Genomic DNA, 57,671 nt, shown 5'->3' with positions numbered 1-57,671 from the left:
GAATATCTCTGATGCTTCAGTACTTTTAGATCCAGCCAAAGTCTCGATTTTTCATGAACAAGTCATCGCAAAAGATATTCGAGTTGTATACGACATCAACCCGAGTACACTTTTTAAATCACGTAAACATGAAAGTGAAATTGCCCATATCCGTCATGCCATGGTGAAAGACGGAGTCGCGCTTTGCCACTTTTTCCACTGGTTAGAAAAAGCACTTCACAGCCAAGAAAATATTTCAGAACTGACCATTGATGAAAAAATTACAGCCTTTCGTGCTCAACAAAACGGATTTATAGGACCAAGTTTTTCAACGATTGCAGGCTTTAATGCTAATGGTGCTTTACCCCACTACCGTGCAACTGAAGAGCACTATTCATTTATCGAAGGCGATGGTCTATTGCTGATTGACTCAGGTGGGCAATATGTTGATGGAACAACGGATATTACCCGTGTTGTTCCTGTAGGAACGCCAACAGAGCAACAAAAACGTGACTACACCTTAGTCCTAAAATGCCATATTGCTTTGACAAAAACAATTTATCCGGAAGGTTTAGCTGCTCCTCTACTCGATTCAATTTGTCGCCATACTTTATGGCAACATGGTTTAGATTATCGACATGGAACAGGCCACGGTGTAGGCTTTGCGCTTAATGTTCATGAAGGTCCACAAGTTCTTTCTTATTACGCGCCTGTACATGCCTACAGTAAATTGCGTGAAGGAATGATTCTTTCCAACGAGCCGGGCTTATACCATGAGGGACAATACGGTATTCGTATTGAGAATCTGGTTGCAAACAAACTTCACTCTGGCTTTGAGAAAACCTACGGCGATTTCTTAGAGTTTGAAACGCTGACCCTTTGCCCGATTCATTTAGATTGTATCGTTGTTGATATGCTAACGAATGAAGAGAAAGACTGGTTAAATGGTTATCATCAAACCGTTCAACAAAGACTGGCCGAACATTTATCTGGCGATGTTTTAGATTGGCTGATTTATAACACACGTAAAATTTAATCTTCTTGTGTGACCAAGGCAGAATAATTTTTTATCTCTAAGAAAAGCTTATTCTGCCTTAATTTTAGTTATCTCTCTTTCTAAGTTAATAAAGTAAAATATCCTTATTCATTGATAACTCCACAACTATTAACCATCACAGAATTTTTAATTTTTATTAGGAATTAGGAAACATAATCGTAACTATAAAGAAGTAGTTTTGAAGAGAACTTTGTAAGCAATATGCTATTTTTAAACGTATTCAATGTTTCTTTGAATTAAAGGGTTTCCCTATGCAGGTATCCAATTTCGCAGTTACACGTCATGATAATTATACTGTTTCTACAGATCCCTCTAAACTCGACATAGAGGTGATTCATTCTTTTTTATACCATTCAAAATGGGCAAAAGGGATTGATTTAGAAACAATGCAAACCGCTATACAACATAGTTTATGCTTTGGATTATATGATCCGAACAACCAACAAATTGGTCTAGCTCGTATCATTACAGACTATGCAACCTTTGCTTATGTAAAAGATGTTTTTGTCATCGATGAGTTTCAAAAGTTAGGTTTAGGACGATGGCTGATGGAATGCTGCTTAGAACACTTGGAAACTCTTAAACTTCGCAGAATTATGTTACTTACCAGTACAGCTTCGTGGCTCTATCAAAAAATAGGGTTTACTCCACTGAATCAAGAAAATTTTGTGTGGCAGATTTTGCCCAATAATACAGAGACATCTTCAAATTAAACTACCAGCTTGCACGACTCTTTTTAGTTTAAGAAACACATCGGCTTATAATTATTAATATGCTTTTGCCAGTAAAAAAGCATGAAGTTATTACAAGACAAGGAAATTCTGATACATTAGCCGCTTAGAAAGCGGCTTTTTATTTGATCAAATAAAGGTACTTTTTAAAAAGTGAGTAACATTTTGAGTAAAACTCTAGTCACTTATTAAATATATATTAATTATCATGAGGTTAAGTTCATCATGCTTCTAATGATCGACAATTACGACTCTTTTACCTACAACATTGTCCAATACTTTGGCGAGTTGAATCAGGAAGTAAAAGTAGTTCGCAATGATCAAGTCACGTTAGAGGATATTGAACGATGGCAACCAAAATATCTTGTGATTGGTCCTGGCCCTTGCTCTCCAAGTGAAGCTGGTATTTCAATTCCTGCAATTAATCATTTTGCTGGAAAAATTCCTTTGCTTGGCGTGTGTTTAGGGCATCAAAGTATTGGGCAAGCTTTTGGCGGAAAAATTGTAAGAGCCAAAACGGTGATGCACGGACGTTTATCTGATATGTACCATAGCAATAAAGGTATTTTCAGTAACCTTCCTAGCCCATTCTCGGCGACTCGTTATCATTCATTAGTCATTGATCAAGAAACACTACCTGACTGTCTTGAAGTAACGTGCTGGACCAATGAAGCAGATGGCTCAATGGAAGAAATCATGGGTGTTAAACATAAAACACTCCCTGTTGAAGGTGTGCAGTTCCATCCTGAATCAATTTTGAGTCAACATGGCCATCAAATCTTTAAAAACTTTTTAGATATTTATGCATAATTCAGCTTCGAATAAGTCATTTTAAAAATGACTGGATTTGATAAGTAACCTGAATAAAAAAGCCAACTAAGATCAGTTGGCTTTTTTCATGGCTGGAACAATTACAACTTTAACTGTTGCACAATTGATCCATCTTGTTTTGCCACCAAAGATTCGCAGAGTTGAATACGTTCTTTGGTTTGTTTCAATCCTCTTTCTACCCCAACCAACTCTTTAGTTCGTGGTGCAAAAAAGTTATTTAACTGTGCCGCTTGTTGTTGGGTACATGCTGCCCCACTAAACATTGCAGGGAAACGCCCAGCCGAAGATTTACCTAAACGGTCAAACACGGCGTCATGATTTACTTTAAACCAAGACCATAAGCCACCTTGCTCATCTCCATAATTATTGATTGAGTTGACCACGGTACGAACTTCACCGACTTTAACACGTGGGTTTAAAATCAACTGACGGGCTTGTTGGCGCGTTGCTTCTTGGTTTGCTGAACCCAAAGCTGTAAGTATTGCAAGACGTTGTGTCGGTTGAGTCACGCGTTGTAACTCTCCAGATAAACGATCAAAAGCTGGTTGACCTTTTTCTTGTACACGTACAGCTAAAATGGTTGGCAATAATTCAGGTGTTACTTGCGCAAAATTAAGCTGCTTTTGAGCAAATAGAGTATCTGACTGTTTTAAGAGTTGGGTACGAACTTCTGAAACTTGAATATCTAAAGCAAGAAATCTAACCAACTCACTACGCCATAAACTGTCTTCAGCTGGTTCACCTGTTTTGTTTACATAACCTAACTGATTTAATTTTGGTAAATATAAATTAGCTAAGACTTTTCTAAAATGTTCACGTTCAGCTTCTGTTTTCAATACATGACGATGAATGGTACTTAACTGGGAAAACAGCGCTGTACTAATTTGTCGGCTATTTGAATTGGCAAATTTCTTCGCAGCATCTACGACAGCCAACAAATTAATATCACCGTGGTTAAATGCAGCTGAAATTGCATAGGCATAAGCCAACTGTTCAGTGTTAGAAAGCTTTTCTGTAGCGGCAGTCAGACGAGTAAATTCTTTTTGTGGCAAACTAAATTGGTAGTATCCTGCCGCGTCTGCATTTGGTATATACCAACTGCCAAGGCTGGCACCTTTGAGTTCAATCTTGGCTTCTGCTTGGTCTACCAATTCACATTGCACTTTACTACCTGCATTTGGAACATCATAACGTACACATAATGGTACACCCCACAGGCTTCTTGCATCACCATTTGAACCCACAGGTAAGTAACGGCTTTGCTTCACATTTAAAAAGACTTTATTGCCTTCTTGCTGTAATGCGGTGTTAATTAAAGGCACACCTGGTTGATCAAGGAAACTTTTCATCGCTCTGGCAAAACGCTCACCTTGCCCAGACTGCTCTGCTAAAGCGCTAATTAAATCATTGGCTGTCGCATTACCATATTGGTGCTTATTAATATAATTGCGTACCCCTTGTTTGAATTTTTCTTCGCCTAAGTAGCTTTCAAACATATTTAAAACAGCAGCACCTTTTTGGTAAGTAATACTATCAAAAGCAGTTTGAATATCGGCATTGCTTAAAATAGGCTGGCGAATACGGCGTACACTCACCAAACTATCACTTTTCATCGCATCGGCAGTATCTGCAATACGTTCTAGGTCAGCATTAAATTCGGGATGTAATTTTTGAGTGATTTTACTTTGCATCCATGTCGCAAAAGATTCATTTAGCCATAAATCATCCCACCACGGCATCGTGACGACATCACCAAACCATTGATGCGCCAGCTCATGTGCATTGACATTAAATGAATTCTGTACAAAAGAGACTGGCGAGTCCTTATCTAGCAACATCAAGTAATCTCTAAAAGTAATTAGCCCTGGGTTTTCCATTGCACCAGCGGCAAAGTCTGGTGCTGCCAGTAAATCTAGCTTGTCAAATGGATAACCAAAGGCAAAATAATCTTCTAAAGTTTTTAAAATGGCTGGCGTTTCAGATAAGGCATGCTGCATTTTTTCAGCTTTTGCATCGGGTGCAATACCACGTAACTGGATTGGCTGCTTACGCCATGAAGTTGCACCAATATCAGGCCCTTTTTGTAATTGCCAAGGTCCGACAGCCAATGCAAGTAAATAAGTTGGTAGTGGTTTTGTCTGTGCAAAACTGAGCGTTTTCCAACCTGACTTATCTGCTTGCTCAGATGTTTGTTGGGTATTGGCAAACCCTGAATATTTGCTTGGAATCGTCAAACGAATATTAAACGGCGTTTTAAAACGTGGCTCATCAAATGATGGGAATGACTGGCGTGCACTAATTGCTTCCATTTGAGTCATCACATAAGGTTTACCTTCAAACTCGATTTTATAAATACCGTCGAGCTGTTGGTCATACGCCGCATTAAAATCTAGAACGAGTTGATACTGGCCTGCTGGCAAGGTCTTGGCAAATTTAATTTTACTCACCCCATCCACCTCGGAGGCTTGCTCATATTTTGCTTTGGTTTTGGCGCCCTCTGCCGATGTGATATTCACATCTTTCACCGTTAAGGATTTACCGTGAATCCAGATGTGATCTGTGGCTTGAGCCAGTTTTAGATGAATCGTAGTTTTACCGGTATAGCCTTTTTGTGCGGGATCAATCTTAAAATCTAAATCATAAGATTCTGGTACAACCCATTCAGGTAATTTACCAATCGGGATTTGTTCACTGTTATTCGATGCGAAAATCTGTGTTGCCGATAAAGATAATAATGTTGTAAGTAGCAATCTTTTTTTAAATGAAGGCTTGACCAACATAAGGGGTTTTATCCTTTGTAGTTTTAAATAAAAATATGCAGCAAATGCTGTACCACTTCGCTGCATCCACACATCATTCTTAGAATTTATAGTTAAACTCCAACCAACCTTGACGGCCGAATGGTGAATATGATCCTACTGGATAATACGGCCAACCGCCCGTGTCATCTCGTTTCACTTTGTCAAACAGGTTATTAATAATGATTGAAGCAGAAGCTTTTGGAGAGATTTGATAAGTACCGCTCCAGTTCACTAAATACGTTGGGCTTAGATAGGCAGTCTGGTCGCCGTTTGGAATTTTGCCATAACGATTAACTAATACTGTTGATGCCCAATCACCAAAGCTCCAGCTGAGACTGGTATTAAAACGGTCACGCCAATCAGGAATGGTTAAATCTTTTAAATAGTCATCTTTCTCGCCATCTTTTGATTGTTGATATTCATGTTCTAGTACTCGGCTATAATTGATCGTCCAGAGAAAGTTACCAAAGCTGTCTGTTTTCCAGCGCCATCTGCTAGTGAAGTCAATCCCGCGAGTATGGTCTGATGCAGCATTAATCGGAACGATATTTATATTCTTAATCACATTTGGGTCGACAACTGCATTTGCAGGGTTACGCTCCACACGTGCTAATGCATCAATACAGGCTGCAGAGTTAATATCTTGGTTGCCTAAACGACAATCTGCTTCTAAACGTAGAATTTTGTCCTCACTTAAGTTGGTCACAAGATTATCAATTTTGATATCCCAGTAATCGATGCTGATATCAAATTTATTGGTTGGTGACCAAACAAAACCTGCACCATAAGATTTACCCTCTTCAGGTTTCAATTCCTTGTTTCCGGTTAAAGTATAGTTTGCCCCAGGCGAGTAATCTTTAAAGCTACATTTATCTAAAGGTTGTCCCATTTGGCTACAACGTAAATAATCGGTCGTACTTGCGAAATAACCTTTTTGCTTATTTAAGAACAGATAGTTCATATCTGGTGCACGAAAGCTAGTCGCGTAGTTACCGCGCACCAATAAAGTCGAATGTGGTCTAAACTCGAGACCCGAACCGAAAGTTAACTTATCAATGCTGTTATCTGACAAAGCATAACGGTCATAACGTCCAGACAGCGTTAAATTTAATGGTTTCGCTAAAGGCAAGAATAATTCTGCACCAAGTGCTTGGCGTGTACGAGTGCCACTATATTCGCCACTAGAACTCGCATTATAAAACTCCCCATTTTCAAGTGCCTGATCCGGCTTAATCGAAAAACCTTGACGTCCAATTTCAGCCACAGCCGCAAGTTTGGCAGTTCCTGCAGGTAACTTAAGTACGTCACCATTCGCGCTTAAGGTCAAACTTTGTGCCCATGACTTATCTTTTTCTTTTGTTGTTCCCGAAATACTCTCAAATTCACTTGCTGTTAGTGGTCGACTTAAACGATCTAAATGAGGTGAATAAATAGGAATACCATCTGCATCTGTGCCAAGTTGCTGACCTAAGAAGTACTCATCAACATTCGAACGTAATAAGCCTTGGCGGCGTAGCTGACTGGTATAGATGGAACCATTATAGGCCGCCTCATAACTCCAGCTCGTCTCCCCAATATCGCCTCGAATTCCAAAATTTAAGTTTGAAGAAAGTTCTTTCCATTTTTTATTTACGCGTTCTACCCCGCCTAATTCTTCAGGTGCAAAACGGCGATTCCAAATTTCATAATTTCCCGAATCTTGATTGAGGAAATAACCACTCGTTGCGGCTAAAGAAGTCCATGTCGGACCACGCGTATTGTTTTCAATTTGATTGGCGCCAATTAAAAAATCGGCAAACAATTGAGTTTTATCATTTAACTCATAGTCTAAACCGAGATAACCATTTTGACTGCGGTTTTGGGTTTGGACCGTCCAATAGGTTGGTCGTGCCAAACCACTAGCACAATTGTCTGCACCAGCTTGTCCTATATTACTGACTGAACCTTTGAATAAACCATTAAAGGCCTGACACCCACCAATGGAAAGATATTTTCCAGTATTGGCATTTTTACGACCTACAACCGTATCTGGTTTTTCTCCCAAACGAGTTCGGCCCGACATAAAATCTCGATCGGCTGCCCAAATCGGTTCACGGCCACTGAGTTCAACCCCATAAACAAGGCTGAGCTTGTCTAAAGTTTTACTACCACTCAGTTGTAAACGTAAGTTTTCACCCCCTTCTTTTGTTCCGCCTGCCTTGATATTAAATTGTGTGCCGTCTGTTTTCTTTTTCAGAATAATATTCACGACACCTGCAATTGCATCTGAACCATAAATTGCAGAGGCACCACCATTTAATATTTCAATACGATCAATAATGGCAGTTGGAATATTGGCTAAATTTACGAAATTGACAGAGCCATCATAAGGTACAGGATAGTCTGCAACCCGATGTCCATTAATCAAAGTTAAAGTATGATTAGGTCCTAAGCCTCGTAAGCTAATAGCGTTAGCCGCAGGTGTAAAAGTATTTCCATAATCGGCACCTTGTACAAAACCCGTGTTCTGCGTCAGGTTATTAAGCGCATCAAATGCATTACTAAACCCTTGTTTTTCAATATCGGCTGCGGTAATTATGGTCACACTAGTAGGGCCATCTTTTTGTGCTTTTGAAATCCGAGACCCTGTCACAGCAACACGGACTACTTTATCTGTTTTAGCTTGCTTTTGTGGTTGCTCTATAGCTTCTTGCGCATAACTTTCTAGTGGATGAAACAGTGCAACAAATACAAAAATAAATGAGCGCTTATTTTTTAAAGCTCCTACATATTTCAAGTTATTTAAATACATATTTATTAATAGACAAAATAAAGATCGCCCTACTATATCCACTTTTATTTGACGGATTTATACGCATTTTTCCTAGATATATTTATGTTTAAGATATACCAAATGGTTAATTATTTATCATAAAAACTCACAACAAACTAAAACCTTTTTCAATGAATAAATTCTGTTTATTAATCAAACTAAAGTAATAAACCAGCAAATTTTTTAAAACTCGTATCGAACAACAAAAATCTTTGGTTATTTTCTGCTAACATAGCTCCCCGTAGCTAGTGAAACATGGAACGCAACAAGCTGAACATCCCACTCTTGATCAACTTCACCTAAAAATTTTAATCATTAATGCTGTAAATCATGACTATGAATATCCAACAGGCGCTCAACCACATTACCAAGAACATTCATTTGACCCAGCCTCAAATGGAAGAAATTATGCGCAGCATCATGCAAGGTGAGGCAACCGAAGCACAAATTGGTGCTTTGATGATGGGCCTACGCATGAAAGGTGAAAGCATTGACGAAATGACAGCTGCTGCACGTGTCATGCGCGAATTTGCGATCAAGATCGATGTTAGTGATATCAAACATTTAGTTGATATTGTGGGTACTGGTGGTGATGGCCAAAATTTATTTAACGTCTCTACAGCGTCAAGCTTTGTCATTGCAGCAGCAGGCGCAACCATTGCAAAACATGGTAACCGTGGCGTTTCAAGTAAATCAGGTTCATCAGACCTACTTGAACAAGCAGGTATTCATCTTGATTTAGATATGCAACAAACCGAGCGCTGTATCCGTGAAATGGGTGTAGGTTTCTTGTTTGCACCGAACCATCACAAAGCCATGAAATATGCTGCTGGTCCACGTCGTGAACTTGGTATTCGAAGTATTTTTAATTTACTTGGCCCACTGACCAACCCGGCTGGTGTAAAACGCTTTGTGATTGGGGTATTTTCAGATGAACTTTGTCGTCCAATTGCCGAAGTGATGAAGCAGCTTGGTGCTGAACATGTCATGGTTGTCCATTCAAAAGATGGGCTTGATGAAATCAGTCTTGCAGCTCCTACTGCTATTGCCGAACTCAAAGATGGCGAAATTACTGAGTGGACACTTAATCCTGAAGATGTAGGAATTGAGTCGCAAACTTTAAATGGTTTGGTTGTCGCTGATGCAACAGCAAGTCTAAAGTTAATTAAAGATGCTTTAAGCAAAAATAAATCCGATATTGGTGAAAAAGCAGCAAACATGATTGCGCTTAATGCAGGTGCAGGCATCTATGTGGCGGGCATTACCAAAACTTATGCTCAGGCTGTTACATTCGCTCAAGATATTATCTATGGCGGACAGGCTTTAGAAAAAATGAGTGTTTTGGCTGAATTTACCAAAACATTAAAGCAATCTCAGGCAGATTAAGGATTTCTCATGATTAATATTCAAAATACCATTTTAGGTAAAATTGTTGACCGTAAACATGAGGAACTTGCTGCGCGTTTAAAACAACGTAATTTGCAAGATGTTGAAGAACTAGCAAAAGCTGCGACTCCAGTTCGAGGCTTTGCAAATGCTTTAAAACATAAACGCCCTGGTGTGATTGCTGAAATTAAAAAAGCGTCTCCATCAAAAGGAATCATTCGCGCAGACTTTAATCCTGCCGAAATTGCCCAGCAATATGAACAAGCTGGAGCAGCATGTCTATCGGTACTGACCGATGTTGATTTCTTTCAGGGAGCAGATGAAAATATTGCGATTGCTCGCAATCATTGTGCCCTCCCTGCTTTACGTAAAGACTTTCTGATTGACCCATATAATGTAGTTGAAGCTCGTGCTTTGCATGCTGACTGTATTTTATTAATTGTTGCTTGTTTGTCTGACCAGCAACTTGAAGAAATGTCTAAAACTGCGTTTGAACATCAACTTGATGTATTGGTTGAAGTTCATGACGAAGAAGAAATGGAACGCGCTTTAAAGCTTTCTGAGCAATGTTTATTAGGAGTGAATAACCGTAATTTAAAAACGTTTGATGTAGATTTAAATACATCCATTCGATTGAAAAAATTACTTCCGACCTCACGTTTATTAATTACTGAAAGCGGTATTGCGACACCAGATGATGTACATATGATGCAAGAGCATGATATTCACAGCTTCTTGGTGGGCGAAAGTTTTATGAAACAACCTCGTCCAGATCAAGCTTTTACTGCCCTTTTTGGACAACCCCAAACGGTTTAATGAAGATATATGAGTAATAAAGATTCATCGCTTTCTAAAGAGCAACAGAAGTTATTGAAGCAATTTAAAAAGCAAATCTCCAATCCTCATTCAAGCAAAATCACAAATCAGCCTGAGACTAAAAAATCTCAGGCTGAGTCTGAAGAATTGGAAGATACCCATCTGTTTCAACAGGCTGTTGCAGGTGTAAAACGCATCAACAATAGCAATGTTGCCGATGTAAAAACACCTCGTACCAGAAAAGTCGACGCACAAACGCTAGCGAAACGTGCAGCTGCCGAAGGTGGTCCTGACACCGAACATGCTGAGTTATCCGATACTCAAGCTGCTTTAAATCCGGTCGCAAGCCAAGCAACGCTAAGCTATCGCATTGCGACTCTTCAACATAAAGTTTTTGAAGATTTAAAAGCAGGCAAGATGCGTTGGTTTGAAGCTGTAGATTTACACGGCTGCACGATTGAGCAAGCACGTGACGCAGTTTTACAAATTATCCAGATGGCAAAAGATGAAAATCAAAATGTCATCAAAATTGTGCATGGTAAAGGCCCAGAAGCAGTCTTAAAAACCTATGTCAACGGATGGTTACGTCAACACCGCGATGTTTTGGCTTTTGTAAGTGCCCCTGAAAATCAAGGTGGTACAGGTGCCGTTCTCGTACTGCTTAAACGTGCAGAAAAAAATCCTAAGTTCGAACAAAAAAAATGATCCTTTGGGATCATTTTTTTACATCAAATACTTGTAATAATTGAGCAACTACTGCAATGGCAATCATTGCAGGTTGTTTCGATGAAATTCCTTCTACCCCGATCGGGCAAACCAAACGTTGTAATGTTTCCTGAGTATAACCACGTATTTGCATACGCTTTTCAAAAATAGCCCTTTTACTTTTTGAGCCAATCATCCCAACATAAGCAAATGGTTTTGCCGCAGGTTTCAAGGCTGAAAAACATAGTTGCAAATCTAATTGATGGTCATGAGTTAATATTAAAATTGCGCCTAAACGGTCAAAATGCTCGATCTCGGCGTCTAAGGTATCAGTCGTTAAGCATTGCACCTGTTGCAGTAAATCTGGTGGAAAAATATCATCACGTGGATCAATCCATTTCACCCGAACACCAATAGGTAATAAACAACGGACAATTGCTTCACCCACATGCCCCGCGCCACAAATCAGCACTTGCATGACATTTGGTTGAATCTGCTGGCCAAATTGCCATTCTTCACTGCTGCCAGAATGAAACTCGAAACTTGGTTGTTGTTCCATATCCATAGTCTGCCAAGTGGATGCATATTGATGTGAGACGTTACGCCATATATGCTTTCCAGCTCGCCATGCTTGCAAACTCCCAGATAAATCCGACGCAATTTCAGCGGGTGATATTTTTTCAAACAATAACCACATTACTCCGCCACAACACTGCCCTAACCGAGCACTGAGGTTAAAGCGTTCAATACGCCTCACACTAGTTTCCGTTTCTTTTAACATTGCTTTAGCGATATCAATCGCCTGAAACTCTAAATGCCCGCCACCGATCGTATCTGACTGCTGCCATTGCTGTTGTAAATTAAACCGCAATAACATGGTTGCACCAACTTCTCGTGGTGTTGAACCATCAGCGCGAACTACTGTGACCAATACCATAGGCACAGCATCGACTTGCCACGCTACAAAATCAGCCCACCATTGTAAATGTTGCATAATCTTCTACATTTTAGCTTGTAGACGGTTAGCCAAAGCCTGTCCTCGTCCAATCGCAATTGCACGTAAAATTTCCTCGGCAGTTGCTGGAGCATTGAGCACGAGCGGAGCTTTTTCGGGAATAGCCGCCTGTACCGCCTGACGAATTGCAGAGAAAACAGATAATGCCAACATAAATGGCGGTTCACCTACAGCTTTGGAGCGGTAAATGGTGTCTGCCTGATTTTGATTATTGAACAGTTTGACATTAAAAATATGAGGAATATCTACACTGGTCGGGATTTTATAAGTTGAAGGCGCATGGGTAAACAAACGGCCTGCGTGTGGTCCCTGCGGCTGCCAATACAGCTCTTCTGTCGTAAGCCATCCCATCCCTTGCACAAAACCGCCTTCAATTTGTCCAATATCAATTGCAGGGTTAATTGACCGCCCGACGTCATGCAAAATATCAGCGCGCAATACTTTCATTTCCCCAGTTAAGGTATCTATTGCGACCTCACTGACCGCTGCACCATAGGCATAATAGAAAAATGGACGCCCCAAATGGTTGACCTGATCATAGTGAATTTCTGGAGTTTTATAAAAACCACTGTCCCATAGTTGTACACGTGCCATATATGCTCGTTGAACCAAGTCAGGAAATGTCCATGAATGACCATTCGCTGTTGAAACCATACTATCTTCAAACTGGACTTGTTCAGCTTCACTTTGACTTATTTCGGCTGCAAGTTTAGCCAGACGCTCACGAATTTTAATACAGGCATTTTGAACAGCTTTACCGTTTAGATCTGCGCCACTTGATGCTGCAGTTGCCGAAGTATTTGGTACACGAGAAGTATCGGTTGCAATTAAACGAACGCTATCGATTGGTAAACCCAACTCATGTGCAGCGATCTGCCGTACTTTGGTATATAGCCCTTGTCCCATTTCTGTACCACCGTGCGTAATCGCGACAGTGCCATCCATGTACACATACACCAGTGCACCTGCCTGATTGTAATGTACGGCATTAAACGAAATACCAAACATTAATGGGGTTAACGCAATACCACGCTTAATGATGTGATTGTTCTGATTAAAGGCATGAATGTCTTGTTTGCGTTTCGCATAATCGCTAGTCTGCAATAATTCAGCTACCAATTTTGGCGCAACATTATCACGGACTTCTGCCCCATAGTGCATACGGTCACGTCCGGCACCGGGCTGTTCAGCAAAGAAATTACGTTGACGAATTTCAACCGGGTCACAACCTAAATAACGAGCAATGTCATCAATAATATTTTCGATGACAAACATGCCTTGCGGTCCACCAAAACCACGGTATGCGGTATTAGAAACAGTATTGGTTTTACAACGTAAGTTACGTAGCTCAACTGCATTTAGATAATAGGCATTGCCAATATGGCAAATCGCACGTTCATTCACTGGCCCAGAAAGATCAGCCGAAAAACCGCAGTTTGAAGCCAGTTGTACCTTTAAGCCTTGCAGAACACCACTGTCATCAAAAGCTACAGACCACTCATAAGCAAAACCGTGACGTTTGCCTGTAGCACTCATGTCATCATCACGATCTAAGCGTAATTTACACGGACGGCCTGTTTTTTGTGCTGCCAAAGATGCAATGCATGCCCACTGTGCCGACTGCGACTCTTTACCACCAAAACCACCGCCCATACGGCGGCTTTCCACACTCACCTGATGCATATTCATGCCTAGTGCATGACAAATCAGCAGCTGCATTTCGGTTGGATGTTGCGTTGAGCAATAGACTTTTAAGCTCTGATTTTCTTGTGGAATCGCATAAGAAATCTGTCCTTCAAGATAAAAATGCTCTTGCCCACCCAGCTCAATAGCACCTGAAAGTTGATGTGCTGCGTTTTGAAATGCCTGCTCAACTTCACCATGGCTAAATTCAACAGGCGGTAACACCCACGATTCTTTTTTAATTGCATCTTGAATCGTTAAAATTGGGGTTTCGGGCACATACTCAATTTTTGCTAAGCGAACTGCCTGACGGGCTTGCTGATAACTCTCAGCAACAACCACGAACAAGGCTTGTCCATAAAACTCAACCTGCTCTTCGGCAAAAATTGGGTCATCTTTTACAATTGGTCCCCAATTATTTTCAACATCAATATCCTTTGCCGAAAAAACTGCACGAACACCGTCAGCCTGACGCACAGCATCCAAATCAAATTTAATAATTTTGCCTTTGGCACAATTTGAAAATCCGACTGCCAAATGCATGGTATTTTCAAGCTCGGGTAAATCATCAATATAGGTTGCCTGCCCAGTTACATGTAAATGTGCACTTTCGTGTGGAATCGAGTCGCCTGCTTTAGCGGATTTTTTAGAAACACTTAAGTCAATGGTTTGATTCATGTTAGATCTCCACCATAGTAATCAAATCATTCACACGAGTAATCGTTTGAGACAGGACTTTTTCTATATAAAACCGCTGTAAACAGTTTTTCGCGACGTGTAAACGATATGCCGAGCTAGCACGTCCATCATCTAAAGGTTGATAGTCTTGCGACAATGCTTCTTGTGCATGAACGATCAATTCTGTTGCAAGTTGTTGGCCTTCCAATATGGCTTCTGCATATTTTGCACGTTTGGGAATAGCAGCCATGCCACCAAAAGCAATTCTTACATTGTGAGCGACACCATCATTATCTAGCTCACATGAAATGGCTGCACATACCGCAGAAATATCTTGCTCAAATCGTTTGGCAATTTTATAGCTGGCAAATTTAAAACGCGTCTGCCCTTCACGAAGTGGAATAACAATCGTCTCAACAAACTCACCGAGCTGTAATGCTGTTTTTTGATAATCTAAATAAAAGTCTTCCAAAGCAATTTCACGGGTCTGCACACCTACACGCAAAATCAATCGTGTAGCTAGCGTAATTAATGCCGGCATTGAATCACCAATAGGCGAACCATTAGCAATATTTCCACCTAGTGTTCCTGCATTTTTAATCGGCATGGAAGCAAAACGGCGCTGTAATTCTTGAAAGTCGGGATAAAAATCTGAAATTTTAATGAGTGCATCACTCAAACTTACATTTGCCCCAATCGTTAAAGCATGGTCTGTGACTACAATCTTTTTCAGCTCTTCAACTTGACCGATATAAAGCATATCGCCCAAATCACGGCCTTGCTTTGTTACCCACAAACCTACATCTGTGCTACCTGCAACAATACGTGCTTGCGGCAACTGTAAACGTAAAGTAGAGAAATCCTGCAAGGTCTTTGGTGCAAAAAATTGCTGACCATGATTATTTAAATACAATGCAGGTAATGCTTTGATTTCTTTTAATACATCAATTACTTTTTGACGTTCTAATACAACACGTGGATAGTCATAAGCTTTTTGTGCTGCATCTAAAATAGGGCGATAGCCTGTACAGCGACATAAGTTTCCAGAAAGATAATCACTGATTTTATCTTTGCTTGGAGAATGTTGTTCATTTTCATACATTGACCATAACGACATGATAAAACCGGGTGTACAAAAACCGCATTGCGAACCATGCATATCGACCATCGCCTGTTGAACTGGATGAAGTGTCCCATCTTGTACAGGCAATAAGCTATGAAGGTCTTCTACTGTAAATAGAGCTTTACCATCTAAAGTGGGTAAAAACTGAATACACGCATTCACACTACGTAATTGCAGGTTGTCATTGACCAGCTCACCAATCACTACCGTACATGCACCACAATCGCCCTCAGCACAGCCCTCTTTTGTACCAGTCTGTCTGGTTTTACCATTTTGAGTATATTCTCGTAGAAACTGTAAAATCGTCATTGTGGGTAGGACATTTTCTACTTGATGCTGACCGCCACGAAAAAAGAAGGTGATTGGACGTTCTGACATGTCTTATCCTTGTGTTTTATAATAATGCTTTTGTGCAAATATGATGCCATGAAGCGATCATTTAGAACTTACCCATATTAAACGCACATTTCATGTCCAACCACTTGACTATTAACGATAAAAAACATGAAATTTATTCATCTTTTATTAAGCCTGCGCAAAACCAAAATAAATATAGTGCGAGGATTTATGAACATCAGGTCATGTTTCTGATACAATGCCGAGCTTGTCTAATAGAGTAAATTTATACGTCTTATGTCAATGCAGCAATCGTACGCAAATATCCTGACTGCCGTCGGTGAAGATCTTGATCGTCCCGGCCTTAAAGATACGCCTGTGCGTGCGGCTAAAGCTTTTTCATATTTAACTTCTGGCTATAGTAAAACTTTAGAAGAAGTCACCAATAATGCTGTTTTCCCATCAGATAACCATGAAATGGTATTGGTGAAGAATATTGAATTCTATTCGCTTTGCGAACATCATCTCCTCCCATTCTACGGCCGTGTTCATGTTGCCTATTTACCGGAAGGCAAAGTTCTTGGTCTATCTAAATTTGCACGTATTACCGAGATGTTTGCTCGCCGTTTGCAAATTCAGGAAAATCTGACTCAACAAATCGCAGAAGCTGTCGCAGAAGTGACTGGTGCTCGCGGTGTTGCTGTAGTCATCGATTCAGCACATATGTGTATGATGATGCGTGGTGTAGGCAAACAAGAATCTACCACCCGTACAGTTTCATTTGTCGGAGATTTTAAAACCGATAAAGAAGCACGTCGTGAATTTTTAAGTGCAGTACCAGAAAGCTATTAATCTGGTTTTACTACCAAAATAAAAGCCCGCCGAAGTTGGGCTTTTTTATATCTATTTAAAGCACTTAACCAATAAAACATAACAATCAAATTAGGTGATTTTTGTTATAAAAGTACGCATCTTTATTTTTAAACGATTTAGAGTTAATCATGCGATTTAAAAAAATTTCTTGCTTACTTTTACCCCCTCTTTTTATTTTTAGTACCTCAATTTATGCGGGCAATACACCAAAAGACCAAGAAATTAAAAAACTGGTAGATCAAAATTTTAAACCTTTATTAGATAAATATGATGTGCCAGGTATGGCTGTGGGTGTTATTCAAAATAATAAAAAGTATGAAATGTATTATGGTCTTCAATCTGTTCAAGATAAAAAAGCCGTAAATAGCAGTACCATTTTTGAGCTCGGTTCAGTCAGTAAATTATTTACCGCGACAGCAGGTGGATATGCAAAAAATAAAGGAAAAATCTCTTTTGACGATACGCCTGGTAAATATTGGAAAGAATTAAAAAACACACCGATTGACCAAGTTAACTTACTTCAACTCGCAACGTATACAAGTGGTAACCTTGCCTTGCAATTCCCAGATGAAGTACAAACAGACCAACAAGTTTTAACTTTTTTCAAAGACTGGAAACCTAAAAACCCAATCGGTGAATACAGACAATATTCAAATCCAAGTATTGGCCTATTTGGAAAAGTTGTTGCTTTGTCTATGAATAAACCTTTCGACCAAGTCTTAGAAAAAACAATTTTTCCGGGCCTTGGCTTAAAACATAGCTATGTAAATGTTCCTAAAACTCAGATGCAAAACTATGCTTTTGGCTATAACCAAGAAAATCAGCCAATTCGTGTTAACCCTGGTCCGCTAGATGCTCCTGCATACGGCGTTAAATCGACACTACCAGACATGCTGAGTTTTATTAATGCCAACCTCAACCCACTGAAATATCCGAAAGATATTCAACGTGCAATTAATGAAACACATAAAGGTTTCTATCAAGTCGGCACCATGTATCAAGCCTTGGGTTGGGAAGAATTTTCTTATCCAGCGCCTTTACAAACTTTATTAGACAGTAATTCAGAGCAAATCGTGATGAAGCCTAATAAAGTGACTGCCATTTCCAAAGAACCTTCAGTTAAGATGTTCCACAAAACTGGCTCAACAAATGGCTTTGGAACTTATGTGGTGTTTATTCCAAAAGAAAATATTGGTTTAGTCATGTTAACCAATAAACGTATTCCAAATGAAGAACGCATTAAGGCAGCGTATGCAGTATTAAATGCAATAAAGAAATAATCGTCTTGTCTAAAAACAAAAAAAGAGAAATGAATAAACTCATTTCTCTTTTTTTATACATTTATTCTTTAAAAGAACCAAACATATCCTAGACTTGATTTCATCCAGTCTTGATGGTTTTGTTGCTCATAGTCCCAATTCAATCGAACGGCATTATTGCGATTAATCACATATTGCCACTGAGTATTTACTCTCAAATTCCATTGGTTTTGATCTTCCCAATATGGCAATTCAATTTGCACCACAGAGTTGAAACGCTCAAACCATTGATTCATACAACCTAAAGTTGGCCCCATTCCTACGCGCCACCCTTTATCTAGATTTGAACCTGTTTGTACATAGGTTTGTACTTGTCCATAGCAAATATGCTTTCGCCCATAGTCTGCAAGACTGTAACCGACCTGAGCATTAAAGCTTGCTACGCCGTGTTGTTTGTCTTCACTAAAGCTTCCATCATGAATGGCTTCTTGACGCCAACCTAAATTAAAACCCCAACTCAGCGGTGTTTTAAATGGTTGAATTGGGTTATAAGAGTTCACTTCTAACAGATCAAGACGTTCTAGTTTTAAATGGTCATTTCGCCACTGCGCGTTACCATTTAAAAATAGTAATTGAGTACCGGCACGATATCCGCCTTGAGGGTCTATTAAGTCATGGTAGGCTTGCCGATGACCAAGTTCAATAAACTTATCTCCTTGAACCTCACCAGCTTTCACTGAAAGATTACGCGCGTTATGACCTTGAGTTGGTTCCTTTGCTGGTCTTTTTGGTTCTTGACGTTGCTTATCTAAATCAATCTGACTTCTGAGTGCTAAAAGCTGACGTAACTGCGGCTGAGCAATGCTTTCTTCAACTTTACGACCAATAAACTGTAGATATAAATCATCGTAAGCCATCTCGAGGATTTTAGCCTGATCCTGCTCAGTAAATGATTTTAAAATCTGAGAAGAATGCTGTATAGGCAGCATCGCAATTTGATGAGCGACCTTCGCCAGTGAGGCACCATGCTGATGAGCTTGGGACAATAATTGGGTTTCTAAAGCAGGTCGATATACAGGAGCTTTGGTGAGTCCCTGCTGCTGCATCGATTTAATGGTTTCCATTGGAATGGATGCATAAGTAAATTTTTCTTGTAATTTAGATTCAGGTTTTACTAAATCCACTAATCCCAACAATCGATAGGCACAGTTATCACTCACAAAGTAATAAGGGAAACTCACATGTTGCATTTCCCAAATGTGAGACACCAAGAAACGTGTTTCCTCAGGAGTTAAATTTAGCTCATATTCCCATAAATCACGGCTTTCAAAATCGCCATATTCTTTTACTTTACGGTAATAAGGCATTAGTGAATATTCACCCGGATACTGCCCTGTTAAACCTTTCCATGCATATGACCAGTTGTCGTTGCCTGCCACCGTTGCTGCATAATTTACAGCATAGGAAACTAAATTTAATTGTTGCTGATCTTTTGGGTCTAAACGCAATAAAGTATGGCCAAACATCGAGCTCGGATTGCCCATAAAATCGGTCGCATAAATTAATGTCGCTTTGTAGGGCTTAATTTGCCCAATCCAATTTTCAAATTCGGTACACTTTACTTGAGGCAATTCATTTTCTTGAATGCCGACTTTTTGCATGAGCCATTGGCTACGCGCAGGGAACTTACAACGAATCGACTGATTATCTTGAGCAGGCATAAATAATGCCGAGATATCCGCTTTCAGCTCTTCTTTTAGATTATTTTTTCCATTTTTTGATAGGAAATAGCCACCGTAAGTGACCTCACTTTTCTGGTTTTTATTGGCATACATGAGCCTTTGCCATGTAATGTCTTGATCTAGATTTTGTTGTTCTGCAATTGACCAATATTTTTGAATAGATGGATTTATATCTGCTGAATAAGCAATATTCACTGCCAAAGAGGCAAAAACTAAAACAACTGACTTCATTAAGCTCATCAATTTTTATCATTAAATATAAGAAAAACCCTGCCATACGACAGGGTTTTCAGTTTCAAACTTATACGTAAGCTTTTAAAACGTCATCTTTAGCCATTACTGTTTGTAATGATGCTAAAACTTGAAGCGTATTTTGATTATTTGCAGAATAGATTTCACCAAAGTTTGCTTTTGAAACTTTAAAGAAACGATCTTTGTCTTGAGGTTTAATTTGCATTAACTCAGCAAGTACGTTCAGGCTTTCACCTTGGCCTACTGCCATATCACGTGCTAAAGCTTCAGCATTTTCATTTGTGAATGTAACCACTTGCGCAGTTACTGTTCCGCCTTGACGGCAGCCTAAAGTACCAAAAGTAATCCCTAGTAATTGGTTAGTAAAAATACCATTTGTTGTTGCAGCAAGAATTTTAGGCACCACTCCTTTTTGGCCAGCCCATACTTGCGTACCCACACCACAACCTACATCGTTATCAGCCATAGCAACACTTGAACCAGCTGCTAACAAAGCAGCTAAAGCTAATTTTTTTAACATAGATGTATATCTCCAAAATCATTATTGATTGTTTCTTATGTATTGTTATGTGTAATTCTTATTACACGATATTAAAGATAGCGAGAAGGCTGTGATTTAGCAATTAAAAAATAAATAATATGATGAAAAGTGCTAACGAAAAAATTTACCTTAGATTCCAGTTACCTTGATTATCTCGATGACCTAATATTTTAAGCACGAGAACCAAACTTAAAAGTAATAATAAATACCATGACCCCAGTTTACCCCAACCTACCATATGCCAAGCATCTACCTGACTTGGATAGAGCCAGATTTTATAAAAAGTACTAATATTTTCAGCAATCCAGATTAGAAAAGCGAGGGTCAACAATACAGGTAACATCGGGATTTTAAATTTATGCTCGTTGAGCTGAAAATAAAGTTTGGTCTTCCAAAAAATAAAAATACTGATCGCAAATAAAATATAGCGAATATCAGGTACAAAAAATTTACTCATAAAGTTTATATATGAGAAAAATGCCAGTAAAAGCATCGTTCCAAAACTTGGGAGTTTTTCAAAAGAAACTTGAAACAGTCGAATTGACCGTGCAAAAAAACTACCTACAGCCGAATACATAAAGCCTGCAAATAAAGGCACAGTTAAAATTTTAAATACCGCAGGCTGAGGATATTGCCATGACGCAATCGCGGGATGCGTTAAAAATATTTCCATGACCATCGCCATGACATGAAATAAAGCAATAACTTTGGCTTCTGCCCATGATTCAAGTTTTAAATATAAAAGACAGATCTGAATCAGCACTGCATAGATAAGTAAATAATCATAGCGATAAAAACCCATATATTCATGGCTTCCCATCGGCGCTGTTAAAGCAAAAGCAATTAAAAGCAGAATACCAAACAAGGCTGCCGAAACAGCCTTGCCGATAAAATGAATGGGTAAAATCAGATGGCGCACAAAAACTATCCTAGATATTTAGCACTATACTCATGCACTGTATCTACAAAGATTTTTGGTTGCGCAGGGTCTACCCACTGGGTAATACCGTGGCCTAAGTTAGCAACGTAACCTGTTTTTTCACCGTTTGCGTAAGCATCGTCTAACATTGCTTTTACTGCTTTTTCAATTGAAGCAGCAGAGCCATATAAAACAGCAGGGTCAAGATTACCTTGTAGCGCTACACGTCCCGACACAATATTACGAGCTGTATTAAGTGGAGTAGTCCAATCTAAACCTAATGCATCTGCACCAGTCGTAATCATTGGCTCTAACCATTGACCGCCACCTTTGGTGAACACAATAACAGGAATACGTCGGCCGTCTTTCTCACGCTGTAAACCTGCAATGATTTTATTCATGTAGTTTAAAGAGAATTCGACGTATTCACGGTGTGCCAATGCCCCGCCCCAGCTATCAAAAATCTGGATCGCCTGAGCACCTGCATCAATTTGAGCATTTAAATAATCAATAACTGAATCTGCTAAATGATCAAGTAAGGCATGCAAAACTTCTGGCTGCGCATACATCATTTGCTTGGTGAAACGGAACTCTTTACTTGAACCACCTTCAACCATATAAGTTGCAAGCGTCCAAGGACTACCAGAAAAACCAATCAGTGGAACTTGTCCACCTAAAGCTGAGCGAATTGTACTTACCGCATTCATTACATAATCGAGGTCTGATTTTGCATTTAACTTGGGTAAATTCGCCACATCTTGTTCAGTACGTACCGTTTTTTGAAACTTAGGACCTTCTCCTGTTTCAAAATAAAGCCCTAAACCTAATGCGTCAGGAATTGTTAAAATATCTGAAAATAAAATCGCTGCGTCTAAGTCGTAACGGCGTAAAGGCTGCAAAGTCACTTCACAAGCAAATTCTGTATTTTTACATAGAGATAGAAAGTCGCCTGCTTTTGAACGTGTTTCACGATATTCAGGCAAATAACGTCCCGCTTGACGCATCATCCATACCGGTGTGGTATCTACAGGTTCGCGTAACAAAGCTCGTAGGAAACGATCATTTTTCAAAGTCGTCATTACCAATCTCTATATTCTTTATGTGGCAGCATCATATCAAAAACATAAAGATTTTTATAATTTCAATTTCACACAAAAAACTCGTCAATCTACTAAAAAATGCATATTTACACAAAAGTCTACTGCAAGCAGCAAGGTTTTCTGCAATACTTGCAACATGTTACATCGGGTCTATTGATATTCTTTTAACCACTAAACTGCCAATCTTGGGCTCATAGAGATGAGTTATTGGTAGTTTTATGCACTTTTAGATTAGATCATGCCCCTATTGCTTATATGAAAATTCTTAAGGTTGAATTACATGTTTGTTCGCTCATTACTCGCTATGAGTTTAAGTTGTATTATTGCTAATGTTGCTTTTGCTGCTTCAACAACTGAGCAACCCCTGAACCCTAAAAAGGTATCAGCTCCTGTAGAAGATCCGATTGATCCTTTAGCAGTAGATGCAGCTTCAACTGTAAAAGCTCAAGCTTCGACACAAATTACCGCTCAAGAACAAAGTGACTTAAATCGAGCGTCAACAACATTACAAAATTTGCAAAAAACTGAAGACCAAAATGCTGATTCAGGTATTGCCGCTTCAGCACCGGTAGCCGTAGCTAAAACGACCACAACAACTGCAAAGACTTCAGCTCCAGTAGTTTCTTGGACATTAGATAGCTTAAATTCGGCTGAATGGTATGAAAATATTGGTAAAGGCCAGTTTCCAGTTTACGCTCGTGCTCACGTCATGCTAAATAATGCACATGCATCACCAGGTGCAATTGACGGTATGAGTGGCAAAAACACTTTAAAAGCAATCTCTTCATTCCAGCAAATGAATGGTTTATCACCTACTGGTGAACTGACTAAAGAAACTTGGGATGCACTAGTTGCTAAGCAAATAAAACCTTCATTTATTGAATACACCATTACTGATGCCGATTTAAAAGGCCCATATGCACAATCAATTCCTTCTGATTATGCTTTACAGGCTAAAATGAAAGGTTTGTATTACACTCGTGTTAGCGAAATGTTGGGCGAAAAGTTTCATATCGATGAAGCTTTCTTAAAAACAATCAATCCAACAGCAACATTCAAAAAAGCGGGTGAAAAAATCATTGTTCCAAACGTACGCAATGATTTACCAGAAGACATTCATTTGATTATTGCGCATAAAGGTGCAAAACAATTGTATCTCTTCAATAGCCGTAACCAAATGATTGCGTCATTTCCTGCAACAATTGGCAGTACTGATACGCCTTCTCCGACCGGTACTTACAAGGTAGTTGGTGTGGCTCGTAATCCTTGGTATAGCTACTCACCATCAAACTTTATTCAAGGTAAAAACTTGAAACCTCTTTCTTTACCACCTGGTCCAAATGCACCTGTAGGTAATATCTGGATTGGTTTAAGTAAAAAATCTTTTGGTATTCACGGGACACCAAACCCGTCTTTAATTTCTAAAACAGCTTCTCACGGTTGTATCCGTTTAACGAACTGGGATGCTAATGATTTAGGTAATAAAGTACGTTCAGGCGTAACTGTTAAATTCCTTGAGTAATCCATCTAAAAAGAAAGCCTGCTTTACGCAGGCTTTTTTATTAAATTTTTACTATATCTCACTAGAATACTTAGTTATTGTTTTGATTATAAAAATAAAACCAGCCTAGGTTTACTAATTACACAGCAATTTTTGTATTTAGAATATTCAACATGGTTTGCATTTTAGCTTCTGTTTCTAACCATTCAGCTTCAGCATCTGATCCTTCCACAATCCCCGCACCAGCATATAAGCGCATTTTATTTTCACTGAGTAGACCACATCGAATCGTGACTACCCATTCTCCATTACCCTCGGCATCCATCCAGCCTACTAACCCCGTGTAATAATGTCGGTCATAACCTTCATGATCTAAAATAAACTGCTTAGCAACATGAGTTGGTGAACCACAAACCGCTGGTGTTGGATGTAATTCTAATGCAAGGTTTAATGCATTCGGTGCCTGTTGTTTGAGCATACCTTGGAATTCTGATGATAAATGCAGCATTGTTGATGTTTCTAAAATATCTGGAAATTCAGAAACCTTAAGCTCTACACAATGAGTGGCTAAATTTCTAATAATATTTTCAACCACAATTCGATGTTCATGTTGGTCTTTCTCAGAATGATTTAATTCTTGTTGGCTGACGAAATTTTTTTCAGAAATCGGTGATTTGGGCCTAGAACCGGCCAAAGGATTACTGGTTACAATACGACCTTGTTTTGATAAAAGCAGTTCTGGGCTTGCGCCTAGAATATAATCATTATGTTCTACTGGAATCACAAAATTATAAGCATTTGGATTTTGTTTTAATAAAGCAGCCAATAAATTTTCTGGCTCTTGATGATGGTTAAACTCATATTCAACAGCCTGAGAAAGAACAACTTTTTCTACCTTCTTTTTTTCAAAAGCATCTAAAGCTAACTGTACTGTACCTTCAAATTTTTGGCGTTGAATGAGTAATGATTTATTAATTACCTCAATGTTATTACGTTTTTTTAATGAGTTAATCGTAGAAGATGCTTGTGTTATTTTTTTATGATCAGCATAAAAATTTAAGCTACTTTTCTTTGTAATATCAAAAGGTATAGCACCAATTAAAACTGGATTTTGATGGCCTTGCTTTTTAATTTCTTCAAAACATTTTGCAATCCCCTCATTAAATAGTGCGGTATTTGCTGCAGGTGTATTTAGCGTTTTAACGAATTCGTTCACTTCGAGATAATAATTTTTCGTAGAGAAACATGAAAATTTCTTTTGACCGATATGATCTAAATTTTGCTCTACTGATATTTGAGTCTGCATCATCTGTATATCACCTCTCACATTGATTTTTTTAAGCAAATTCTGTAGTACTTCTTTTTAAATATAGGAGTATAAAAATACTGAAACACACATTAATGCAAATGATTATTATTATCAATAATAAAATTAGTTTTTAATACAAGAAATTGTAATTATCTCGTTATTTGTATAAAAAAATTGAACTTTAATCTCTAGATTTATCCCGATTGAACTTTCTTGACTAAGGTAAAAATAAAGAAACTCGCCATCTAGTTTTTTAAAATTTATATTTTTAAAATCAATAATTTGCTTATATTTTAAATAAATTACTTTAATGATACTTTCTTTAGCAGAGAATATTACCAAATATAAATATGCATGACTTTTTTGCAGCTTTTCAATTTCTGCTTGTTCGTTTTTATTTAGAAAAACATCATAAAATTCATCTTTCTTTTGAAAAAAAATATAATATTTTTGAGACTCTATATCGATCCCAAATATTTTTTCTTGAACCGTGTTATTTCTAGCATATGCGATGGCATGACATGATTTTTTTGATCCAACATGGCTAATCCCACCTATCACTCCTTCGGGCCATAGGGGTTCCCCATGTTTACCTTGATGAACAACAAAATCTTGTAAATTAATGTTTTGTAATGCATATTTTGCTGCTAAGCGTCCCGTCAAGAACTCTAATTGACGAATGAAGCGTGAGCTTTTTATATTCGGTGGAAGAAATATATTCAGCTCCTGATAGATATGATCAAGCTGAGGTATTTCTTTGATTTGGTTGAGCTGGACTTTATGTATATCTAACCCGAAAGCTGTTAGCTTTTCATATTGAATATTTATTTCATCCAGACATGAATTAGCCCCTCTACTTAACTGCTTCTCCGTATTCATAGCCTGTACTTTATTCAATATTCACGGTCAATGTTTCAACGATGGCAGCAATGTTTTTAAGCATCTTTACTCGGGTCTCGGGATTGAGAAAGTAGAAATGGTCCCCTTCAAACTCAATACTTCCTAACCAATTTTCTGTGTGTTGTTGCCATGCATCCATCATTCTCTTATTAGGAATATCAGGGTCCTGTTTGCCATAAAATGCAACGATCGGAACCTCAGTCTTGTGTATGTTCTCGCTAAGCAATTGATCACTAAGATAGAAGTCATTACGAATGATTTTGAGAAAGAATGTGAGTGCATCCTGATTATTTAAAATTTCGTCAGGAAAATTATTGTATCGTTTTAATTCATCAATAATTTTTTCATCAGTTAGCTCATGCTTGTACCGCATATGTTGAATATAGTGATGCTCAGGTCGGCTACTTATAACGATTAATCTCAACTGATCAATTATGGGTTTTTCATTCAAATAATTGAGTACTTTCCAAATCAAGCCACCTCCCACACTATGTCCAAATAAAATAAACGGCTTGTCTGAGTAAGCTTGTATTTCATTGGCAATTTGCATAGCCAATAGATCAGGTTCATCAATCAATGGTTCATTTATTTTTATACCATGACCCGAATATTCAATAGGAATAATACGAATATTGTCAGAGATCTGCTTTTTCCATAGATGATAAATACTTGCGCTACTCCCCGCAGGCGGTAAACAGAACATATTATATTGATGTTTATTCACTTAAGAATTCTCCAAATATTAAGCATTTTTCTTTTATAAAAAATGCTTAAATCAGGTTTCTGCTCTATTTTTTAAACAGAAGTTGAAGCTAAATTGATAGTTTGAGTCGGTTGCCAAATGGCTGAGTCACGATGTGTGACAAAAATAACCGTAGAAGAAAGAGCACGTATCGTTGTAACAATTTCCTGCTCAGTCTCTTCATCCAAGGCAGAGGTTGCTTCATCAAGTATTAAAATCGGCGCATTTTTGAGTAATGCTCGGGCAATTGCGACCCGCTGACGTTCACCACCAGACAATGCGGTGCCTTGTTTACCAACCGATTGATTAATTCCTTCTGAACTACGGTCAATCATTGCTCCTAATGCGGCATCTCTTGCAGCCTTTTCTATTTCATCATCAGTTGCATCAGGTTTACCTAAACGGATATTTTCAGCCAGTGTACTTGTGAACAAAATAGGTTCTTGTGTGACATAAGCAATATTCGAGACCAAATCTTCATATTTCATTTGATCAAGAGCTATGTCACCTAGGGTAATTTTTCCTCTTTGTGGATCATCAAACCGTGTAAGCAATTCAAGTAAAGTACTCTTACCACTACCGCTTGGTCCGGTAACCCATACTCTGCTCCCCAATGCGATGTCGAGAGTCATATTTTCAAGTGCTGGCGCATAGCTAACGCCTTGTACCGAAATATGATGGCCAGTAGGAATTTGAGGGTGTAATGGCTCAGGCAACTCAGGTGGATGGGTGATCTGATTAAAATTGCGCAGTGCAGCAAACAAATCATTGATATGCAACCCTGCGGTAGCAAGTTCACCTAACGGCGCTGCTGCACGTCCAATTAAGACGAGTAATGCCAACACCAAAGCAGCATGATTGACACCAGCAAGTACCAGATAAGTTGCCATCCCAGCAATCGGTAAAACACTTGCCAAGGTTGCAACAAAACTTGCAAATGCAGCAGCACGGTTGATCCGTACTAATGTCTCTTCTTGCTCTTCCCAACGATGTTCTAGCCTTTGGACCGCACGTTCTGGTCCCGCGGCTGTGCGTAATAACTCAACATGATCAACCAATTCCAACGTTGCTTGTGAAGCAGCTAAATCGGCAGTATTACGTTTTTTATCAATATGCATGAGTGCACGTTGTGCTAGGAATTGAGCAAATAAAGAGAGTAAAAGTAAGCCTAAAGCGACAAATGCTACGCCTGCTCCGGCAAGCATGCCTATTCCTATTGTTAGAAACAAAGGCATAAAAGGCGCATGTAAAAAGGTTTGCAATTGATGAGCAGGGATACTCATAAACCCAGGAATTCCCTGTCCAGCAATTGTCTTAATCTGAGCACGCTGTTCATTGGTAAACCAAGAGAGCTTGGCACGAGCTAAAGATTTGCCTAACTCAGCAAATAGGTCACCTGCTAAACGCACACCAGTAAGGAAGCCAGCACGAGTGACTATAACTGTCACTAATATTGCTGCAATTGCACTGATGAGAACCCAACTTGGAGACCATTGATTGACAATTGCAAATGCCAATACGGTATATGCGATTGCTTCAATTGCTGCAACAATGATCCATCCGATACCAACAATAATTAATTTTTGTTTGGCTGAACGAGGAAGCATCGAAAAAATCTGATCTTTATTTAATTTAGCAGCAGTATTCATAAAGATTTCCCTGAGTCAGTTGGGCCGTTAAGCACTAACCTGCTGTCGGCATAAGCAGCTAAGGCAAGATCATGAGTGACCATAACGATGGTTTTATTCTGGTTTTTAGCTAAGTGGCTTAATTCCAATATTATTTTTGTCGCATTGGTCTGGTCGAGTGCGCTCGTTGGCTCATCTAATAAAATAATAGGAGCTGAAGATAAAAACGCACGCGCTATTCCTAGGCGCTGTTTTTCACCGCCTGAAAGTAAAGTTGCATCTGCCTTTAAATCTACTTTTAGTTGGGCCTTGAGTAATGCCTGCTCAAGTTGTTCATCATTTGCATTAATGACAGATAAGGACAAGTTTTCTCTTACTGTGGTCGGTAATACATCTCCACCTTGTGGAATAAACAAAACCTTTTCATGTCTTAGTTTTTCATGTAATTGCAAAATATCTGTTTTTGCTAATTGAACGACACCTTCTTGCAATACAGCGAACCCAGCAAGTGCTCGCAGTAAGGTTGTTTTTCCAACTCCACTTGGCCCTGTAATTGCAGTCATTGAATTTTTTGGAAATGAATAACTTAATCGATCCAATACTTTTTGATTTTCAATTGCAAAGCTTGCATTCACTATTTCAAGTGTTACATCTTGCTCAATCTGTTGTAGATTGCCCGATGAGAGTACTGGCTCTTTTAAGAATGCAGATAAACGACTAGCTGCAGCTCGCCCAGCAGCGACATAATCAAGACCATGCCCTAAACGTAGTGAAGGTGTCACGATGGCCAAACTAAAGAAAAGTGTTGCAGCCAAGGTCATGCTGTCGTATTGATAAGCTACAAAATAGGCTATGGCAAAGGTTGCAACAGCTTGTAGTAATGCAGTGGCAACAGCAGCAAGTGTTGCCACTTTACTCACCCAAGACACCATATTTTGAGTGAAATTTTGTGCTGCTTGAGTATAGGCTGTTAAAGCGCCAGATTGTTGCCCATATATTCGGTTATCACGAATGCCGCGCGCATAGTCATCAGCAGAACCAATAATATCTAACATGACCTGCATACGCGCAGCGCCATCCCGTTTTGATACATGGGGAACAATAATTAAATAATAGAGTGAAGCTATTGCACCAGGTAATAATACCCAAAGGGCCATCGGGCCAACCAACACAACTAATAAAACAATAGAAACTAAAGGGATTACAGCAAAAATCGCAATTTCCGACGGTAAATGCGCCACCATATGGTGTAAGGTTGCGATATCGTCGGAAACCAATCGTTTTAAGCTTTGGTCACCCTGTTTTGATAGGGTTGTGGTCGGTAACCGAATTAAATGATGAGCAATTTGACGACGTAATCGTGCCGAAAATCCAGCCTCTGCATCATGCACTAACCATGAAGCTAGTGCTGCCAATGCTGCCCCAACTATCCAAAAAACCGCTGAAAAGATCACCCAATAAGAAGATAAATAACCAATCAACTGAATCATACCCCACAGGGCAGTTAAGATGGCTAAACCTGAAAATACGGCAGCAAGCGTACCTGCAAATAATTTAGGAAATGCTGGCTTGAGTGCAGGTGCCAAGGAAGAGTCTGTCATCAGATGAGATAACTTTAAATCAGACATGCTTATCTCTCTTTATATTCATAGAAAAAGCGGTACTTAAAATAAAATTTCGCTTCAATTGACCAGCAAGAATTGCTGTTTTCGGCTTTAAAAAAGCATGAATAAGAAAATCATATAAAAAGTATTTTTTTAAAAACTTTAATTGCATCAAAAACTTCCTAACCACCCTATCAAAATATTTTTAGATCATTTTCTAGACTGTAAAAATTAATATGGATTTGTCTAAATCATTTTGGTTGATATGACTAAAAACCAACTGTACGTTTAGAGGCACCTTGTAGATCAAAAATAACGTCGTCAATTAAGCTATCAATCTGACGTGTATCTCGGTGATGTGCCGTAGTAATTAAATGAGCCATATTTCCAGAGGTTGCCAGATAATGCTTTTTCCAGATGTGCTCTGAAGGACACGGAAATACCACAGTGATTGAATTCGGATTCCGCCAAGCAGGAATGTCCACTGCTTGAAAGCGATCAACTGCGTACTGGGCCATTTTTAGACAATGTTGAATTCTCTGCCGTCTTTGTAAATTAGTTTGGCTACGTATTGCTGCCCACATCAACAAGACGGTATGACCATTACGAGAACCACTAATGGTTTGATCACGTGTAGAGATATAGTCAACATCTACCGATATACGTTCTACATTTTGGCGTTTGGCCACAACAATGCCACACGGAATTGGTGAACCAATCATTTTATGACCAGACACACAAATCGAGTCGATGCCATGAGCAAAGGAAAACGCTTGAGGATGATCAACAAAAGGTAAAATCATGCCACTTAAGGCAGCGTCGGCATGAATATAATAATCTCGGCGCATGATTCCGATTTGCGCTAAGCGCTCTTGAATCATTTCAATATCATCAATTGCGCCGGTCATGGTCGTACCAATATTTGCAAAAATAATGGGGTGACTTTCTTTATTGGTTTTTATTTTATCGATTAAATCATCATAGTCGATTTCACCATTATCCAATGATTCGATCACACAAGATTTCATCAGCAATAATTTGGCGATTTTTCCAACCGAATAATGCGTATCTTTTGAGTAATATAATGTGGAATCTGGAAATAGCTCACGCGCCAGATAGCAGCCAAACATATTACCTTCTGTGCCACCATTGGTTACGTATCCCCAGCTTTCCTCAAAAGGAATTTGAAAAATTTCAGCAAAATACGCCATCACATCTTTTTCAAAATCAAAAGAATTCAATGCGTAATTGCTATAGTCTTTCCAATCACCACAATTATTAATAGAGAATTTGAAAAAACGAAATAAAGCGGAATAATCAAAATCTGCAGATTCAGGATACCCAATATTGAAGTATTGATGTTTTAAACAGTAATTCCAGAATGTCTCTATTTTCTCTTGATCAGCAGGCGATAAAATCATTTTTTGCTCCGTTAATATGACGATTACAAGTCGTCTAAGGAGTCGCTATCAAAGATATAAATTTTATGTAAAATTTAGCGACCAGGATTTGTCGTATGCCTTATGAGGCAACCCTCTACCCTGCAATCCTTTGCCGCGCATCAACCAATGACCACCAATTTGATAAAGTGGGTGTGCGTCCTAATTCTTCAAAACTAATATTGATTCCCTGTGCTTTAAGTTCCGAAGAAAACTGCATAATTCGTAATGAATCCAATCCATAAAGAATCAGGTTTTCTTCGGGGTCTAATTCATCTTCTTCAATAAGCTGCTGGACCTTTTGCTCTAACCAAGGTCGTGTAATGCCTGTTGCCACCTGTCCCACTACAGATTCGGTATCCACAACTTGACCACAACGTGAAGACACATATTTCAAAGCTAAGCGATGTTCTTCTTCTGAAAAATCGGCAACTGCATCTCCAACAAGAAAGGGTTGTATGTCACTCATAAAGGCTTCAATTGCCGTAACCATACACCCGATATGAGCATAGACACCGCCAATAATGAGCTGATCACGATTCCAGTTTTGCATTCTTTCAAGCAAATCCGAACGTTTAAACGCGCTATAACGCCATTTCGTTAAGACAATGTCATGTTCAGCAGGAGAAAGTTGATCAATAATTTTTTGCTGATCGATTGTTGAGGCTGGCAAACCCGGCCCCCACATGGCATTCAGTAATGCACGATCTGCCGCTGGCTGTTCATAAGGCTGTGCTGTATAGACAACAGGAACATTGTTCTGATGTGCCCAAGTTCTTAGTTGAACTAAATGATTTACAACCGTTTTAATTAATTCACTTTCAGCATCGTAAAAATTTAAAAAGTAGCGTTGCATATCATGAATTAATAAAACTGCTCGAGAAGGATCTAACTGCCAATCTGTTTTGTTATTTGGATAACTCTCTCGTTTGGGCATGAGATAAGTAGAAATTTTTGAAATAGCCATATGCTGCTCAATATTTATTAAGATGTTGTAGATGTATTTAAAATGCTGCGAAGTTGTTTTTTGTCCACCTTACCGACTGCAGTCAGTGGCAAACTTTCGATTAATTTGATCTGGTCTGGAAGTTTGTATTGTGCAATACCCAACTCCATGAGATGGCGTCTGAGCACAACAGCTTTAAGTTCAGGATTCCGAGAAACAATAAAGGCACAACTTTTTTCACCGAATTGGTCATCAACAATTGCGACCAAAGCTGCGTGCATAACTTCCGGATGTAGAAGAATAAGTTTTTCTATTTCTTCCGAAGCAATCTTTTCACCACCACGGTTAATCTGATCTTTAATTCTTCCTACTACACGTAAATTGCCATCCGAAGTACGCTGCACGAGATCGCCCGAATAGTAATAGTTGTCCTTATCAAAGACCTGTGAATTATGTTCAGGGCTTTGGTAATAACCACAGAAGGTATAAGGTCCCCGAGTCGCAAGCATTCCTATTTCACCTTCTGGAACCTCTTTATACTGTTCATCCACAATTTTGATTTCATCATCAGAACTGATAGGACGCCCTTGTGTCGTAAATATTTGCTCATCGGAGTCATCTAGTCTGGTGTAATTGACCAAGCCTTCGGCCATTCCAAATACTTGTTGTAATTTACAATTGAGGACTTCAGGAACTTGACGGGCTAAAGATTCAGGGAAACTTGCTCCTCCCACTTGAAGCAACTTTAAAGATTGAATTTGATCTTTATATTGCGCGGCTTTTTCTAGCCACATAATGACAGCACTCGGCACTAAAGATGCCATATTGACTTGATGTCTTTGAATAATAGAAAAACAATTGAGCGGTTCAGGATTTGGTGCCATCACAACACATCCACCTGCATGTAAAACACCTAATGCACCGGGTGAACTCAACATAAAATTATGCGGAGCTGGCAGAGCACACAATAACCGGGTATTTGAGTTTAAACCGCAAATCTCGGCACTGGCCCGCACACTGTAGTCGTAGTCATTATGCGTTCGTGGAATAAGTTTTGGTGTTCCCGTACTTCCACCTGACAACTGAAAGAAAGCAACTTCATCAGCAGGTGTAGATGAAAAATCGACAAAGGTCTCTGCTGATGTTTCAATCCAGTCTAATAGTCCGAAATCGGTAGCTTGATGATTGAGCATCAAAATAATTTCAGGACTTAAATTTACTTCATGAAGTGAGTCAATAAATTGATTATTGTTAAAGACTTCATGCTGACGCGAACCAATTAAAAGCTTAGGTTGAATCTGTTTAATAAAGGCATTTAGTTCATATTGACGATGACTATATAGCGCATTGAGCACAACCACGCCTGCCTTAAGCAAGGCAAAAAAGACAATATAAAACTCTGCAACATTGGGAAGCTGTACTAAAGCTGTATCACCCTTGCCCAAGCCTTTTTCAGCTAGTCGAGAAGCTAAATTTGTTGATAGCTGGTCCAGCCCAATATAACTCAACTGACGCTCACCACAAATAATTGCCGGCGAATGCGGATGCGATTGAACCCCTACCGTTAAAATGCGCGTCAAAGGTTGATCAATCCAATAACCTTTATTTCGATAGTGTTGCGCTCTCTCTGGAGACCAGCGAACAAACTCAATCAACTGTTTTTTCATGACATTCTAAATATTCAATTTAATTTAATGGTTATCAAACTATTGATTCTTCGTAAATTTTCTTACATATCGGCATAAATATTTAATTTGAATACCGACAAAAGAAAACTCTTAAGACGGACAAGCTATATATTCACAGCAAATTGGAAATGATTAACAAATGCAACTGGTAATCATTTTCATTTGTTTGTATGATGCTGAAACAAGATTAATTTGTCAACCGAGTTATCGTTCAATGTGTGAATTAACTTCGATGCAAGCGGCCTGCTGGTTTGGTCGCTCTGGCAACGCAACTTTAGGTGGGGTTGCTGCCCACCTCTATGCAGAATTTGACGGTCAATTTATTGATCTACAAAAATTACATTTAGCACTTCAACGACTTTATAAAGAACACTCTATTTTGAAGTTAAGTTTGAGTGCCGATGGCATCGCAAACATCATGGCTGAGAAGGCTCAACAGATATTAGAAGTCGATGATTTTTCAAAGTTTAGTGATCATCAAATTGAGCAAATGCTCATGCAAAAACGTGAGCAATGGACCCATCAAAAACTTGATTTAAGTCAGGGTCAAACTGCAAGATTTTCTGTAAGTGTTCTTAAAAATAATATTTTCCGTTTTCATGTAGATACGGACATGATTGCTATAGATCCGTCCAGTTTTTTGAACTTGATGGAAGATCTTTCTTTGTTTTATGAAGACCCAGAAATATCATTCTCCCGTCCGCCTAATTTTTTTGACTGGTATCAAAAAATACGGACGGACCCTGACCTAAAAAAATTAAACCAACGAGACCGCTTATGGTGGAAACAACGTCTGCCTCATATTAGCCCTGCTCCGTCTCTACCTTTCATTCATCAAGAATTCAAAACAGCAAAAAGTGATCGTTTAAGTACATGGTTATCGCCGGAAGAACGAAAAGCATTACAACAACTTGCTAGAGAACAACACATTACTGTGACTAACCTGATATTAGGTTTATTTGCCTATACACTTGGTCATGCAACCAAAGATCACAGCTTCCGATTGAATATTCCTACTTTTTGGCGCGAACCGGTTTTAAAAAATGTCGAAGGCTCTATTGGTGATTTTGCTAATTTAGTCATCCTTGATGTCGATATGAATGAGACGACTACCTTAGCCGCATTCTGCAAACAAATAGCAAATCAAATGCTTGAGTTATTAGAGCATTCACATTATTCGGGTGTGAATGTTCTACGTGATCTGTCCCGTTATCATGGTAGTGCACAGATTGCTCCCGTGGTATTTACAGCGGCGCTCGACTTAGAAGATGATAATTTACTTTCCGAACGTGTCCGCCGTATTTTTGGCTCAATGAATTGGGTCATTTCACAAGGGCCGCAAGTTGCACTTGATGCACAAGTTGCTCATGTAGATGACGGTATTTTAGTTAATTGGGACATCCGTTTAGATGCTCTACCCAAAGAATGGATCACGAATTTATTTGAATCTTTCATTCATTTACTTAAAAATCTTGCCGCACATCCTGCACAACTTAATACACAAATTATAAACTCAGCACAAAATACCTCGTCAGATCGTACGTCTCAAAAACCATTAAATGCATTACAGCAAGCTTATCTATTAGGTCGAACTCAAGCCCTTCCTTTAGGTGGTGTTGCCATGCAAGAGTTTAGGCAGTATCACGGCAAAATGGATATTGTTTTATTAAGACAACGATTGGCAGAAATGGTACGGCGGCATGACAGCTTACGAACCTATATTGATAAAAATAGGTTAGTACAATATGTAAGCGATCAAGTGAGTGTCAATTTAAAAGAAATAGACCTAACTACATGGGAACCTGAACGTGCTTCTCACCACATCCAGTCCTATAAAAATAGTTATACGCATGAGCTATTTGATTTAAATCAGTCGCCTTGGAATATCACGGTTTTTTTATTAAAAAATAATCTACTAACGATTTTTGTCCGCTTTGATGCATTAATTTTAGATGGCCGATCTATAGCTTCACTTATGTTAGAGCTATTCGACGGACAACAACATGATATCCAAACAAAAATAGAAGAAAATGAAGTGGAAAATAGCTTATCTGTTCATCAGACAGATATGGCTTACTGGGAAAGAAAATTTTCTAAATTATCGGCTATTCCTACGCTTCCGTGGAAAACACCCTTACAGCATTTACCGACTTCACGTTACCAACGTAACAGTTTGGTTATAGAAAAAGATCAATTTAAACAGTTGTCTAAAATTGGCGTAAAACATTCACTGTTTAAAAACTCAATCATCATGGCGCTTATTTTGGAAGTGCTATCTCATTGGAGCACGGATAAATCTCTATGCGTTGCTGTTCCTACACTTCCCCTCTATGCCGGACCATTTTCAAATAGCTCTACGTTTATTGCAGTTGAGTGGAAAGCTTTAGATCAATTTGCTGAACAAGCAAACCGCTTGCAAACTGAAGTTTTAGAGGGTTTACAGCATCTTTCCTTTTCAGGCGTTGATCTCGCTCGACTATTATTTGAAAAAGTTGGCACTGCTCCAGTATTGCCGATTGTAATTACAAATGGTTTGTCATGGCCTGTATTATCTGAATCTCACCCTATTCAGCAACTAGATGGACTGACCCAAACCCCTCAAGTTGCAATTGATATTCGCTTTAGCACAAGAAATGACGGCGCTTTAATTTTCGATATTGATTATGCCCAAGAAGCATTCCCACCCAACATGATTGACGATTTCTTGGATGCACTACAATTGGCAATCAAGCAAATTATTGACTCAGAAATATTCAGTTTTGATCTCAGCAATTTTTTCTGTGAGCTTCAAAATAAACGACTATATTTTAAAAATAATGAGTCCGATCATTCATCTATACCACTTGAAAATAATGCTAAACAGCAAAATCAACTACTCGACATTTACTTAGAAGTGATAGGCCACACGCCAAATATGGAAGTGGACAACTCAACTCATTTTACTCATCTCGGGCTACGTCCACATCATTTAAAGGCCGTTTCAAAACGTATTAATGAAACATACGCGATTCAGCTCTCACCTGTTCAACTTATTCAATGTCGCAATATTGCTGATGTAGAGAAACTACTAACACCACATTAATTCGTATTTTGAACTTTCATCATTTTGGAAACAGATAAAGTATAAACATGAAAAAAATAGATATTACCGGAATTGGTATTGGGCCATTCAACTTAGGTTTAGCTGCTCTTTTGTCTCATCATCCCGAAATCAAAAGCGTATTTTTAGAACGCAAACCAGAATTTCGATGGCATGAAGGGTTGCTATTGCAAGGTACGACATTACAAGTTCCTTTCTTTGCCGACTTGGTTACTATGGCCAATCCTTGCCATCCCTTAGGCTATATTAATTATTTACATCAACATGATCGCTTGCATCAGTTTTATTATTACGACAGTTTTTTAATTCCACGCCGTGAATATGACCATTATTGCCGTTGGGCTTCAAAACAATTACCCGATTGTCAATTTGGAGAAAACGTAAGTCATGTTGAATATGACGCCAAGCTCGATAAATTTATTATAGAAAGTGAATCAGCTTCGGGCGAAAAACAAAAATATATAAGCCAAAATCTGGCAATTGGTATTGGAACTAAACCTCGAATTCCTACGTGGCTTGAAACATGCAAACACCCTTTGGTAAAACATTCTGCGGAGTTTGCGAAAATTCAGGAACAACTCAATCAATGTAAACAAGTAACAGTTATTGGCTCAGGCCAGAGTGCAGCAGAATGTGTGCTTGCTTTATTTAATTCACTTACACCAGAACAAGTAAAAGCAGGTGCATCTATTCGTTGGATCACACGTTCTGCCGGCTTTCACCCAATGGAATATTCTAAACTTGGGCAAGAATGTTTTACCCCTGCATATATGCAATATTTCCAAAGCCTGCCTAGAGATAAACGCCGCGATATTGCTGCTAGTCAGGGCCTGATCTATAAAGGGATTAGCTTCTCAACCATTGGCGATATATATGATGTGCTTTATGAGCGTTCAGTGGCTGGTGAAAAAACCGGTTTAAGCCTATACACAAGCTGTGAAGTTGAATCGGTTGAACAACTTGAATCGGGTTCTCTGCGTTTAACCTGTTTGCACACCCAACTCGATCAACGTTGCGAATTAGAAACTGATGCCCTTGTCGCAGCTACAGGCTATGTTCATGATTGGCCTGAATGGTTCCAAAATATGAAAGGTTCTATTTTAGCTGTTGATGATAAAAATGATTGTATTGTTCAAGAAGACTTTACCGCTTTACGTTGTGATCAGGGACAAGGTCGAATTTTCATTCAAAATGCCGAGATTTTTCAGCAAGGTGTAGGTTCTCCAGACTTAGGGATCGGGGCAACCCGAAACTCAGTCATTATTAATCAATTACTGGGGCGTAATGCTTATCGAATTCCTAAACAGTCTTCTTTCCAGCACTATGGTTTACCAAAATAAAAACGCTTAATAAAAAACTGCCAAATCAAATTTGGCAGTTTTTTTATATGTTCTTTTTAGATCAAATTAAAAATCAATTGTGGCAGATAATAAATAAGTACGTGGTGCACCAAGCATTAAATTTGTAAATTGAGGCATTGACCAATATGACTTATTGGTGAGGTTATCAATATTCCCGCGAATAGTGACAGGAAATTGAGCTATTTTCGTATTATAACGTGCGCCAATTCCGTACACTTCACGTCCAGGTACTGAAGTTGAGTTATCATTATAAATATATTGTTTAGACGCAGCTGTCGCATTGGCAGTCAAAGTTAAGCCAGGGATATACGACACATCACCTTCAATACCAAGCTTAGCTTGCACTTTTGGAACACCGGCAACAACATTTCCTAACTCGCTTTCAATTCTGGTTTTTGTAATTTTAGGATCAATATAAGTTAATCCTCCCATTACACGAATACTGTCAACAGGTGAACCATAAAAGCCCCATTCAATTCCGCGATTACGTTGTTCTCCATCAGCGCCATAAATAGATTTGATTTTTTCATCGGTACTTTTAATTACATACGAATTTCTAGATTTGATCTGAAATACACTAAACGTATTGGTGAAGTTACCGCTGTCAATTTTAATTCCGGTTTCCATCTGTTTAGTTTTAAAAGGAGAAAATATTTGCCCCTCATTTTCGTAGTTTTGTCCGGTAGGTACGGTTCCCCCTGAGCTTAATCCTTCAATATAGTTTGCATATAATGAAACATGATCATTTGCTTTTACCAAAATTGCAGCTGCAGGTGTAATAGCGTTTTTATCATAACGACCGTTAATATTTCGGACGCCCTGCCCATTTAAACTTTCGGTGACAATATTTTGATAACGCAGTCCCAAGGTTAATTGGACTTGATCTTGAAGAACCGACATCGTATCGGCTAAACCAACACTTGTTAAATTTTCTTTATTACTAAAAATAGGTGCAATAGGAACGCGATTCGGTTTACTGCCCCAATTCGGATTATAAATATTAGTTACACGATCTCCCTGAGGAAATCCTTGTCTAATACCAGCTTCGTCATCCGTTTCGCGGTAATGTGTTGCATTTAATGCCAGAGCATGTTTTACAGCACCTGTATCAAATTTACCACGTAAACCCACTTCAACAGATTTACGTTCATATTTGAAACCTAAATGTGCAATATTGAATTTTATATCTCCCGCTTCGTTTTGTATTTCAGTTTTAGCAGCACCCAAAGTGTTATATTCTGTTTTACTCATACCCGCCGTTGCATACGCCATCCATTTATCATTTAAGTCATATTCGCCTCGAATCATACCTCCCGTATCACGCGTGTTATAGGCCGTCCACGTTGGATTCAATAAAGTATCGGGGTTTGGCGCTTTGGGTAAATTGACACCTGGTAAAATGGTTAAACCACGATTTATACCGTCAGCATGGTCACGGCTAGTATATAAATCGGCTGAAAGTCGTGCATTGTCGCCTTTCCAATCTAAACCAAGTGAAAATAGATGAGTGGTTTTTTCCTGCTCTTTAATCGGTCCTTCACCATCTCGATATACACTGTTGAACCGCACACCAAACTCTTTGTTTTCACCAAAACGGCGTCCAATATCCAGATGGCCTCCGAATTGTGAATCCGACATATACGTCGTTGTAAAACGAGTTAAGGGATCATCTCCTGCACGTTTCGGAACCAAGTTAACTGTTCCCCCTAAAGTTGAACCTGGAGGCATTCCGTTTAACATTGCTGAAGGGCCTTTTAACACGTCAATACGTTCAAACATTTCCGGTGAAGCGCGGTATAAAGGAGCAATACCATATAATCCGCCCATAGAAGTATCGCGGCCAGCAGCCACAGAACTTGATCTAAATCCACGAATAGCATAACTTTCTGCAATTACGCCGTAAGCGCCAGTTGAAAAAATAGATGGATCCGTTTTTGCAATCACATCAGTGATATCTTTCGCTTGCTGATCTGCAATATATTTTTCTGTATACGCAATGGTATTAAACGGGGTTTCCATAGCGGTTTTATTACCTAAAAAGCCAACTGAGCTTTTTGACGAAACTTGCCCACCTGCATAAGTATCGTCTTGTTCAGCTTTTACGGTAATTGCGGGTAAAGCTGCTACATTTGTTTGAGCATTTTGTTGTTCTAGAGTTTTTGTTGAATTATCAATAACAGCAGCATAGGTATTTGATGCACATAGAACAAATACAGTGCCTAATGCATAGCCTAATCGAAGGGCCATTTGTGCAGATGCAATACCATTTAATACAAAAGAACGTTGATTAATTCTTTGATCATTCCCACTTTTAAAATTACGGTTATCGCTAACGTTGTTCATTGAAAGACCTTTAATGTTGTGATTCATTTTTTATTAACTATCTGCTTAAAATACAAAGCAAAATAGTGAAAATTTATGCTGTAAAATTTGATTAAGTGATGTGCCTAAAAATTTATTGATAGCCTTTTTTCACATCTTCCATCACTATTTTGAGCGAGGTTGGGCTTGCAGCCGTGGTATACCAGGCATCAGCATCGACAAAAATGACACGACCGTTTTTCCACGCTTTGGTTTGACGTAATAATGGATTTTCAACACTGGCGGCATTAATTTTTGAGCGATGTTCCATCACAGCAGTTCGGTCCACGATATAGAGAATATCTGGGTCCGCTTTTTTGATGAATTCACTCGAAATTGGTTGTCCATGTAGACTTGTATCCATCACACCACTTGCAGGCTTTACTCCAAAAGCATTAAAAATAAAGCCATAGCGTGACTGAATACCAAAATTACTAAATGCCCCATTGTTATGAAGAACGACTAACGCTCTTTCTGGGCGATTGGCCGTTACGGCTTGTACTTGCTTCACCTGTTCATCAAGTTCAGAAACTTTCTGGCGGGCTAAATCTTCTTTATTAAATATTTTTCCTAAGGTCATCATATGGTCTTTAACCAGACCAATATGATTACTCTCGCTATTGTTGAAATTAATATCGTAATGAATGGTCGGGGCAATTTTTGACAGTTCCTGATAATGATTAACGTGTAATGGCGTCATCAAAATCAAGTCTGGTTTTAATGCATATATTCTTTCCATGTTGGGCTGCACAATTGCACCCAAATCCTGAATTTGTGTATCTTTTTTATATTTTTCCAAAAAGTGTGGAACATAATCTTTTGGCATTCCCATAATCGGGACATTGAGTTGATCTAGAAAGTCAGCTTCATTCATATCAAGTACGGCAACGCGTTGCGGTAAATGATCTATCACCGTAGTTCCAAGCGCATGTTTCACCGTAATCGGTTCTGCGAGCTTCTGAGAAGCTTGAGTGGTATCTGCAACTTTTTGATCACATGCTTGTAGAGTGACAGCTGCCGCTATGATGAGGGCTACTCCCCCATACTTTTTCTTCCAGTTCATATGTATTCAAGCTCCAGATGAGTTGAAGTAATTACACATACAGCCACGCTCACTGTATGTAATTTCAAAATCAAGCTCGTACAGATCATTTAATTGCGCCTCTGTAATCACTTGTTCGGTTAACCCACTGAAATGAAGCTTGCCGTTCTTCAGCGCGACAATATGATCCGAATAATTCGTGGCAAAATTGATGTCATGAATGACTAAAATCACAGTGCGCCCTTGTTCATCGCATAAGCGCCTGAGTGCGCGCATAATTTGAACGGCATGTTTCATATCAAGGTTATTTAAGGGTTCGTCTAATAAAAGTACGTCTGTTTGCTGTGCGATCGTCATCGCCAAAAAGGCCATTTGCCTTTGGCCACCACTAATTTCATCGATGTAAGATTTGCGCAGCGGCTCTAAAGAAAGAAACTCAATCGCCTCATCAACCACCTGACGATCTTGCTCGGTTAAAACACCACGGCTATAGGGAAAGCGTCCAAATGAAACCAGCTCTTCTACGGTTAAGCGCAAATTAAAGCCGGGTGCTTGACGTAAAGTCGCGACATGCTTGGCGTAAACAGCGGTTTTAATATCCGCAATATTTTGATGATTAAGAAAAATCTCGCCTTTATCTGGCTCAATTAAACGTGCCATCATCATGAGCAAAGTCGATTTTCCAGCTCCATTTGGACCAATGAGTGATGTCACCTGACCTGTAGGAAATTCAACATTTACGTCAGTCAGTACTGGCTTATTTCCATATGACTTATTGATATTCTTGACATGAATCATGCAACACCTCGGGTACGAACCGTCAGCGCAAGGAAATAAATGCCACATACCAGATTGACCAAAATGCTGACGGTCGTTTTGTAATTAAAAACGTGCTCAACTAAAATTTGAGCAGCAATAAATATGGCAATCGTGATGGCACAGCCCATGGGCAGCGTTAATTTATGCTTATAACTTCTTGCTAGTGCATAAGTAATGTTGGCAATGAATACGCCCATAAATACTGTCGGGCCAATGAGACTGGTAGATACCGCAACCAAAATAGCGATTAGAGCTAAATAGAAACTGACATAACGGTGATGATGAATGCCTAATGAAATGGCTTGCTCACGCCCTAAAACCAGAACATCCAAAACAGGGAGTGCTTTTCTACCGAGGAATAGAACAATGACTACGGCTACACTGGCATAAAATAAAGTTTCTGGTTGAGAGCGATTAAACGAAGCATAGCTAAGGCCTTGGAAAACAGAAAATTCACCAGGATTAATTTTGAGTTGAATAAATTGAGTAACCGTCCCGACGACCATCGTAAGGACTAAACCTAAAAGCAACAGGAGAAACACATCATTTCTGCCATATGGCAATAACCACTTATGGATTACCCACGAATAAAGCAGCATTAAAACGATTGAGATAAAGAAATTACCATTTACCCCTAACTGGCTTAATCCATGCGTTCCCCAAAAAAACAACAACAAAACTTGCCATAAGAGATAAATCGCTTCATAGCCCATAATGGAAGGGGTCAAAATACGATTACCGACCAGTGTTTGAAAAACAATCGAGGAAAAAGCAACACAAATACCGGCTATCACAATCGTGGCAAGACGCAGAAGTCGATTAGGAATGACGTAATCAAAATCTAACCCTGAGTTTAAAAATAAAAAACTTATTGCTAGGCAGATGACAATTAGATAAATCGTCCATAGCTTTGTAATACGCATTATCTGAATTCCCTCAAAATGAGGATGAGGAAAATAATTCCCCCCACACCACCTGCGGTAAGTCCAATTGGCACTTCAAATGGGTAAATAATCGAGCGACCAAGAATGTCGCAAACCAGTAATAGTGATGCCCCACCCAAAGCCACAATGGGCAAGGTTTTAGCTAAGTTTTCTCCGTATTTCAGTGCGACCAAATTGGGGACCACGAGCCCGACAAAAGGAATGGCACCAACAGTAATTACTGTGGTTGAAACTGTAATGGCAACCAGTATTAAACCAATGGCGGCTATAGCTGCATAACTAAGTCCCAAGCTAGAAGCCATCTCTTCACCCATACCAATCACGGTAAAGCGGTGTGCAAAAAGATAAGTCAGGACAACTATCGGAAAAATAATGTAAATAACTTCATAGTGGCCTTGGACAATTTTTGAAAAATCTCCTAAAAGCCACCCTTGCATACTTTGTAAAATATTAAAGCGATAGGCATAAAACTCAGCTAAGGCACTCAGTACACTGCCGTACATCAAACCAATAACCGGTACTAAAACCGTATTTCTAAAACGGATCCGGCGGATAATTGCGATATAAATTAAGCTGGCAATAAAACAAAAAATGATCGCAAATATCATTTTACTCAACGTGCTGGTTACCGGAACTAAAGTTAACGACACTAAAATTCCTAGCTTGGCAGCATCTAAACCGCCCGAAGTTTCTGGTTCAACAAACTTGTTACGCACAATATGCTGCAAGATGACACCACATACCGCCAACCCGATACCGGTAAGCACAATAGTGATTAAACGAGGGATACGGCTGGCTGTAAGAGTGAGCCAACTCTCATGAGAAAAAGAAAATAAGTTAGACCACTGTATTGGCTCAGCCCCGAGCAATAACGAGCAAATACATAAAAGGATAAAAATAAAAAATAAGCCGAATCGCATCAGTGGCGTGCCCCACTTGAGCGTAATAAAGCCGATACAAATTGCAAATTTAGTCCCATCCAAACAAAGCGAGAGAAAATTTGTTCAAGATTTGATGGGCTTATTAACCTTTCATGATTGAATATTCTCATGAAAATTCCTCAATTTTATCGAGACAACAGAATCAGTTCCTTTTGAATAGGCACAATCACAGCCCTATTCTGAGGATCGTTTTTTTCATCTTTAAATTATTTTTGCCGAACCAATTTCGAATTAAATAAATATTAATCAATTACTTATTATTTATTTTCTATTTTAAAAATTCGTCCTTCTCAATTGGCATCATCTTCTTGCAAATAATAATCTTGATGTAAATGAGAATCAATTATAGTATGTTTAAAGGTAAAATGTAACCCTACTGTTACATCAGTACAGTTCATGTGGACATCAACTCATTAGAAAAAGGTCAATTTTTGCAAACAAGCAAATCTATAACATTATGAATTATATGAAATTTAATCTAATGTAAAAAATTTGCGAAATAAAAATTGATGAAAATAACCATTTGATAAACCAGGATTCATTTATGTTGGAACAATTTTCCAAATCGCCCTCTCTCCTTTCGGTTACTGATTACGAAGAACATATCTGGATGTTGCAATTACAGCAGCCTGAACAAGTTAATCGACGTTTTAATCTGTGGAAAGTTAATCAAGGTTTAGACATTCAACTGCTGATTAAAGCAATTCAAGACATTATTAAAACTACGCCTGACTTAAATGTCCGTTATACATTTAGTGACGAAGGCGATTTATATAAATATCCATTTGATGATCATTCAGCTTGCCTAGAATTAAAAAAGAGCAATACAGAACAAGTATTTGAGCAGGTAGCTACCTTAAAAGCCCAAGCATGGAATGCAGAATTTCATCCCCCTTTTCTTACAAATCTCATAGAAACTGAACAAGACTATTTTCTTATTTTAGCGCTCCATCCTATTCTTGATGAAAGCTATCAAAAGTCAGATTTCATTCAGGCCATACAAAATAGATATCAACAATATTCACCCAATAATATGCCATTGGTACTGACGGAAATTGATATCTCACATCATCTAGATACAAGTTTCGCAAAAACGCCACAACAACCTAACCAAACTTATGTTTCAGAAATTATTTTAGAAGAGTTCCGAAATACCCTTGCTGAACCAGAAATGAGCCAACATGATGACTTTTTTGATTTTGGCGGCCATTCACTATTAGCAACACGAATTATTGGAAATCTACTCAATAAACATGGAATTGAGATTCAATTTAATGATTTCTTTAAATCTCCATCTGCTGCTGACTTAGCCCAATACGCTTTCGTTAAATCTGCAAAAACTGAAAAATCCACCTTACAAAGTGTCGATAAAGCCCCGCTTACTTTAGCTCAAGATTTCCTGTGGCAAGCTTATTCTGCGTTCGATTTTAGTCCAATTTATAACTTGCCATTTGCCGTAGAATTCCTTGAAGAAATTAATGAAGATATTTTCTTTCAAGCCTTTACTGATATTGTTGAGCGCCATGCAGGTTTACGCACAATTTTTAATAGCGCCAATGGTCAAACCTATCAACAGGTTGTTCCTACGTCTGAACTTAAACACTTCAAATGGTTTTGGAATAGTGCCGAAAGTAAAGATGCAACGCTTGCCAGTGAAGCTTCATATAAATTTGATTTAACCCGTGAACTTCCCTTAAGAATTCGTTTAATTCGAAATGCTAAAGGTCGCCAAACTCTATCGTTTTTAGTTCACCACATGGTGATTGATGAATGGTCTTTAAATACCATTATGGCTGACCTTGCACATGCTTATCTTGCTCGTTCAAATGCTCAAGCACCGAACTGGAAGGCACCTGCCCAGTCTATTCTTGATTTTTCTTTACTCCAGCAAAAGCAAGGGATTAACCAAGGCCATCTAAATTATTGGACTAACCTGCTAACAGGAGCAACCAAAGGTCTAAGTCTCCCTGTTTCAGAAAATGAATTAAATGCTGAAAAGGAAAAACCTCCAGTCCAATGGCTCGAACTTAAATTTGCACCAGAAATGTATGAAAAGCTCCTCGCATTTTCGAGACAACACAGTTCTTCTATTTTCGCGGTTATCTATACTGCTATCGCCAATGCGTTACAGCAACAAGGTAATTTAAAAGATATTGTGATTGGTACTTCTGCTTCTGGACGAACTGATCCTGAGTTTTTTGATACGGTGGGTTACTTTACGACAATGGTGGCGCATCGCACACAGTTTAGTGATTCAGATTCGTTCCAATCATTGCTCCACAATATCAGCACAATGATTAATACCTCGATGGCCTATGCAGATATTCCCATCAACCATATACAAAATGCATTAGGAATGAGCGCCGATGAAGGATTGTTATTTGATGTGTTTATTCATATCCATTCAAATAACGCTTTAAACGGCGCGCTTAAAACACCTCAGGGACAAGACCTTCCTTATCGTCAGATCTTGCCAGAACGTGATGAATCGATGTTCGGATTGCATTTTGAAATTATGGAAAATGTGATTGATGGACAACATCAGTTAAGCATGATCATTACGTATCAAGCCCACCGCTTCCCGACTGCAATAGTGGAAAGTATCTGTGAAAAAATTAAGGCAACCTTAGCTCAAATCTAGTTGCCCTAAAACCAACCATGTGCTTAAAAGCAAACATCTCGACTCTGCTTTTAAGCACATTTCAATTTTTCTATTTTATTTGCTGCTCTACTTTATTCACCACATCCTGAATTGTTTTGCAGCTAATGAGTGTATAAAAATCAATTTCTGTATTGAGCTTTTGAGAAAGTTTCTGAGCAATACTCATGAGTTGTTTTGGACGAATGCCTATCGCTAATATTTCACTTCTATAAAAAATATCCATTCTTTCAGCTTGGCTGTCAGCTATACATTCACGGAAAACCGATAAGACCGAATCTCCCACCCCAGCGACTGATGACAGTGTTTTAGTGGAATTTGTAGCCAACGTAGAAGATACATAAATTTTCCCCTGAGCGATTTCTTGCACAGCTTTACGATCAATTTTTCCATTCCGGGTCAAAGGTATGGTTTCGACGACCAAATATTTCGAAGGAATATGAGAACTTGGCAAATGCACTTTTAAAAAGTTCTTTAATTCGGGGCTATTTAAGCGAGTAGTTTTTTTATTTTCTAGGGTATAAACGGCGACTAACTCTTGAGTTTCAGCCGTTGGATGTACACAACTTACCACCACACAATTATGAATATACGGGTTCTTCGTTAAAGCATTTTCAACCTCGGCCCCAGAGATTCTCACGCCTTTTATCTTTAAATAACCTTCCTCACGCCCAGCAAAAATAACATTTCCATCTTCCCTAAAATATCCTTGATCACTCATGCGAAAAGCAGTTTGAGTTTCATTTTCACTCACTTGAATTTCAACGAAATCTTTATAATAAATTTCCCCATCAAGTAAATAACCATTTGATAAATTCAAACCAGTCATATACATCGTACCGACCTCGCCCATTTGGCAAGGCTTCAGATTTTCATCCAAAATAAAATAATGGTTATTTTCTAAAGCTTTTCCATACGGAATAATTTCCTGATCTTCCTCATTTATTTCATGCCATATACTCCAAATTGTGGTCTCGGTAGGTCCACCTAATGAAAATAAACGAGCGTTAGGCAATTGTTTTCTTAACTTCGAGATGAGTGAAGGTTTGATATAGTCGCCGCCTTGGGCAATTAAACGCAAAGACTGTAGTTGTTCTTTTTGAGCTACACTGAACAGCATATCGACAATAGCAGGCACACTGCTCCAAAGCGTAACCTTGTAACGATCTACTAAATTGGCCCAGGCAACAGCATTTTTACTTTGCTCAAAGGATGGCACCACCAAAGTTGCGCCCACTGCCATTGAAGCAAATACATCAAATACCGACATATCATGATGAAACGGTGTTACCGCCATAATCACATCGTCAGCAGTAATTCCCCATTCCGAGATCGTTTGTTGTAGCGTGTTTTCAGTGGCTTGATTATTTAGGACCACACATTTCGGAGTCCCTGTACTTCCCGAAGTATATAAATAATATGCCGGAAGTCGGTTAATTTCGGCATTAAAGCTCGGTTTATACTCAGTTGTAGCCGATAAAATTTCATTAATATTTAGGTTTTGAACACCAGCAATGGATAAGTCACTTACCACAACATCTGCCCGACTATTCGTCAATAAATAGTTCAGTCTCGACGGCGGAGAATCCATATCTACAGGTAACCAAATGATGCCTGTGAGCGCACATGCCAAAGCGGTATAAATATGCTCAGGACTTTTTCTCAAACAAATTGCAACCACTGACCCTGTCGCCAAATCTTGCTTTTTTAGCGCATACATAACTTTGGCGACCTGAGTCCCTACCTCAGCATAACTAATGCTACGGTCTTCAAAAATAAGTGCTGTTCGATTGGAATTTTGATCAAAAATATTTTCATAAATTTGCTTTAAGAAATTTTCTACGTTGTTATTTTTATCATTCATTTGCCCTAAATTTTGACTCAAATCTTTTAGCATTTATCTTGGTCCTCACCCTATTCTTTATGCAATACCACCCAACCTAATATTCAAAACAAAGTTATAAAAATGTCGTCTTTATCGCTGTTTGTTCGAATAATAGATATCCCAGCACAATAATACAAATGATAATCATTTACAATTAATATTAAGAGAAATATCAATTTTCTCGTTTTAAAAGTCATTTATGAAAAATCATAAATATCAAAACAATAAGATAATTTTTAACCTTAGGTCTAATCGTTTAGAGGTCTATATTTATGAACTAAAAACCACAATTAATAATGATTATTATTTACATTTAGGGCTAACTTAGTTATCGTAATGAATAGAGAGACTACATCTATATCAATTATTACGCTCTATAGTAATCATGAAGCTTGGGTTATATGTATGACAAAAATTGCAGAAAAATCGAAACAAGAATATGGCGAGTTACTAAAAGAAAAAGACCATTTACAAGATATGGAACAGCTTGAGATGACTATCGTCTCGATCCATACGCCGTATCCGTCCATTGTCAGAATTCAAGGAAAAATCAACACATTACAGCCAGAGCTTTGGCAAGCTCCCAATTTGGCAATTCGGTTAATTGTGAGTAATCCGCCAGATGGACAACCCATCTCACGCGTCTATACGGTCCGTTCGTTCAATCCTGTAAACACTCAAATCGAAATTGATTTTGTTAAACATGAAGATTTAAGCCCAGCAATGGAATGGCTTAATTCAGCTCAAGTGGGTACAAAAATCGGGCTTATTGGCCCCCGTCCTCATTTCATTCCCAATTTCATACATAAAAAACATGTGGTCATGTTTGCCGACGATACGGCTGTACCTGCGTTATATTCAATATTGAATGAATGGGAAAATGGCGTAAGTGCTGATATTTTCATTGAGAGTTTTGAAAAAGATATTGCTAGCCAATTACCCCGTCATGACCACGTCAAAATTCATTCGTTCCATAAAGAACATCACACGCCACAAAAAGGTCTTCTTTTAAAAGCAGCATTTGCGCTAAAAACTTATGACAATATTACGATTTGGGCGGCTTGCGAACGCAAAGAAGCCAGAGCTTTACGCCAGTTTTTTCTAGAAGACAAACAGTTTAATAAAAATGACGTGCGTATTGCTGGGTATTGGAGAGATGGCGTATCAAGTTCAGAACTAGACATACTCCGTGCTCAACATTATCAAAAACATATTCAGCAAGGTAAGACCTTGAATGAATATGATGACCTTGATTTAGCGAATTAAGATCAGCAATCATTTGAATAAAACCTGCCTTGTGCAGGTTTTTTTATGAGTCAACATAGATCTATAAATATAAAACTATACGACCATATCAATTATGCAACGACATGTTGCAGTTAACCTATTTTTTAGCCCACATAGAACATTACTATATTTCTCAAGAGATAAATAAAAATTTGGGAGATTAGATCATGAATGCTTATCTACATCGTAGTGAAGATCGAGGTCATGTAAAAGCAGGCTGGTTAGAGTCTTATCACAGCTTTTCATTTGGTAGTTGGTACGACCCTAAATATATGGGTGTAAGCGCTCTACGTGTAATTAATGACGACCAGATTGATGCGCATAATGGTTTTGGTACGCACTCCCATGACAACATGGAAATCTTAACTTGTGTGCTAGATGGTGCAATTTCACATCGCGACACCATGGGAAATGAAGGCCAGATTAAAGCAGGTGAATGGCAACTTATGAGTGCCGGCACAGGTGTTGCCCACAGTGAAATCAACAACACTGATACGCCTGTACATTTACTACAAATCTGGATTATTCCTGATGAAAGAGATGCAGAGCCTAATTACCAGCAAATTAATCTTGACCCACGTAAAGATCCAAACAAATGGCATTTAATTGCAGGACCTGATGCAAATGCACCAATGCATATTCGCCAAAATGCAGAAGTAAAATCTGCAGTATTGGAAAAAGGACATGAGTTAACGGTTGATACGGTTAAAAAAGTGAACTATGTGCATGTGATTTCGGGTGTAGTTCGCATTGGCGATCAAGAAGTTAAAGCAGGTGATGCTTTAGTTTTTGAAGATAAAGCGACAATTCACGCAACTGAAGACAGTCAATTTATCTGGTTCGATTTACCTTAAATCATAAAAAAGCCCTTTGCATAAAAGGGCTTTTTTTAATCTCCCCCGCCACCACCGCCATCACATCCGCCTGAATCTGAAGATGATGATGAACAGTCATTTGAATAACTAGAGCTATGATGATGACTCGGACTATTATCGTGAAAATGATGTGTTGAAGTAGATGAATGATCATGCTCACCAGATGGTGAATAATTTTTTAAATTTCTGAGTAGTGCGATTAAACAAATGAGCCCAATACTAGAAAAAATGACTATGAATATAATAATAAATAACTTCAAATAACGACCTCCTAGATCAAGCTATAGAGATGCTTGTTGTGTTCCCATTTATTATATGAGTCATGTTTAATAAACAAGTTGTTTATTGATAAGTTGAAATATTAGCTATAAAAAATTTTAGAAAAAGACTTTATATATTGCTCGGCCTTCGCCTCATAATTTTGAAAACCCGCATCAAAAACCCATCTTTCAATTTCAGATTTTTTGACTAAATTTTGCAAATGAAGCTGATGATGTCGGTCTAGTTCCTCTTTGAGAGCTTGCAGCATTACTTCATTTAAACCAGAGGGAGGATTCAGACCTGTATCTAAAATACTAGGGGCAAATGCCACACTTTTCAGTTCCAGTTGATGCGTTGTCTTTACAACAGTTTTTATCGCGGTCTTGATTCTCTCTAACGTAAACTCTTCTGGAGCGCCCATTCCTATCAGTAAAACTTTAGAGGCTTGTATGGTCGATGGCGTTTGATTTATTAAAAGAGTATCGTTCAATTTCGCACTGAACCAATTATTTTTCCGTATTTCATTTAACCTTCCATTTAGTGCTTCATCTAAATGTGCTAAACCGCCAGAAAAAGAACGGTTATTCATTTCATGTTCAAAAATACAAGCACAGGAAAGTTCAACCTCAGCCGAGGTGCAGTCCCAAGTCACCAGTTCAATATCTAGATTTTGATAATAGCCAATTTTTGTTTGCTTTAAATCTGTGCCCATATTTTTTCTCTTCTCGATTTACCATCCATATTTAAGTTCAACACCCAGATAATTTGAGTCTTTACCTCCAGCTCTCTTAATCGTGTCTCCGACTTCAAAGTGTACTCCTTCGGCAGCAACAGACAGATTAGAATTTATTTTTTGATCTGCTCTTAGTTGAATATATGCTCCCGTCCAGCTTGAACCTTGTCCTGCTGTGTTCGCCATGCTGTTATTGCCTTGGAAATAAACTGCATCATTGGTGGTTTCACGCCATTGAAAACCTAATGCGGTTAATAGGGTGAGTTTATCGGAAGGCTTAAGTGTAAGAGATGGTTTGATGTGAATGATATTGCTGTAGCCACTATAACCCGCCAAAGTAAAGTATGAGCCATTTGCAAAGAGTTGGTTAAAGGTATTGAGCTCATTATCATTGGCGCTTTTATCGCCTGTGGCTATATCAAACTGGACGCCTAAACGTGGTGACCAAGCTTGTTCAGCAAATGTGTACCCTGTAATGCTACTGAGTCCCCATGCCTGAATAGTTTGTCCACCAATCTTTCCATGTTGCAGCATGCCTTCAACATCCCAATCAATATTATTCTTTTTACCCATATGACGAGCATCATATAAGTCTCGAATCTCATTTCCCTTAACGCTTGTAAAAGATGCGTTATCGCGTTCATAACGTGAGTAATAACCAGATAACTCACCGCCCCATACATTTTGTTTATCTACACGAAAGCCGCTAAAACTTAAATCGCTTTTCGAGTGGTCATTAAAAGTTGAATCTTTTTCAATCTGAACAGGTCTAGTGAGATAACCTAAAACTCTCCAATCGCCATATTCATAACCAGACCAAATGCCATCAAAAGCTTGTCTAACGTTTGGCCCTTCGCGATTCGAAATAAAGCGCTGCAAGTCAAAAGCCATCTCTTGACGCCCAACTCTAAACTTAAAAGTTCCATTATTTAAAGGACTCACCCACGCAATAAAGGCTTGTTCTACATCAAGTCTATTTTGATCGGTACTGCTAATATTCTTTTTATCAAACGCTCGCGCATCACTGAGCTGAGTAAATAATTGTAAATGATCACCTATACGTGCATCGGCATGAACTTGTAATCTTTGAATTAAATAGCGATCGGCTTGATTATTTCCGCTACCAAATCTCGCATTATTATTGACTTCAAAACGCTCGCGAATATTTGCCCCTAGTGATAAATAATTATTATCACCAAAAGGTATATATTTAAAATCATCACCTATTTTCTTTGGCACACATGGATTTTTTAAAACATCCCAATTTTCCTGCCAGCGATTCGTTGAGATTTTTGGACGAGTTGGACATGCATTTGTATTTGAAGCTTCATTTTCCGCATGAGTAACTTCATAAAAAAATAAACTCCCCGTCAGCAATAAACTTATTTTAATTATTTTACGGTAAGTTTCTGAGCACTTAATTCGATATTTTCTATCTTTAGAAATATGCTGGGCCATCTAGTTTTCCACGGTAATCAATAGGTCATTGCAAAGACTTAGTCGTTTACACCCACATTGCCCTTAAGCAATATGAGTGTTGTTTTATCAATCATTAAGGCAATAAATTACTTTGTAGCGGCATGAATTTCAGCAATATAACCACCCGGGAACTGTACCATCGCGGCCTCGCGACCATCTGTTTTATAGGCATTCACCAAGACTGTCGCACCAGATTTTGTCGCTTTATCTAAAGTCTCAGATAAGTTTTTGACTTCATAACCCGTCATATCATGCCCATATGGGTAAGGAAGATGACCATCGGTAACCAACACTGTCATTTTGCCGAAATCAGATTCCACGCGAATACGTCTATAGGTTTCATTTGGGCGTCCAATTTCTACACCAGCCGCTTTAGGATTGTCTGAAACCACTTTACCGTGTGAGAAATTGACGAATTTTTTAACAAAAGAATCCGCACTTTGTTTTGAAATATAAATACGATTTTCTGGCACAGTTTCTAGTTTGTTATAGCTCGGTTTAGTGGTGTGCCAATAAAGTTGCATATTCACGCCACCCGGCCATTGAATGACTGCATCACGCCCGATCGGATCTGGAAATGTCTCAACAATGACATCGGCGCCATTCGCTTTAGCAGACTGCACTGCCGCATCCATATCTTTGACTAAATAGCCTGTTCTTTCCAAGCCAAAAGGATGTGGAACTGGTGTTTTAAAGCCGAATACAGACAATGTTCCTACTGGGGTCAATACAAGTTGGGAAATGGTCTGGCTTGGTGTTGGAGTGACCTGAAAAACGCCTTGTTTAGATTTAGTTCCCCCAAATGTTGCTACTAAGCTATCGGTAAATTTATCGAAGTCTTCGGGGTTAACATACACATGTGTTGTATCGTATTGAGGAGCTACGCCGGGTGCTTCACTTTTTACACTCGTTGTTGTCTTGGCTAAAACCTGAGGAACAATGGCAACATTGGCGCCCACTAGCATTGTGCTTAAAAGCAAAGCTGATAATGATTTACGCATAAAAGACTCCTATTAGAATTAGATGCTGTAGCTTATTGTTTGTTTGGTTGTTAATTAGAAAGAATAGTGACCATCACCAGAGCAGCGATAAGACCGAGGTGTTCGAAAAAACTATTAAACGTACTAAAAAATGCAGGACCTGTATGATTCCAAAAGTCGTTGGCAACTAGCATCGCTATTGCGGTTAAGCAGCCTAAAGCCCCTGCTCCTAACCAGACAAAACGATTAAAAATAACCAAGAGCGAACCCACAATTTCAATCACAATCGCTGCGGCTGCCCAGAGCCAAGCCGGTTGCAAACCAAAACTTGCTTGCTCCTCAATAGCCGCATGAAAACCGATGAACTTATTAATTCCACCAACCAAATAGGCTGAAACTAATGCAACTCGAAGAAGTGGAAGCAATCCATGAATTGATAAAATCTTTTTAACCCATACTGGATTATTATTAATCAAGTCACTCATTTCTTTACCTCATTGATATTCTTTATTTCTAATCATTTATAAAAATCCACCCCAGTATTAATAAAACGATGTATTTAATATAAAACCAGTCTCTTAAAAATAATTTTTTAAAACCAGATAAAATTTTTTAATTTTAAAATACCACCTATATATTTTTATAAACCACCAAGTAATCCAAATAAAAGACAATATATATAAAATCAAAAATAAACGTAAACTACTAGATACCTATTTAAATACAAACTGTATCCTCAAAAGATACAATGATTGATAAGTAAAAGATCATAATATAGTTTAGCGACACGCCAAGTTAGCCTTTCAAAATTTAATGGATAAACTAGACTGTATTTATACTTTCATTAGTGTCGTAGAGAATGGAAATTTTAGTAATGCCTCTAGAAATTTAGGTATTACTCGAGATCAAGTCTCTAAAAGAATTTTTTATCTAGAAAGTTTATTCAGTACATCATTGTTTACGCGTAACACCCGAAAGATGGACCTCACCCGCTCAGGAGAGAAGTTTTATCAGCGTTGTAAAGTTATTGTTAAAGAGTTAGATTTGGCTGCCAATGACTTCATCTATGACCAAAAGTACCCAGAGGGTATATTAAAAGTTAGTGCTCCACATGCTTTTATTCAAACTTGCTTTTCAGATATTATTTCTAATTTCTTAATTCAATATCCTAATATCGAGATTGATTTATTATTTTCCGAAAAAGCACTAGGTATAAATGAACATAAATTTGACATTATTTTAAAAATTGAAGAGGAAGTTAGAGAAGAAAATATTTTTATTCTAAATAGCTATAAAAGAAACTTCTATGCAACAGCTGCCTTTTTAAAAAAATATGGAAAACCTAAAAGTATAGAAGAATTAAGAAAACATAATATATTTTTATATTCAAGAACAGACTTAGAAAATAAAATCATTAATTCGACGCCTCAACTAATCTGCAATAATATAGAAATACTTTTGGATCTATGTAAGAAAAATAAAGGTATTTTATATATTCCGGATTTTTTGGCTAAAAAATATGAAGATGAGGGAGTGATAATTAATTGCTCTCAAGACATTTTTTCTACAAAACTTCATTTTTATGCAACCACGCCCTATGGATCAAAAATTCCAAAAAAGGTTCAGCTTTTCTTAAACACGTTAAAACAACATTTTCAGTCTATTACTGAAGCTTTATAGCTTAGAACTTTTCGATCTCATAGAGCTATTGGTTTTCATTAGCTAAAAACCAACCCCGCCAAAAAACAATCCAGCACCTTTTCCCGTTCAATTGCCGCCTCCGAGCTTAAAAGCTGAATGATTGCGCCTTCGATAATATATAAAAATAATTTGGCATCCTGAAAAGTCGCATCATTTTTAAATGTTCTAAGCTGGCTATAAATTTCATTGATGAGCCACGTTCTATACCTCACTGCGGTGATATAGGCTTTTGGGTAGCTGAGTTTCGTTTCAAAAATTGCTTTAAATATCAAATAGTACGGCCCTTCTACATCGCTATGTAAGAAATAAATTTTCTTAAGTTTATCCTTCACGTTTGTACTTTGATCGTACCCAACAATTGAGACTACTTTTTCTTTTAAGCGTTCTTTTTGCACGATCAAACAGATTTCAATAAATCGCTCTTTAGAGTGAAAGTAGTTATAAAAAGTTGCTTTTGGAGTGTGAGACTCTTTCACGATTCGGTCGATGCCCACGGTATGAAATCCGTGATGATGAAACAAATGAATCGATGTATTAATAATTTGGATCGCACGTGTTGAGAGAACTAAATTTGGCATATTTTTTACCGTTATAAATTCTTGTTGTTTCTAAACTAGATACTTTTTTGGGAGAAAAATGGCATAGCAAAGCCGTAAGACTGTGCTTGGCACATCTCAAGTTTTATTGTTAATGCAAGTTTTTTTGAGCCGTAATGACTTAAAGCCTGAAAACCCTAAAGGGCATCAAGCTGCTTTAAATTTTTAAGTTGTGTCGTTATAGCTTTTGGCAGTCGCTGCCAAGAAATTAAGAATGTGCAAAGCCAACTCCTTTTTATTGGGAGTTCTGC

At 38.5% G+C, this 57,671-nt stretch carries 44 protein-coding genes (1 of these 44 running past the window's edge); 15 read left to right on the top strand and 29 right to left on the bottom strand.

Annotated elements, in window-relative coordinates:
- The 3 genes from ACTJJG_RS15235 to ACTJJG_RS15225 all read left to right on the top strand — a co-directional run.
- A protein-coding gene (locus tag ACTJJG_RS15235; protein ID WP_069119434.1) for an aminopeptidase P family protein crosses the window boundary here: on the top strand, window positions 1-1,015 show its 3' portion. It extends 788 nt beyond the left edge of the window; the window shows 1,015 of its 1,803 coding nt (coding positions 789-1,803); its start codon lies off the left edge, out of view; the stop codon is at window positions 1,013-1,015.
- 272 nt (window positions 1,016-1,287) lie between these two features.
- Entirely contained in the window at window positions 1,288-1,749 is a 462-nt protein-coding gene (locus ACTJJG_RS15230; protein ID WP_069119432.1) for a GNAT family N-acetyltransferase, read from the top strand.
- A 243-nt stretch (window positions 1,750-1,992) separates the two neighbouring features.
- Complete coding sequence (locus ACTJJG_RS15225) at window positions 1,993-2,577, top strand: anthranilate synthase component II (protein ID WP_000925673.1); 585 nt, start codon at window positions 1,993-1,995, stop codon at window positions 2,575-2,577.
- A 101-nt stretch (window positions 2,578-2,678) separates the two neighbouring features.
- Here ACTJJG_RS15225 and ACTJJG_RS15220 read toward each other — a convergent pair whose 3' ends face one another.
- Window positions 2,679-5,450: a M1 family metallopeptidase gene (locus tag ACTJJG_RS15220; RefSeq protein ID WP_372552670.1), complete on the bottom strand. Its 2,772-nt coding sequence runs from the start codon at window positions 5,448-5,450 to the stop codon at window positions 2,679-2,681.
- A gap of 7 nt (window positions 5,451-5,457) precedes the next feature.
- Window positions 5,458-8,190, bottom strand: coding sequence for a TonB-dependent receptor plug domain-containing protein (locus tag ACTJJG_RS15215; protein WP_032055371.1), 2,733 nt, complete (start codon window positions 8,188-8,190; stop codon window positions 5,458-5,460).
- A gap of 357 nt (window positions 8,191-8,547) precedes the next feature.
- On the opposite strand from ACTJJG_RS15215, the gene trpD reads away from it, so the two are divergent.
- The 3 genes from trpD to ACTJJG_RS15200 are packed head-to-tail and all read left to right on the top strand — an operon-like array spanning window position 8,548 to window position 11,118.
- Window positions 8,548-9,597 carry an anthranilate phosphoribosyltransferase gene (gene trpD / locus ACTJJG_RS15210; RefSeq protein WP_080776779.1) on the top strand — a complete coding sequence of 350 codons (1,050 nt, stop codon included), beginning with the start codon at window positions 8,548-8,550 and terminating at the stop codon, window positions 9,595-9,597.
- A 9-nt stretch (window positions 9,598-9,606) separates the two neighbouring features.
- Window positions 9,607-10,413, top strand: a complete 807-nt coding sequence (gene trpC / locus ACTJJG_RS15205) for an indole-3-glycerol phosphate synthase TrpC (RefSeq protein WP_032035720.1) — start codon at window positions 9,607-9,609, stop codon at window positions 10,411-10,413.
- 9 nt (window positions 10,414-10,422) lie between these two features.
- Window positions 10,423-11,118, top strand: a complete 696-nt coding sequence (locus tag ACTJJG_RS15200; protein WP_017398622.1) for a Smr/MutS family protein — start codon at window positions 10,423-10,425, stop codon at window positions 11,116-11,118.
- Window positions 11,119-11,128: 10 nt separating this feature from the next.
- Here the strand turns inward: ACTJJG_RS15200 and xdhC are convergent, their stop codons facing one another.
- Genes xdhC through xdhA form a run of 3 tightly spaced genes read right to left on the bottom strand, consistent with a single transcriptional unit; the run spans window position 11,129 to window position 15,995 of the window.
- Window positions 11,129-12,112: a xanthine dehydrogenase accessory protein XdhC gene (xdhC, locus tag ACTJJG_RS15195; RefSeq protein ID WP_032055363.1), complete on the bottom strand. Its 984-nt coding sequence runs from the start codon at window positions 12,110-12,112 to the stop codon at window positions 11,129-11,131.
- A gap of 6 nt (window positions 12,113-12,118) precedes the next feature.
- Window positions 12,119-14,494 (bottom strand): xanthine dehydrogenase molybdopterin binding subunit, encoded by a 2,376-nt coding sequence (gene xdhB, locus ACTJJG_RS15190; RefSeq protein WP_032055362.1) that lies wholly within the window; start codon window positions 14,492-14,494, stop codon window positions 12,119-12,121.
- Window position 14,495: 1 nt separating this feature from the next.
- On the bottom strand, window positions 14,496-15,995 hold the full coding sequence (gene xdhA, locus ACTJJG_RS15185) for a xanthine dehydrogenase small subunit (protein WP_032055359.1): 1,500 nt from the start codon (window positions 15,993-15,995) through the stop codon (window positions 14,496-14,498).
- Between the two features lie 261 nt (window positions 15,996-16,256).
- On the opposite strand from xdhA, the gene folE reads away from it, so the two are divergent.
- The gene (gene folE, locus ACTJJG_RS15180) at window positions 16,257-16,805 is read left to right on the top strand and encodes a GTP cyclohydrolase I FolE (protein ID WP_002118643.1); all 549 of its coding nucleotides are present in this window, start codon (window positions 16,257-16,259) and stop codon (window positions 16,803-16,805) included.
- 149 nt (window positions 16,806-16,954) lie between these two features.
- Window positions 16,955-18,106: an extended-spectrum class C beta-lactamase ADC-43 gene (locus ACTJJG_RS15175; protein WP_032055358.1), complete on the top strand. Its 1,152-nt coding sequence runs from the start codon at window positions 16,955-16,957 to the stop codon at window positions 18,104-18,106.
- Between the two features lie 68 nt (window positions 18,107-18,174).
- Here ACTJJG_RS15175 and ACTJJG_RS15170 read toward each other — a convergent pair whose 3' ends face one another.
- From ACTJJG_RS15170 to hemE, 4 genes are all read right to left on the bottom strand, one after another.
- Window positions 18,175-20,058 carry an Lnb N-terminal periplasmic domain-containing protein gene (locus ACTJJG_RS15170; protein ID WP_068791390.1) on the bottom strand — a complete coding sequence of 628 codons (1,884 nt, stop codon included), beginning with the start codon at window positions 20,056-20,058 and terminating at the stop codon, window positions 18,175-18,177.
- A gap of 70 nt (window positions 20,059-20,128) precedes the next feature.
- A complete protein-coding gene (locus ACTJJG_RS15165) occupies window positions 20,129-20,599 on the bottom strand; it encodes a DUF3015 family protein (RefSeq protein ID WP_002118800.1) in 471 nt (156 codons plus the stop codon).
- Between the two features lie 145 nt (window positions 20,600-20,744).
- Complete coding sequence (locus ACTJJG_RS15160) at window positions 20,745-21,539, bottom strand: DUF817 domain-containing protein (RefSeq protein WP_017398629.1); 795 nt, start codon at window positions 21,537-21,539, stop codon at window positions 20,745-20,747.
- A 5-nt stretch (window positions 21,540-21,544) separates the two neighbouring features.
- The gene (gene hemE / locus ACTJJG_RS15155; protein WP_017398630.1) at window positions 21,545-22,618 is read right to left on the bottom strand and encodes a uroporphyrinogen decarboxylase; all 1,074 of its coding nucleotides are present in this window, start codon (window positions 22,616-22,618) and stop codon (window positions 21,545-21,547) included.
- 301 nt (window positions 22,619-22,919) lie between these two features.
- Between hemE and ACTJJG_RS15150 the strand changes: the two genes are divergently transcribed.
- Entirely contained in the window at window positions 22,920-24,161 is a 1,242-nt protein-coding gene (locus ACTJJG_RS15150) for a L,D-transpeptidase family protein (RefSeq protein ID WP_069119428.1), read from the top strand.
- Between the two features lie 118 nt (window positions 24,162-24,279).
- On the opposite strand, the gene basJ is transcribed toward ACTJJG_RS15150, so the two are convergent.
- The 8 genes from basJ to basE all read right to left on the bottom strand — a co-directional run bounded on the left by basJ (window position 24,280) and on the right by basE (window position 34,375).
- Window positions 24,280-25,449 carry an acinetobactin biosynthesis isochorismate synthase BasJ gene (gene basJ, locus ACTJJG_RS15145; RefSeq protein WP_032055351.1) on the bottom strand — a complete coding sequence of 390 codons (1,170 nt, stop codon included), beginning with the start codon at window positions 25,447-25,449 and terminating at the stop codon, window positions 24,280-24,282.
- Window positions 25,450-25,572: 123 nt separating this feature from the next.
- Window positions 25,573-26,328 (bottom strand): 4'-phosphopantetheinyl transferase family protein, encoded by a 756-nt coding sequence (locus ACTJJG_RS15140; RefSeq protein WP_069119485.1) that lies wholly within the window; start codon window positions 26,326-26,328, stop codon window positions 25,573-25,575.
- 10 nt (window positions 26,329-26,338) lie between these two features.
- A complete protein-coding gene (gene basH, locus ACTJJG_RS15135; protein ID WP_032055348.1) occupies window positions 26,339-27,073 on the bottom strand; it encodes an acinetobactin biosynthesis thioesterase BasH in 735 nt (244 codons plus the stop codon).
- A 71-nt stretch (window positions 27,074-27,144) separates the two neighbouring features.
- Entirely contained in the window at window positions 27,145-28,740 is a 1,596-nt protein-coding gene (gene barB / locus ACTJJG_RS15130) for an acinetobactin export ABC transporter permease/ATP-binding subunit BarB (protein WP_032055347.1), read from the bottom strand.
- The gene (barA, locus tag ACTJJG_RS15125; protein ID WP_032055345.1) at window positions 28,737-30,347 is read right to left on the bottom strand and encodes an acinetobactin export ABC transporter permease/ATP-binding subunit BarA; all 1,611 of its coding nucleotides are present in this window, start codon (window positions 30,345-30,347) and stop codon (window positions 28,737-28,739) included. The genes barB and barA overlap by 4 nt, the downstream gene beginning before the upstream one ends.
- 245 nt (window positions 30,348-30,592) lie before the next feature.
- Window positions 30,593-31,744 (bottom strand): acinetobactin biosynthesis histidine decarboxylase BasG, encoded by a 1,152-nt coding sequence (gene basG, locus ACTJJG_RS15120; RefSeq protein WP_372552668.1) that lies wholly within the window; start codon window positions 31,742-31,744, stop codon window positions 30,593-30,595.
- Between the two features lie 115 nt (window positions 31,745-31,859).
- A complete protein-coding gene (gene basF, locus ACTJJG_RS15115; RefSeq protein WP_001018273.1) occupies window positions 31,860-32,729 on the bottom strand; it encodes an acinetobactin biosynthesis bifunctional isochorismatase/aryl carrier protein BasF in 870 nt (289 codons plus the stop codon).
- 17 nt (window positions 32,730-32,746) lie between these two features.
- Entirely contained in the window at window positions 32,747-34,375 is a 1,629-nt protein-coding gene (gene basE, locus ACTJJG_RS15110) for a (2,3-dihydroxybenzoyl)adenylate synthase BasE (RefSeq protein ID WP_069119427.1), read from the bottom strand.
- Window positions 34,376-34,535: 160 nt separating this feature from the next.
- On the opposite strand from basE, the gene basD reads away from it, so the two are divergent.
- Entirely contained in the window at window positions 34,536-37,478 is a 2,943-nt protein-coding gene (basD, locus tag ACTJJG_RS15105) for an acinetobactin non-ribosomal peptide synthetase subunit BasD (protein WP_230445241.1), read from the top strand.
- Between the two features lie 47 nt (window positions 37,479-37,525).
- The gene (basC, locus tag ACTJJG_RS15100; protein ID WP_069119424.1) at window positions 37,526-38,836 is read left to right on the top strand and encodes a putative histamine N-monooxygenase; all 1,311 of its coding nucleotides are present in this window, start codon (window positions 37,526-37,528) and stop codon (window positions 38,834-38,836) included.
- Window positions 38,837-38,902: 66 nt separating this feature from the next.
- On the opposite strand, the gene ACTJJG_RS15095 is transcribed toward basC, so the two are convergent.
- The 5 genes from ACTJJG_RS15095 to bauD form a co-directional block, all read right to left on the bottom strand.
- The gene (locus ACTJJG_RS15095; protein ID WP_372552667.1) at window positions 38,903-41,227 is read right to left on the bottom strand and encodes a TonB-dependent receptor; all 2,325 of its coding nucleotides are present in this window, start codon (window positions 41,225-41,227) and stop codon (window positions 38,903-38,905) included.
- Between the two features lie 85 nt (window positions 41,228-41,312).
- Window positions 41,313-42,281 carry a siderophore-binding periplasmic lipoprotein BauB gene (bauB, locus tag ACTJJG_RS15090; protein WP_372552666.1) on the bottom strand — a complete coding sequence of 323 codons (969 nt, stop codon included), beginning with the start codon at window positions 42,279-42,281 and terminating at the stop codon, window positions 41,313-41,315.
- 6 nt (window positions 42,282-42,287) lie between these two features.
- Entirely contained in the window at window positions 42,288-43,058 is a 771-nt protein-coding gene (gene bauE, locus ACTJJG_RS15085) for a ferric acinetobactin ABC transporter ATP-binding protein BauE (protein WP_032004524.1), read from the bottom strand.
- Entirely contained in the window at window positions 43,055-44,002 is a 948-nt protein-coding gene (gene bauC, locus ACTJJG_RS15080) for a ferric acinetobactin ABC transporter permease subunit BauC (RefSeq protein ID WP_002118596.1), read from the bottom strand. Before bauC ends, bauE begins: the two co-directional genes overlap by 4 nt.
- Entirely contained in the window at window positions 44,002-44,943 is a 942-nt protein-coding gene (bauD, locus tag ACTJJG_RS15075) for a ferric acinetobactin ABC transporter permease subunit BauD (protein WP_032063046.1), read from the bottom strand. Before bauD ends, bauC begins: the two co-directional genes overlap by 1 nt.
- A gap of 631 nt (window positions 44,944-45,574) precedes the next feature.
- Between bauD and basB the strand changes: the two genes are divergently transcribed.
- The gene (gene basB, locus ACTJJG_RS15070; RefSeq protein ID WP_081318499.1) at window positions 45,575-47,605 is read left to right on the top strand and encodes an acinetobactin non-ribosomal peptide synthetase subunit BasB; all 2,031 of its coding nucleotides are present in this window, start codon (window positions 45,575-45,577) and stop codon (window positions 47,603-47,605) included.
- 70 nt (window positions 47,606-47,675) lie between these two features.
- Here the strand turns inward: basB and ACTJJG_RS15065 are convergent, their stop codons facing one another.
- The gene (locus ACTJJG_RS15065) at window positions 47,676-49,520 is read right to left on the bottom strand and encodes an AMP-binding protein (RefSeq protein ID WP_372552665.1); all 1,845 of its coding nucleotides are present in this window, start codon (window positions 49,518-49,520) and stop codon (window positions 47,676-47,678) included.
- Window positions 49,521-49,913: 393 nt separating this feature from the next.
- Here ACTJJG_RS15065 and ACTJJG_RS15060 point away from each other — a divergent pair, with 393 nt between their 5' ends.
- Together ACTJJG_RS15060 and ACTJJG_RS15055 are read left to right on the top strand one after the other, a co-directional pair.
- Entirely contained in the window at window positions 49,914-50,774 is an 861-nt protein-coding gene (locus ACTJJG_RS15060; RefSeq protein WP_032055323.1) for a siderophore-interacting protein, read from the top strand.
- Between the two features lie 188 nt (window positions 50,775-50,962).
- A complete protein-coding gene (locus ACTJJG_RS15055; RefSeq protein WP_005068005.1) occupies window positions 50,963-51,649 on the top strand; it encodes a pirin family protein in 687 nt (228 codons plus the stop codon).
- A gap of 35 nt (window positions 51,650-51,684) precedes the next feature.
- On the opposite strand, the gene ACTJJG_RS15050 is transcribed toward ACTJJG_RS15055, so the two are convergent.
- From ACTJJG_RS15050 to ACTJJG_RS15030, 5 genes are all read right to left on the bottom strand, one after another.
- The gene (locus tag ACTJJG_RS15050) at window positions 51,685-51,930 is read right to left on the bottom strand and encodes a hypothetical protein (protein WP_080776951.1); all 246 of its coding nucleotides are present in this window, start codon (window positions 51,928-51,930) and stop codon (window positions 51,685-51,687) included.
- Between the two features lie 101 nt (window positions 51,931-52,031).
- Window positions 52,032-52,643 carry a M17 family peptidase N-terminal domain-containing protein gene (locus ACTJJG_RS15045; protein WP_032063049.1) on the bottom strand — a complete coding sequence of 204 codons (612 nt, stop codon included), beginning with the start codon at window positions 52,641-52,643 and terminating at the stop codon, window positions 52,032-52,034.
- Window positions 52,644-52,661: 18 nt separating this feature from the next.
- Entirely contained in the window at window positions 52,662-54,122 is a 1,461-nt protein-coding gene (locus ACTJJG_RS15040; protein ID WP_032063050.1) for an alginate export family protein, read from the bottom strand.
- 107 nt (window positions 54,123-54,229) lie between these two features.
- Window positions 54,230-55,144, bottom strand: a complete 915-nt coding sequence (locus ACTJJG_RS15035; RefSeq protein ID WP_032055314.1) for a hypothetical protein — start codon at window positions 55,142-55,144, stop codon at window positions 54,230-54,232.
- Between the two features lie 50 nt (window positions 55,145-55,194).
- Window positions 55,195-55,608, bottom strand: a complete 414-nt coding sequence (locus ACTJJG_RS15030) for a DoxX family protein (RefSeq protein ID WP_069119415.1) — start codon at window positions 55,606-55,608, stop codon at window positions 55,195-55,197.
- Window positions 55,609-55,936: 328 nt separating this feature from the next.
- Here ACTJJG_RS15030 and ACTJJG_RS15025 point away from each other — a divergent pair, with 328 nt between their 5' ends.
- Entirely contained in the window at window positions 55,937-56,803 is an 867-nt protein-coding gene (locus tag ACTJJG_RS15025; RefSeq protein WP_032055310.1) for a LysR family transcriptional regulator, read from the top strand.
- Window positions 56,804-56,841: 38 nt separating this feature from the next.
- On the opposite strand, the gene ACTJJG_RS15020 is transcribed toward ACTJJG_RS15025, so the two are convergent.
- Window positions 56,842-57,402, bottom strand: a complete 561-nt coding sequence (locus ACTJJG_RS15020) for a TetR/AcrR family transcriptional regulator (protein ID WP_372552664.1) — start codon at window positions 57,400-57,402, stop codon at window positions 56,842-56,844.
- Window positions 57,403-57,671 lie beyond the last annotated feature (269 nt).

The organism is Acinetobacter sp. 22512 (assembly GCF_052044755.1).
Lineage (GTDB): Bacteria > Pseudomonadota > Gammaproteobacteria > Pseudomonadales > Moraxellaceae > Acinetobacter > Acinetobacter pittii.
Note: the sequence above shows the minus strand (reverse complement) of the source record. Positions and strands in the feature narration are given on the sequence as shown.

Coding starts and splice junctions, on each gene's coding strand:
- ACTJJG_RS15045 (WP_032063049.1), bottom strand. CDS start 52,643: ATGGGCACAGATTTAAAGCAAACAAAAATTGGCTATTATCAAAATCTA.
- xdhC (WP_032055363.1), bottom strand. CDS start 12,112: ATGCAACATTTACAATGGTGGGCTGATTTTGTAGCGTGGCAAGTCGAT.
- ACTJJG_RS15060 (WP_032055323.1), top strand. CDS start 49,914: ATGACAAAAATTGCAGAAAAATCGAAACAAGAATATGGCGAGTTACTA.
- ACTJJG_RS15170 (WP_068791390.1), bottom strand. CDS start 20,058: ATGAAGTCAGTTGTTTTAGTTTTTGCCTCTTTGGCAGTGAATATTGCT.
- trpD (WP_080776779.1), top strand. CDS start 8,548: ATGAATATCCAACAGGCGCTCAACCACATTACCAAGAACATTCATTTG.
- ACTJJG_RS15025 (WP_032055310.1), top strand. CDS start 55,937: ATGGATAAACTAGACTGTATTTATACTTTCATTAGTGTCGTAGAGAAT.
- hemE (WP_017398630.1), bottom strand. CDS start 22,618: ATGACGACTTTGAAAAATGATCGTTTCCTACGAGCTTTGTTACGCGAA.
- ACTJJG_RS15215 (WP_032055371.1), bottom strand. CDS start 8,190: ATGTATTTAAATAACTTGAAATATGTAGGAGCTTTAAAAAATAAGCGC.
- trpC (WP_032035720.1), top strand. CDS start 9,607: ATGATTAATATTCAAAATACCATTTTAGGTAAAATTGTTGACCGTAAA.
- ACTJJG_RS15040 (WP_032063050.1), bottom strand. CDS start 54,122: ATGGCCCAGCATATTTCTAAAGATAGAAAATATCGAATTAAGTGCTCA.
- bauE (WP_032004524.1), bottom strand. CDS start 43,058: ATGATTCATGTCAAGAATATCAATAAGTCATATGGAAATAAGCCAGTA.
- ACTJJG_RS15175 (WP_032055358.1), top strand. CDS start 16,955: ATGCGATTTAAAAAAATTTCTTGCTTACTTTTACCCCCTCTTTTTATT.
- barB (WP_032055347.1), bottom strand. CDS start 28,740: ATGAATACTGCTGCTAAATTAAATAAAGATCAGATTTTTTCGATGCTT.
- ACTJJG_RS15140 (WP_069119485.1), bottom strand. CDS start 26,328: ATGAATACGGAGAAGCAGTTAAGTAGAGGGGCTAATTCATGTCTGGAT.
- barA (WP_032055345.1), bottom strand. CDS start 30,347: ATGTCTGATTTAAAGTTATCTCATCTGATGACAGACTCTTCCTTGGCA.
- basG (WP_372552668.1), bottom strand. CDS start 31,744: ATGATTTTATCGCCTGCTGATCAAGAGAAAATAGAGACATTCTGGAAT.
- ACTJJG_RS15020 (WP_372552664.1), bottom strand. CDS start 57,402: ATGCCAAATTTAGTTCTCTCAACACGTGCGATCCAAATTATTAATACA.
- ACTJJG_RS15065 (WP_372552665.1), bottom strand. CDS start 49,520: ATGCTAAAAGATTTGAGTCAAAATTTAGGGCAAATGAATGATAAAAAT.
- ACTJJG_RS15030 (WP_069119415.1), bottom strand. CDS start 55,608: ATGAGTGACTTGATTAATAATAATCCAGTATGGGTTAAAAAGATTTTA.
- basC (WP_069119424.1), top strand. CDS start 37,526: ATGAAAAAAATAGATATTACCGGAATTGGTATTGGGCCATTCAACTTA.
- bauC (WP_002118596.1), bottom strand. CDS start 44,002: ATGCGTATTACAAAGCTATGGACGATTTATCTAATTGTCATCTGCCTA.
- xdhA (WP_032055359.1), bottom strand. CDS start 15,995: ATGTCAGAACGTCCAATCACCTTCTTTTTTCGTGGCGGTCAGCATCAA.
- basB (WP_081318499.1), top strand. CDS start 45,575: ATGTTGCAATTACAGCAGCCTGAACAAGTTAATCGACGTTTTAATCTG.
- ACTJJG_RS15165 (WP_002118800.1), bottom strand. CDS start 20,599: ATGTTAAAAAAATTAGCTTTAGCTGCTTTGTTAGCAGCTGGTTCAAGT.
- ACTJJG_RS15225 (WP_000925673.1), top strand. CDS start 1,993: ATGCTTCTAATGATCGACAATTACGACTCTTTTACCTACAACATTGTC.
- folE (WP_002118643.1), top strand. CDS start 16,257: ATGCAGCAATCGTACGCAAATATCCTGACTGCCGTCGGTGAAGATCTT.
- ACTJJG_RS15150 (WP_069119428.1), top strand. CDS start 22,920: ATGTTTGTTCGCTCATTACTCGCTATGAGTTTAAGTTGTATTATTGCT.
- bauD (WP_032063046.1), bottom strand. CDS start 44,943: ATGCGATTCGGCTTATTTTTTATTTTTATCCTTTTATGTATTTGCTCG.
- ACTJJG_RS15200 (WP_017398622.1), top strand. CDS start 10,423: ATGAGTAATAAAGATTCATCGCTTTCTAAAGAGCAACAGAAGTTATTG.
- basD (WP_230445241.1), top strand. CDS start 34,536: ATGCAACTGGTAATCATTTTCATTTGTTTGTATGATGCTGAAACAAGA.
- basF (WP_001018273.1), bottom strand. CDS start 32,729: ATGGCTATTTCAAAAATTTCTACTTATCTCATGCCCAAACGAGAGAGT.
- ACTJJG_RS15230 (WP_069119432.1), top strand. CDS start 1,288: ATGCAGGTATCCAATTTCGCAGTTACACGTCATGATAATTATACTGTT.
- bauB (WP_372552666.1), bottom strand. CDS start 42,281: ATGAACTGGAAGAAAAAGTATGGGGGAGTAGCCCTCATCATAGCGGCA.
- ACTJJG_RS15095 (WP_372552667.1), bottom strand. CDS start 41,227: ATGAATCACAACATTAAAGGTCTTTCAATGAACAACGTTAGCGATAAC.
- basE (WP_069119427.1), bottom strand. CDS start 34,375: ATGAAAAAACAGTTGATTGAGTTTGTTCGCTGGTCTCCAGAGAGAGCG.
- ACTJJG_RS15035 (WP_032055314.1), bottom strand. CDS start 55,144: ATGCGTAAATCATTATCAGCTTTGCTTTTAAGCACAATGCTAGTGGGC.
- ACTJJG_RS15055 (WP_005068005.1), top strand. CDS start 50,963: ATGAATGCTTATCTACATCGTAGTGAAGATCGAGGTCATGTAAAAGCA.
- xdhB (WP_032055362.1), bottom strand. CDS start 14,494: ATGAATCAAACCATTGACTTAAGTGTTTCTAAAAAATCCGCTAAAGCA.
- basJ (WP_032055351.1), bottom strand. CDS start 25,449: ATGATGCAGACTCAAATATCAGTAGAGCAAAATTTAGATCATATCGGT.